This is a genomic window from Micromonospora sp. NPDC005197, assembly GCF_040608295.1.
Classification (GTDB): domain Bacteria; phylum Actinomycetota; class Actinomycetes; order Mycobacteriales; family Micromonosporaceae; genus Micromonospora.
Map to the genome: position 1 here is coordinate 1 of NZ_JBEXHY010000014.1, position 57,671 is coordinate 57,671.

The window sequence follows — 57,671 nt, forward strand, 5'->3', positions numbered from 1 at the left end:
CGACACGCGACACGCGACACGCGACACGCGACACGCGCCACGCGGCGGACGCCGAACGGCAGCGCGGAGCGGCAGCACGGCAACGCGGCAACGCGGCAACGCGGCAACGCGGCAACGCCGCAACGACAGCAGCGGCAGCAGCGGCGGCAGCGGCGGCAGCAGCAAGCGGCAGCGGCAGCAACGAGGGCTGTACGCCAGCGGCAGAACTGTCCGCCATGTGATGGCGCGGCACCAACCAGGTGGGAAGGCTCGACGGGATGTTGCCTCCTGATGACGCTGACGCACTCGACTGGCTCGCCTTCGAGCAGGCGGGTGTGCTGACGACCGCGCAGCTCTCCGGGCTCGTCACCGAGGGGACGGTCCGGGGCCGGATTCGCTCCGGACGCTGGCGGTCGGTCTGTCAGGGGATCGTGCTGGCCGGTAATGGTCGACTCACCCGCGACCAGCAACTGTGGGTGGCGGTGCTTGCGGCCGGTCCGGGAGCGGTCCTGGCCGGGGTGACCGCGGCTGCCGAGGCGGGCGTACGGGGACTGCGGCGCGAACCACTGCACGTGCTGGTGCCGGCCGAGCGTCGCGCCGCGCGGACCGCCCTGCGTCGGCTGCCCATCGACATGCCCGCGGTGCTGGTCCATCGCACGTCGGTGCTGCCGGACGGGCATGTTCAGCTCGCCCGTCCGCCGCGTACGACGACGGCCCGCTCCCTGGTGGACGCGGCCGGATGGGCGGGCGGCGTGGACGAGGCGCAGGGGTTGTTGGCCGCCGGATGCCAGCAGCGTCGCGTGCTACCCGAGGAACTGGATGCCGTGCTCGACGTCCTGCCCCGGGCACCTCGCCGACGGCTGATCCGGCAGGCCGTCGCCGACATCGCCGGCGGTGCGCAGGCGCTCTCCGAGATCAATTTTGTACGGCTGTGCCGGCGGCACCGGCTGCCCGCGCCGGACCTGCAACGACACCGCGTCGACGCGGCGGGCCGCAACCGCTGGTTGGACGCGTACTGGCACGAGTGGCGGGTGCAGGTGGAGATCGACGGCGCGCACCACATGGACGCCCGGCAGTGGGCGGCGGACATGCGCCGGCAGAACGACGTATGGACCAGCGGTGACCGTATCCTGCGCTTCCCCGCCTGGCTGGTCCGCGCCCGCCCCGACGAGGTCGCCGACACCGTTCGACGGGCGCTGGTCGCGGCCGGCTGGAGCCCGACCGGCGCGGTGCGACGGTCGCCGGAACAAGCCCGATGATGCCTACGGTTTGCGGGCCACGCCGCTGTAGCCGGTGCGGGCCACCTCGGCGTCGACGGTGGCGGGCGGCTCGGGGTACGGCCACATGTTGACCAGACCGGGCGACTCGAGGACGAAGTCGCCGAAGAACCGGGTGACGTCGGCGTGGCCGCGCGGTACGAACGGCGTGTTCGCGCGGGCGTAGATCGCCGAGATGCGGGCCATCAGGTCGGGGTGCACGTCGGTGCTGGCGTGGGACAGCGCCAGGTAGCTGCCGGGGGCGAGCGCGTCGCGGTAGGTCGCCACGATGTGGTGCGGGACCTGCTCGTCGGGCACCAGGTGCAGCACGAACATCATGAGGACCGCGACCGGGCTGTCGAAGTCGATGGCGGCGGCGATCTCCGGATGGGAAAGCACCTCGGCGGGTCGGCACAGGTCGGCCTGCACGACCGACACCGTCGCCGCGTCGGCGAGCAGGGCACGCCCGTGGGCGCACACCACCGGGTCGTTGTCGACGTAGACGACGCGTACGCCCGGGTCGATGCGGTGGGCGATCTCGTGCACGTTGTCCCGGGTCGGCAGCCCGGAACCGAGGTCCAGGATCTGCCGGACGCCCTTCTCCTCGACGAGGTGGCGGACCGTACGGGCGATCAGGTCGCGGCCCTGCCGGGCGGCCTCGGGCATCCACGGCGCGACCTGCAACACCATCTCGGCGGCGGCCCGGTCGGCGGCGAAGTTGTCCTTGCCGCCGAGGTAGTAGTCGAACATCCGCGCCGCGTTCGGCCGGTCGGTCTGCAGGCTCAGCCTGGGCTCCGACTGCGTCATGGCCGACCACCTCTCCCCGCCGAGCCCGCAGCATACCGTCCACGATGGTCGATCACGGACCCCCGGAGTCGGCACGAGCGTGATGCCTGTGGGTCATCTGGACAACTCACAGGCATCACGATCGTCGACGGGCGCGGTCAGCCGGTCGTGCAGACGGTGCCGTTGAGGGTGAACGCGGTGGGGAGCACGTTCGGCCCGCTGTACGCGCCGACGAACCCGGCGCTGACGGTGGCGCCGGCGGCGATCTGCCGGTTGTCGTCGGTCGGGGTGACGCGCACGGCCCTGCCGACCTGCTCCCAGGTGGCGCTCCAGCCACTGCTCACCTGCTGCCACCCGGTCGGCCAGGTCCAGGTGAGCGTCCAGCCGGTGATGGGTTTCGTCCCGTTGTTGGTGATCTCGACGCCCCCGATGTAGCCGTTGCCCCAGTCGTTGCTGGCGGTGAAGCGGACCGTGCACGCGCTGGTCGCCGGGCTGCCGGTGGCGAACGTCAACGGCGGTGAGGCCCACGACACCCGGCCGGCCGTGTCACGGGCCAGCACGTTGACTGTGTACCTGCTGCCCGGCACCAGGTTGCCGACCGTGAACGACGTCGTCGCCGTCTCGCCGAACTGCTCGCTGACCGCGCCGTTCTGCCGGTACACCTCGTACTTGGCGATCGGGCTGCTGCCGGCGGTGGCCGCCGGCCAGGTGATCGTCGCGCCCCGGTCGGTGACGCCGCTGGCGGTGGGCTGGCCCGGGGCCGAGGGCCGCCCGGCGGTCGCGCCGGCCGGGCGCAGCACGAGCGTCGTCAACGAGTACGGCGGCAGCGTCCGGCTGGTCGCCGAGCCGGACTGGCCGGTGGCGATGCCCGTCGCGCCGTTGGTGAGGGTGGACACCGTCGGCGCGGCTGTCGACGGTGTGAACCCGGCGTAGTCGATGGCGACGTCGTGGGCCGCGTCCGGGTCCTTGTTGATCAGCAGCACGGCCAGGTCCCCGTTGGTCCGGCGGACGGCGTGCGCGCTGACCAGGGGCTCGTCGGTGCCGGCGCGGATGAACTGGTCGCCGGTCTTCGCGAAGAGCTTCATCATCGTCAGCGCGTGGTACGGCGCGAACGGCGTGTTCAACGGCGGCTCGCACACCGAGCCGTCGGCGGTGCAGGTGCCGCTGGACAGCATGCCGAAGTCGCCGTAGTCGGTCTGGCCCGCCACCTCGCTCACGGTGCCGATGCCGTTGTGCACGTTCCACCACTGGGCGGTGAACACGCCGTTCTCCAGCAGCCCGCTGTACGCGTCGGCGAGGAACAGCGCCCCGGGCTGGGTGTTCTGGCCGGCGCCGACGTTCAGCTCGGTGAAGCTGATGCCGATCCGGTCGGCGTTCGGGCCCGCGTACCGGCTGAGCTGCTGCCGGAGCAGGTACGTCGCGTCGGGGAGCTGGTTGGTGCGGGTCAGCGACTCGGCGGCGCTGCCACCCGGGTACCAGTGCACGTCCACGAAGTCGATCTTCGGGCCGGCGAGGGAGAGCACGGTCTGGTTCCAGGAGCCCGGGTCGCCGCCGGCGGTGATCCCGTCCGGCCAGTTGCCCGGCATCGTCAGCACCGCGCCCACCCTGATGCTCGGGTCGACCGCCTTCATCGCGTCGGCGTACTCGATCACCAGCCGCGCGTACTGGCTGGCGCTCTTGTCGGGGTGGTCGTCCGCCTCCCACGCCGACCCGTAGAGCCCGTTGCCGTAGTTCTCGTTGCCGATCGTCCAGTACCTCGCCCCGTAGCCCTTGGTCACGTTGGCGTAGCGCACCCAGTCGGCGGCCTCGGCCGGCGTACCGGTGCCGTAGTTCGCGATGATCATCGGTTGGGCGCCGACCCGCCTGACCGCCGCCATGAACGTGTCGAAGTCGGTGTTCGGGGCGACGTACCCGCCGGGTGCGGTGTGGTCCTTCCAGTGGTAGATGTCGGCGTACGAGCCGCCGGGATAGCGCATCATCTGCACGCCGGCGTCGCGCAGCAGGTCCGACGTCTCGGCGGTGCCCAGGTTCTGGTCCCAGATGGCGTGGTTGACGCCCAAGGCGGTGTCGGACACCCGCGCCAGTCCGGCGCGGGCGTTCACGGTCACGGCGACGGCGCCGGGGTCGGCCGCCGCCATCGCTGTCGGAGGGTGGATGCCGGAGAGTGCGCTCGCGGCGAGCAGCACGCCCGCCAGGAGCGCCGCGCGGCGGTTCGGTATCTGCATGGCTGGGTTCCTTCGGGAAACGACGGTGAGTCACCCGGCCGGCAGAAAGCGGCGCGGCGGCGGGCGGACTCGTGGACGGACAGGCCCCGGCGCCCCATCACTCAATCCCCGTCCTCCGGGATCCGTGGTCCGGTCCCGGCTGCCCAGTGGACGGGCGTCAGCCCCGCGCGCAGCAGGTTATCGACGGCCAAGAATGTCATGGTCGAATCGGGGATCTCAAGGGGACCCGCCCGAAGCAGGCGCTCCCACGACTGAAATGACGTCATACGTTACGTCTTGACGAACGACATGTTATCGCTCACAGTCGATGCGAGACGCCCAGCGTCAACGGCTCACCGGGAGAGCCGTCGCTGGTCAGGACGCCCGCCGGCAGGCGGGCGTCGCGACCGGACCGGTCAACAGCCCGCGGGTGACGCGCGGTGGACTCCGCGCGCCCGCGTGGTTCGTCGTGCCGATGACCGGTCCGGGCCTTCTCCCCGCACACCCCCACCGCCACCGCTGCACCCACTGTGGAGGAACCGCCGATGAGAACAAGGCTCGCGCTGCTGGCCGCCGGGTTGGCGACGGCTCTGGCGACGATGACGGCCGTGGTCACGCTCGCCACCCCGGCGTCGGCCGCGACGCTCACCCAGGTGAGCAACTTCGGCACCAACCCGACGAACCTGCAGATGCACCTGTACGTGCCGGACCGGGTCGCGGCCCGCCCGGCGCTGCTCCTCGCGCTGCACTACTGCACGGGCAGCGGCCCGGCCGTGCACACCGGTTTCGGCCTCAGCTCCCTGGCCGACCGCTACGGCTTCATCGTGATCTACCCGTCGGTGACCCGCAGCAGCAAATGCTGGGACGTCTCCTCCCCGCAGGCCCTGCGCCGCGACGGCGGCAGCGACCCCGTCGGCCTGAAGTCCATGCTGGACTACGTCCGCAGCCGCTACCCGGTTGACCCGACCCGGATCGCCGTGGGCGGTTTCTCCTCCGGCGCCATGATGACCAACGTCATGCTCGGCCTCTACCCGGACGTGTTCAACGCCGGCTTCAGCTCCTCCGGAGTCCCGTTCGGCTGCTTCGCCACCACCAACGGCGCCGAGTGGAACAGCGAATGCTCCGGCGGACGCATCACCAAAACCCCGCAGCAGTGGGGCGACCTCGTGCGCAACGCCTACCCCGGCTACACCGGCGCCCGCCCGCGCGTCCAGATCTGGCACGGCACCACGGACACCACGCTGAGCTACGTCAACTTCGGCGAGCAGATCAAACAGTGGACCAACGTGCTGGGCATCTCGCAGACCCCCAGCTACACCGACTACCCCCAGACGAGCGCCACCCGCACCCGCTACGGAGGCACCGGCCCCACCGCCCCGGTCGAGGCGATCAGCTTCCAGGGCTACGGCCACTCGATCCCGTTCGACGCCGCCCAAGCCATCCGCTTCCTCGGCTTCGACACCACCAACCCCAACCCCACCACCCCGCCGCCGGGCGGCACGGCGGCGCCGCTGCGCAACGTCAACGCCGGCCGGTGCCTGGACGTTCCGTCCCGGTCGCAGACGAACGGCACCCAGGTGGCGTTGTGGGACTGCAACGGCGGCACCAACCAGCAGTGGACGTCGACGACCGGCAGGCAACTCCAGGTGTACGGCACCAAGTGCCTGGACGCCGAGGGCGCCGGGACGTCCTCCGGCACCCGGGTGATCATCTGGGACTGCAACGGCGGTGCCAACCAGCAGTGGAACCTCGGAACCGACGGCACGGTCACCGGAGTCCAGTCGGGCCTGTGCCTCACCCCGAACTCCGCTGGCACCGCCAACGGCAGCCCGGTGGTCCTCTCGACCTGCAACGGCGGGACCAGCCAGAGGTGGACCAGAAGCTGATGCGGTAGCCCGATCGGTCGGTGCTACCGGCGACGATGCGGCCCGGCCCGGGATCTTCCGGAGCCGGGCCGCGATTCCGCTCCAGACGGCCAGCCAGTGGGGCTCGGCCCCCGGCTGACGGTCTGCAACCTGCTGGTCTACTTGATCTCGCGGACCAGTCCGGCGGCTCCTGAGCAGCTGACCGCACTGCTGCAGCGCGAGCGAGACGAGTTCCTGTTGAGCTCGATTCTGTGGGCGTTGTGCCACCACGAGTCGGACTCGGCGCTGTCACGGTTCTTCTACCTGCTGCAGTACGACTCGGCGTTCCGGGCCTGCAGCCGCGGCTACGTCCTCTACTACTACGGCGACGTGAGGGCAGGCCGCCCACCCTTCCTGGATCTGCCGCCCTACCCGCCGCACGAACGCACGACGACCCGAGTGTTGGCGATGTTCGAGAGCACCACCTTCCAGGCAATCCCCCCGCAACGCCGCTACGTCGACCTGTACACCTTCATGGACATCTATCTGGTGCGGCATGAGAGTATCGGTGGCCGTTCCCTGTCGACGCTCCGCGCGGCCACCACTGCGTTGTCCGGCCAAGGGCTGACGTCGGCGATGGAAGAGAAGCTGTCCGAGATGTTGCAGGCGATCTCCCGTCGGCCCATTGCGGACGGATGCTCGACGTCGTTTGCGGGATGAGCAGATGACACTACGCGACCACGGGAAGGGCGAACTCGTGAAACTCTTTGTCTGGGATCTGCACGGCGTACTGGAGCAGGGCAACGATCGAGCCGTGATCGACATCTCCAACGAGGTGCTCGCCACCTTCGGATACGAGCAAAGATTCGGGTACGAGGACGGCCGCCGCCTGTACGGCCACAAGTGGTACGAATACTTTGACTTCCTCCTGCCCAACGAGACGCACCACCGGCACCTGGAGCTGCAGGACGCGTGCTTCACCCTCTCCGAGGAGCGGCCTGACCTGCAGTATCACTGGATGAAACCGACTCCACATGTCACCGACGTACTGGACGCCATAGCCATCCAGCACCAGCAGATCGTCATCTCCAACACCCGCCCCGGCACCCTCGACATGTTCCTCAAACTGCTGGAGCTCGCGGACTATTTCCTGCCGGGGCGGGCGTTCGCTGTGGACCAGCATGTCCTGGACGTGAAGACCACCAAGAGGGATGTTCTCGCCGGGTACCTCGTCGGCCAACAGGCCTTCGAGGAGATCGTGATCGTCGGAGACTCGGCGAGCGACATGCGATTGGCAGAGGTGGCCGGGGGGACGACCTACCTCTTCGCCCATCCCGACTTTGCATTTCGCAACTGCAGCGCGGACTTCCGAATCAGGGACCTTCGCGAGGTTCTCCATCGCATATAGACCACCTCCAATCGCACTGCCTAAACTGTGAGCAATCAATGCCTCACGGAGTGCGAGGTCGCCAATGGCATCACCTCGAGTTGTCCGGTCGTCTTCATCCCACACGCCACCACCGTTCTGCGACGCGTTGATCGTCGTACCGCCACCGTCTCCATCGGACACCAACCCTCCGCTGGGCCCGGCGATCCTCGCGACCGTCGCCGCACGTCACGGCTTTAACGTGGAGGTCCTGGACCTCAACATTCTCTTGCTCAACCGGTTCGGCAATCAGGCTGGCACCCTCCGCAGCACACTGGGCGACCACGGCAAGGACCGGTCGAGCGTGGCGGCCGCCGCGCGATGGCTCTTCGCCCACACGGGTCTGCGTGGTACGCCTCCGCTGCATCTGCCCGACACCGCCGATCCGGTGGCGGGGATGCACTACCCAACCGATGCGATCACGGCCGCCGTGACGGCCGCCGCCGCCGAGCCGGAGCCATGGCGGACGTGGCTCGAACAGCAGCTCCAAGCTTCGTGCGACACCCCACCCGCGGTGGTGGGCGTGTCCCTGATGGGGCCGTCCCAGGTCTTCGTCGGTCTGCTCGTACTGCGGGTGGTCAAGGAGATCTGGCCCGGCACGACGACCATGCTCGGTGGCAGTCACGTAACCCTGTTGGGAGATCGGATTCACCGTGACAACGGCATCCGGGACCTGGTCGACCTTGTGCTGGCCGGTCACTGTGAAGACGAGTTTGTGGCGACTCTGGTCCGACTCAGCCCTCGCGGCATCCGGCGACCGCTGCTACCAGCGCAAACTCCAGCAGACGCTCCGTTCGAGTATCTACCCACGTTCCACGCCCGCCAGCTCGCTCTCTACGACCGCCGTTCGCTGACGCTGCCGGTCCAGTTCTCACGAGGGTGTTCCTACGGGCGATGCACCTTCTGCACCTACCCGGTCGTCGAACGGCAGGTCACCGCCCTCGCCCCAGATGCCGCGGCGCGGACGATCAGCGCGCTCGTCCGGGCCCACGACGTCCGCCGCTTCTCCTTGAAGGACTCTCTGTTCACAGCGCCGATGCTGCGCACCCTGGCCGAGGCGTTGCGCCACGAGCCGGTGACTGGACTGCGATGGAGCGCAACGACGAAGGCCAGTCGAGCGCTGCTTCCGCTGGCCTCATTCCTGGCCGACTCCGGACTCGCCACGCTGGAGATCGGCGTGGAGACGATCAGCCCGGCTGGTCAGCGGCTGTTCGACAAGCGAGCCGATCCCGCGATGCTTGAGGAACTGATCCTGGCGCTGGCGGAGGCGGGTATCACCGTCGTGACGAACTTGATCTTCGGCTTTCCAGGAGAGCAGGAGCAGGAGGCGCAGGCACAACTGGCGTGGTTGCTCCGCCTACAGGCGGCGGCGCCCGCTGACCGGGTCGACTGCTCGTTGAACATGCTGGAGATGGTCCGCGGCGCACCGATGGTCTCTCACCCCCCGCCAGGAGTCGAACTGCGCGGGGTTGCTCCCTGGGCGTTCAGCTATGACTGGAATGCGCCTACGTGGCGCCGTGACTTCGTCGCCACTCTGGAGCGGGTGGAACGCGCACGCGGCACGACGTCACCGATGGTCGGCACGGCAACGCACGCTCGCGAGCAGGTTGCAAGCTCAGCTGCGGCACATCGGATGCTCGCGTAGTCGGAGCAGCACGTCGAGGAGCACGACCTCGGCTGAAGGTGACCGCCCCGACCCGACCGCCATGAGCGAAGCCCGAATACTCTCGCGGCATGCGGGGACGACTCGGAGCGGCCAGGCGGTGGTGCACGGAGCATCGACGGTTCGTCCGTCGTACCTCCTTCGTTCTGGTGGTGGGTGCGGTGGTCCTGGCCGGCGGCACCGTTGCCAGTGTGTCGTGGGTCCGCGGGGAGTCGGAGGGCCACCTCTACAGCGAGGCCGATGTGCCGGCCGCGCCGGTCGCCCTGGTGCTCGGCACCAAGGTGGACGCCGACGGGACGCCGTCGCCGGTCCTCGCGGCCCGGTTGGAGATCGCCCGGCGGTTGCTCGACGCCGGCCTGGTGAGCGCGATCCTGGTGTCCGGCGACAACATGAACGCCGACTACAACGAGCCGGAGGCGATGCTGCGCTGGTTGGTCGACCGGGGTGTGCCGGCACGCAAGGTCGTGCTGGACTACGCCGGCTTCGACACGTACGACTCCTGCGCGCGGGCCCGGCAGATCTTCGGCGTGCAACGGGCGACGGTCGTGACCCAGTCGTTCCATCTCCCCCGCGCCGTGGCGCTGTGCCGGCGTCTCGGCATCGACGCTCAGGGGGTGGGCGACGACAGCGCGAAGCGGTATTCCCGGACGTGGCGGTTCGGTTCCCTGCGCGAGAACGGCGCCTGCCTGAAGGCCGCGGTGGACGTGTTGTCCGGCCGGGAGCCCGCTCACCTCGGTCGCCGCGAGACCGGTGTCGACGACGCCCTGCGCGACGCCTGAGCGCAGGAGGCGTACCGAAAAAGAACCGCGACGGTCGCGCGGGCCCGGCAAGGTCAGCGGGGCGGGCTGGCGCTGTCGCGGACGACGAGTTCGGTGGCGAGTTCGATGCGCGGGCTCTCGGTCTTCTCGCCTCCGGCAAGGCGCAGCACGGTTCGGGCGGCCAGCATGCCCATCTCGGCCAGTGGCTGGCGGACCGTGGTCAGCGGTGGGGAGCACCAGCGGACCTCCGGTAGGTCGTCGAAGCCGACCACGCTGATGTCGTCGGGCACCCGCAGGCCGCTTTTGCGGACGGCCTCGTAGACGCCGAGCGCCATCTGGTCGCTGGAGGCGAAGATGGCGGTGGGTGGGTCGGGCAGGGCCAGTAGTTGCGTACCCGAGGTGAAGCCGGCCTCGTGGTAGAAGTTGCCGGGCCTGATGAGGGCGTCGTCGACGGCGATGCCGGCGGCGCCGAGCGCCGCGCGGTACCCGTCAATCCGGGCCCGGCTGCACATCAGGTGTGGTGGTCCGGCGATGAAGCCGATGCGGCGGTGGCCGAGGCCGAGCAGGTAATGGTTGGCGCTCAGGCTGCCCGCCCAGTTGGTGGCGCCGATGGTGGGCGACTCCTGCGGGTCGACACCGGCGGGGTCGATGATGACCACTGGCAGGTGCAGCCGGCGCAGCTCCGCCTGCAGCGGTGGGTTCACCATCGAGGTCACGAAGATGACGCCCTCGGTGGATCGGGTACGCATGTTGTCCAGCCACTGCTTGGCCGAGGAGATGCGCCAGTGGATGGCGGAGACGACGGTGCCGACGCCACTGGCACGGGCGACGTCCTCCACCCCACGGATGATCTCCACGGCCCACGGGCTGTCCAGGTCGTTGAAGACCAGGTCGATCAGTGCGGCCTCGGTCCGCCGGGCCTGGGTGCGACGGCGGTAACCGTGGTGGTTGAGCAGCCGCTCGACGCGCTCCCGGGTCTCGGGAGCGACGTCGGAGCGACCGTTGATGACCCGGGAGACCGTGGGCACGGACACACCGGCCAGTCGCGCGATCATCGCGATGGTGACGTTTCGGCCGTTGTCGGAGCCCACGGTCCGCTCCTTTGTTCGGCGGGACGCTTCAGCTGGGTTGGCGATCCGGTGTCGTCACCCCTTGACGCTGCCGGTCAGGCCGCCGATGAGTTGGCGTTCGGCCACGGCGTAGAAGCCCAGGGCCGGAATCATGGACAGGACGACGTAGGCGAGCACCCGGGCGGTGTCGTCGGCGTACTGGCCCTGGAACGCCTGGACCCCGACGGGGAGCGTCCACCAACTCTGGTCGCTGAAGACGACCAGCGGGAGCATGAAGTTGTTCCAGCTCGTCACGACCGCCAGCACCGAGACGGTGGCCAGGGCGGGACGGGCCATCGGCAGCAGGACCCGCCAGAAGAACCCGAAGGAGCCGCAGCCGTCGAGGACGGCGGCCTCCTCCACCTCGGCGGGAATGGTCCGGAAGAACTGGCGCAGGATGATGATGGTGATCGGCAGCCCGAACGCGGCCTGGGGCAGGATGACACCGAGGGGGTTGTCCAGCAGGCCCAGGCCGCGGAGCAGGACGAACAGCGGCAGGATCGCCACCGCGAACGGGAACATCAGGCCGATCGCGAACAGGGTGACCAGGAACTCGCGGCCCCGGAAGGCGTAGCGGGCGAAGACGAACGCCGCCATCGCCGCCGCGCCGACCACGATGACGGTGCTGCTGACGGCGATGAGCAGGCTGTTGCCGAGCTGTCGCCAGAACACGCCGGAGGCGAAGAGGTCGGTGTAGTTCTGCGGCACCCACGGGTCGGGCAGGCCCAGTGGGTTGGTCGACAGCTGACCGTTGTCCTTGAAGCCGCCGATCACACCGAACCAGACCGGCACGACGATGAGCGCGCCGACGCCGATGCAGATGAGGTGCAGGACGAGGCTGCGGGTCCGCTGGGCGCGACTGGTCGTGGCGGTCATCGCTGGCCTCCCTGGTTGGTGATCGCGCCCGCGGTGTCCCGACGCAGGACGATGCGCTGGTAGAACAGGGCGAAGACGAGGCTCAGCAGGAACATGACGATGCTGATCGCGCTGGCGTAGCCGACCTCGAAGCGGCGGAAGCCGTACTGGTACATCGTGACGGCCATGGTCTCCGAGGTGTGGATCGGGCCGCCGCCGGTCAGCACCCAGACCATGTCGAACAGTTGGATGGTGCCGATGACCGACAGGAAGATGCTGATGCGGATCGTCGGGCCGAGCAGGGGCAGGGTGACGTGCCGGAACGCCTGCCAGGCGGTGGCGCCGTCGGTGACCGCGGCCTCGGACAGCTCCTTCGGGATGCCCTGACGGGCGGCCAGGAAGAGCATCATGTAGAGGCCGAAGTACTTCCAGGACACCACCAGGAAGACGGCGAACAGCACGGTGTCCGGGTCGGCGAAGACGGCGCCCGCGTCGGCGCCCAACCAGCGCGAGACCGACTCCCCCAGGCCCCGGTTTGGCGAGAACACCAGGGTGAACAGGACGGCCGTGGTGACCTCGGAGAGCACGTACGGGGCGAAGAAGATCAGCCGGTACGCGGCCCGGCCGCGCAACGGCTGGTTGAGGAGCATGGCCAGGGCCAGCGCCGCGGGCAGTTGCACGGCGAGGGAGAGCAGCACGAGCACGAGGCCACGCCACAGGTCGCCCCGGAAGGTCGGATCGCCGAAGGCTCGGGTGTAGTTGTCCAGCCCGACGAAGTTCTCCGGCAGCCCGAAGCCGTTCCACTTGTAGAGGCTGGCGTAGCCGGCCACCAGGATGGGCGCGATCACCAGCAGCAGGAACAGCGCCAGGGCGGGCGCCAGGAAGACGGCGAGGACGCCACCCCGCCCCGGCCGGGGCTGGCGGCCACGCTGTCGCGTGGTGCCCGGCCCCGGTGCCGGCGGATCGGTCGCCGTGTCGCCGCGCCTCGTGTCCGACACGGTCGATGGCCTGGTCATGCCTGCTCCACTCGGGTTCTATCGCCGGCTACGGATGGATACGGGGTCACGGTCAGACGGTCTTCGCCACCTGCGTGATGTCCTTGAGGATCGCCGCGGGCTGCTTCTTGCCGGCGATGATCTCGGCGACGCTGTCGTTGATCTGCTGCCCGAGCGCGGGCGCGTACGCCTGGTCGAGGTAGAGCTGGAAACCGGTGTTCTTGGCCAGGGTCTCCGCGACGACCTTGTTGTTGGCGTCGGTGATGGCGTCGGTGGCGTCCTTCACCGTGGGCAGCACCGCGCCGGTCTTCGCGGAACGACGCTGGTTGTCGACGCTCAGCAGGAACTTCAGGAAGTCGATGGTGGCGGCCGGCGCGTCCTTGCCGACGGCGAAGCCGTTGCCACCGCCGAAGACCTCGGTCGCGGTGCCCTTGCCGCCGTCCACGGCCGGGAACGGGAAGAAGCCCAGCTTGTCGCCGAGGCCCTTCTTGCTGGTGGAGCTGGACGCCTGCACCGCCGGCGCCCACTGCCCCATCAGCTCCATGGCCGCACCGCCGTTGCCCATCGTGGCGGCCTGCCCGTCCGGGGAGCCGTACTCGGCTCCCAGGAAACCCTTCTGGAAGGGCTGCAGGTCGACGAGTTCCTTGAGCCGCTCACCCGCGGCGACGAGGTCGGGAATGTCGAAGTTCTTGTCATCGACGGCCTTCTGCAGCGCGCCGACGCCGCCGATGCGCATGGCCAGGTAGGACCAGTAGAAGTGGGCCGGCCACTTGTCCTTGCCGGCGATGGCGACCGGGGTGATGCCGGCGGTCTTGAGCTTGCGGACCGCGTCGAGCACACCCGTCCAGGTGGTGGGCGGCTCGGTGATGCCGGCGCGGGCGAAGAGGTCCTTGTTGTACCAGAACCCGACCATGCCGATGTCGAACGGGATGCCGTAGATCTTGCCGTCGATCGTGTACGGCTGCATGGCGGCGGGCAGGATGCCGCTGACCAGGTCCTTCACGTCGTCGGTGAGGTCCTTGACCAGGCCCGCGTCGACCTGCTGCTTGAGCACGCCGCCGCCCCAGGACTGGAAGAGGTCCGGCGGGTCGCCGGCCTGGGTGGCGGTGGTCAGCTTGGCCTTGAACGCCTCGTTCTCCAGCGGCTGGATGGTGAACGTGACGTTGCTGTGCGCGGTCTTGTACTCGTTGGCCATCGCGGCCCACACCGGCAGCATCGGCTCGGTGTTCTGGATGTGCCACCAGTTGATGGTCTGCGGGGCGTTCGGGTCGCTGGACTTCTCGTCGCCACTACAGGCGCTCAGCAGGTAGGCGCCGGCGCCGGCGCCGGCCAGGCCGAGCAGCGATCGGCGGGAAAGGTGCGCTGTCATGATCCATCCCTTCGGGGGACTCACGGGGTGCTCGGACGCCGGCCGAGCCGGCAAGGGTTCGAACCTGGATCTCCGGAACTTTCATTGCTTCGTCGGTATTACCGATCGATGGCCGGGACGCTACGAGCAGTTCCCCCAGCGGTCAAGACCCCTGTCCTATCGCGATAAGACCGGCTACCGTACGAGGGGCTTCCAGTGATCTGGTCCCCGCAAGTTTCCGGAAGTTTCATAGCCGCACAGAGGAGCCCCCGTGTCGACCGACACCGCTGACGTGGCGACCGCTGCCTGGTCGATCCGCAACCCCGTCCTCGCCGGGTTCCACCCGGATCCGTCGATCCTGCGCGTCGGCGACGACTTCTACCTGGCCACCTCGACGTTCGAGTGGTATCCGGGGGTTCGCGTGCACCACTCCCGCGACCTCGTCAACTGGCGCCCGTTGGGCGGGATCATCACCGACCGCCGCCTGCTCGACCTGCGTGGCTGCGGCGACTCCAACGGTGTGTGGGCGCCCGACCTGACGTACCAGGATGGGGAGTTCCACCTCGTCTACAGCGACGTCGCCAGCTTCGCCAGCGGCTACTGGGATCCGCAGAACTTCCTGATCACCGCGCCCGACATCGCCGGCCCCTGGTCGGATCCGGTGAAACTGCACGGGCGCGGCTTCGACGCCTCCCTGTTCCACGACGACGACGGCACCAGCTGGCTGCTGAGCATGAGCGCCGACTGGCGACCCGGCCGCGACCGCTTCGGTGGCATCGAGATCCAGCAGTACGACCGAGCGGCGCGTCGTCTCGTCGACCGGCCCCGCATGCTCTTCACCGGCACACCGGTCGGGGTCACCGAGGGCCCGCACCTGTACCGCCACGACGGCTGGTACTGGTTGATCACCGCCGAGGGCGGCACGAGCTGGGAGCATCAGGTCACCGTGGCACGCTCGCGGGAGTTGTTCGGTCCGTACGAAGTGGACCCAGAGGGGCCGTTGCTCACCTCCGTCGGTCGGCCGGACCTGCGGTTGCAGAAGGCCGGTCACGGCAGCCTGGTCCAGACCCCGGACGGCGGGTGGTATCTGGCCCACCTGGTCGGCCGTCCCTACTCACCGCTGGGCAACTGTGTGCTGGGCCGGGAGACGGCGATCCAGCGGGTCGAGTGGCCGTCGGGCGGTTGGCCCCGGATTCCCGGAGGGGTGCCCGCCGAGGAGGTCGCCGCTCCCGACCTGTCCCCGCATCCGTGGCCCCAGGAGCCCGCCACCGACGACTTCGACGCCGCCGAGCTGGGTTCCTGCTGGTCGACGCTGCGCCGGCCGGCCACCGCGGACTGGGTCGACCTGCGGTCCCGCCCCTCGCACCTGCGGGTCCACGGTGGGCAGTCGCCGGTGGGTCGACAGGCGCCGAGCCTGGTCGCGCGACGGGTCGGGGCGACGCACTGCTCGCTGGAGACCGTTGTCGAGTTCGACCCGGTCGACCACCGTCAGCTCGCCGGGATCACCGCGTACTACAACACCCTCAACTGGCATCACCTCTACCTGACCCGGGCCGACGACGGGCGTACGGTGCTGGAGCTGCTCAGCTCGGACAACGGGCGGCGCACCCCGTACCCCGAGCTGACCGTCGATGCCAGCGGTGTCGACCGGGTCGGTCTGCGGGCGGTGTTCGACGGGCCCGTGGTGCGCTTCGACTACGACCTCGGCGCGGGCTGGCAGCGGCTGCCGATCGACCTGGACGCGACCATCCTGTCCGACGAGCACGCCGCCCTGATCATCGACGGGGAGCCGGCGGCGTGGGGCTTCACCGGGGCGTTCGTCGGCCTGTGGGTGCAGGATCTCGGCGGCGACGGGGTGTACGCCGACTTCGACCGGGCCACCTACCGGGAGCACTGACCACGCGGACGCGGCGCGGCGGGCGCCGTCCGGTCACCTCGACGCGCTCGTCAGCTCGTCCAGGCGCCGGAGCGCCCGCCGCGCGGCGTCCGGACCGGCGGGCAGCAGCGGCAGCCGTACGGCGGCCGTCGGGATGCGACCCCGCGCGTGGAGCACCGACTTGATCACTGTCGGGTTGGGTTCGGCGAACAGCGCCGCGGACAGGCCCGCGAGCCGATGGCCGAGCGCCCGCCCCCGCACGAGGTCCCCGGCCTGCCAGTGCGCGACCAGCTGGACGAAGTCCGCGGCGGCGACCTGGGCCGAGGCCGCGATCGCGCCGTGCGCGCCGAGGGCGAGCAGCGGCGAGATGAGCGGGTCCTCCCCACCGAGTACGGCGAAGCCGGGCCGGATGTCGGCGAGGAAGTCGACGGTGTCCCCGTCGATCCCCCCGGTGGCGTACTTGATGCCGATGACGCCGGGCAGGCCGGCGAGCTGTCGAAGGTCGTCCGGGCCGAGCTGCTGCCCCGTGCGGTACGGGACGTGGTAGACGACCAGCGGCACCGGGCTGGCCTGGGCGAGGTGGGCGAAGTGGGCGAGCACTCCCGCGCCGCCCGGCCGCAGGAACGGGGGCACCAGGCAGAGCGCCGCTGTCACCTCGGGCCGGTCGGCCAGGGCGCGCAACGCCTCGACGCTGTTGGCGCCGACGAGCAGGTGCGAGCGGCGCGCACGGCAGACCGCGGACAGGACGTCGAGCACCGTGCCGCGCTCGTCGTCGCTGAGGGCGGCCGGCTCCCCCGTCGTGCCGAGCGCGACCACACCGGCCGCGCCGGCGTCCAGGGCATCGTTCGCGAGGGCCGTCAGCGCGTCGACGGCGATGTCCCCCGCGAGGTCGAACGGCGTGATGAGCGGAACGTACAGGCCGGTCAGGGTCATGCCTCCACTCTCGGCTGACCGACCGGGAAGGTCCAGTTCCGATTGCTCCACCTATCCGTAAGCTGAGCTGATGCTTGACGTCCGTCGCCTGGTCCTGCTGCGGGACCTGGCCCGCCTCGGCACCATCGCCGCGGTCGCCCAGGCGCACGCCTACACGCCGTCCGCCGTCTCGCAGCAACTGGCCGCCCTGCAACGGGAGGCGGGCACCCGGTTGCTGGAGCGCACCGGACGCCGGGTCAGCCTCACGTCGACCGCCACCGCGCTCGTGCAGCACACCGAGGTCGTTCTCGCCGCGCTGGAAGCCGCCGACGCGACCCTGGCGGCCGCCCGAACCGGTCTGCGCGCGAGCGTCCGCATCGGGGCCTTCCCCAGCGCCGTACGCACCCTGCTGCCGGCAGCCCTGGCCACCCTGGCCCGCGACCATCCGGCGCTCGACCTCATGATCAGCGAGCTGGACCCGGTCGACATGCCGGCCGCCCTGCGGAGCCGACGGCTCGACGTCGCCCTGCTGCACGACTACGACATCGCGCCGACCCCACCCGACCCGACGGTGGACTCGATCGCCCTGCTGGAGGAGACCGTCTTCCTCGCCGTGCCCGGCAACACCGCCGACAACACCGCCGCCGAGCCGATCAGCGCAGCTCGCGACGCCCAGTGGATCCTCGGCAGTCCCGGCACGCTCTGCCACTCGGTCGCCCTGCACGCCTGCCAGCTGGCCGGCTTCACTCCGGCGGTGCGGCATCACGCCGACGATTTCACCGCCATGCTCGCTCTCGTCGCCGCCGGTCAGGGCGTCGCTCTCATTCCACAGCTCGCCATCGCGCAGCCCACCCCGCAGGTCCAGCTCCTGCCGCTGGCCATGCGCCGCCGCACGCGCGTCGCCTACCGCAGGGGCGCGGGTGGCCACCCCGCGGTGGTCGCGTGCGTCTCCGCGCTGCGCAGCGCCACCACCGCCTTCCTCGATTGATCCTGATCGTCGCCGATGTGGCAGTTGATCGACGTACCACTATCTGTTAATACTGTTTCCTGAAGCTCGTGGTGCCCGCCGGGGCCGATCGCCGCGCCGGGCACCGACCGGCCGGCGGCACGCCGCCTCTTCCCCGAGGAACACCATGGTGCGCAAGAGAACAGCCGCCTACGTCGTGGGCACCCTGCTGATCGGCGTCGCGGCGGTCAGCTACGGCCTCCCGTCGGCCAGCGCCGCGACCGCCGGCCCGATCACCGGCCTCGGTGGCAAGTGCGTCGACGTCGCCGGCGCCAATCCGGCCAACGGCACGGCGGTGCAGCTCTACGACTGCAACGGCAGCGCGGCCCAGACGTGGACGGTCGGCAACACCGACAGCTCGATCCGCGCGCTCGGCAAGTGCCTCGACGTCACCGCCGCGTCGACCACCAACGGCGCCAAGATCCAGCTGTACGACTGCAACAACACCGGCGCCCAGAAGTGGACCGCCGCCAGCGGTGGCGCCCTGGTCAACACCGCCTCGGGCAAGTGCCTCGACGTGACCGACCGGAGCACCGCCAACGGCGCCCGGTTGCAGATCTGGACCTGCGGCGGCACCACCAACCAGCAGTGGACCCTTCCCGGCGGCGGCAACCCCACCCCCACGCCGACCGCCACCGTCCCGGCCGGCACCAACCTGGACGACCCGGCGAAGAAGGACGTCGCCATGCAGCTCGTGTCGGCGGCGGAGAACTCCTCGCTCGACTGGCGCGCGCAGTTCTCCTACATCGAGGACATCGGCGACGGTCGCGGCTACACCGCTGGCATCATCGGCTTCTGCTCCGGCACCAGCGACATGCTCGAACTGGTCCAGGCGTACACGAACACCAAGCCCGGCAACGTGCTGGCCGGATACCTGCCGGCGCTGCGCGCCGTCAACGGCACCGCGTCGCACGCCGGCCTCGACCCCAACTTCCCCCGCGACTGGCGCACCGCGGCCAACGACTCGGTGTTCCGGGCCGCGCAGGAGGCCGAGCGGGACCGGGTCTACTTCAACCCGTCGGTCCGTGACGGCAAGAACGACGGGGTACGGGCACTCGGCCAGTTCGCCTACTACGACGCGGCGGTCATGCACGGGTACGAGGGAATGCGCCAGATCCGCAGCCGCGCCCTCGCCCGTGCCAAGCCGCCGGCCCAGGGTGGCGACGAGCGGACCTGGCTCAACGCGTTCCTCGACGAGCGGGTCATCGAGATGCGCAAGGAAGAAGCCCACTCGGACACGTCCCGCGTCGACACGGCCCAGCGGGTGTTCCTCAACAACGGCAACGTCAACCTGAACACGCCGCTGACGTTCGCCGTCTACGGCGAGCAGTTCCGCATCGGCTAGAACCCTCTCCGGCACGCACCGACGCTCAGGGCGCCGCCTCGCGGCGCCCTGAGCCGTCCCCGGGAGCGACCTTGCCTTGACGCTGACGACAAGGTTTAGCCTGGTCACGACGGGCTGGTCGAGGAGGTCTGATGCTGATCGGCGAGCTGGCTGAACGGGCCGGCACGAGCACCCGGACGCTGCGCTACTACGAGGCCCACGGGTTGGTACGCCCGCAGCGCTCGACCAACGGCTACCGCGTCTACGACGAGGCGGAGCTGCGGGTCGTCCGGGAGATCCGGGCGCTGCTCGACGTCGGCTTCGGCCTCGACGACGTCCGACCGTTCGTCGCCTGCCTGCGCGCGGGCAACGCGTCCGGCGATGTCTGCCCGGATTCCGTGCTGGTGCTGCGGCGCAAGCTCGCCGAGGTCGACGACTACCTCGACCGGCTCACCGCGGTCCGTCAGCAGTTGCGCACCCAGCTCACCCACGCCATCGCGCACCGGGAGGAAACATGCCCCAGGAAACGACCGTCCGCCCCCTGATCACCGTCACCGACGCCACGTTCGCCGAGCTGGTGTTGGCCAGCGACCGGCCCGTCGTGGTCGACTTCTGGGCAGAGTGGTGCCCGCCCTGCAAGATGATCGAGAAGAGCCTCGTCGAGCTGGCCCAGGAGTTCGGCGACCGCATGACCATCGCCAAGCTCAACTCCGACGACAACCCGCAGGCCACGCGGCGCTACGGAGTCATGTCCCTGCCGACGCTGCTGGTGTTCCGTCAAGGCGAGGTCGTCGGCTCGGTCGTCGGGTCCCGGCCGAAACTCCACCTGCGGCAGAGCCTGACCCTGCACGCGGGCCTCTGACCGGCGGGCAGGGTCAGCGGCTCAGCTCTCGACCCAGCCGTGTGATCTGGCGTGGTCGACCAGAGACTGCCGGATCGCGGAGAGCTGGGCCGCGGTCAGCGTCGGCACCCGCTCGATCAGCAACTCCGTCACCTCGTACGTGAACTCGCGCGGCGACAGGACGTCGCACATCCCGTCGTCCTCGCCGGCCAGCGCGGTCCGGCTCGACGTGATGGTCGGCGCCCGTTCCGGCCGGGAGACAGCGACCGGCTCGATGATCCGCAGGGACGCCACCTTCAGACCACGCTCACCGGCCTCCACCTCGTACTCGACACGCATGCCGGGATGCACGAGATGCCGCTGCTCGCCGAAATCGTTCGCGTGGACGAAGATGTCCTCCCCGCCCTTCGACGGCGCGATGAAGCCGTAACCACGGGCCTCGTCGAACCGGATGACCTTACCTACCGCACCCACCGCCACCACCCACCCCGCCACTCGACCAGGACCTCGACCTGGCCCGCACACCGTCTGGCAACGGTACCGGAACACCCGTGGTGACCCGTGGTGAGCGATCTCGTCCGAAGAGATGATCCGCCGGCAGGCGTGGTGCCGGCCCGGCGCGTGGCGACGCCCCGACCGCTGTGACGGATCCGGTCGGGGCGTCGCTGGTCGCCGGTCTTTCGTCAGTCGTCGTCGCCGGAGCTGTCGTCATCGTCGTCGGACCGGTCGCCCTTGTCGTCCGACCGGCCGCCCTTGTCGTCGTCGTCGACCGGCTCCTGCTCGGCCTTGACCACCGCGCCGTTGTCCCGGTCGACGTCCACCTCGTGCTCGATGTCGCCGGCGATGATCTCGACGCTCCACACCGGCCGGCCGTGCTCCTGCTCGGCCTCGACCTCGACGATCTGGCCGCCACCGGCCCTGGCGAGCGCGATCTCACCGGCGCGCTGCTCGTCGACCGCGCTGCCCGCCGGCGCGGTGCCGGCGGACGGCGTGCCGCTCGACGGCGTACCCGACGGGGTCCCCGCCGACGGCGTGCCGCTGGCCCCCGGCGCGACGGTGCTGGCGCTGTCGTCCGGCGCGTCCGTGCCCGTCGGGGCGATGGTCGCCGCGGCGAGCGCCGTGTCGCCGCGCCGCGTGTCGTTCGCGGCGGCGACGCCCAGCGCGACCCCGGCCACCGCCAGCACCGCCGAGCCGCCGACCGTCGCCAGAAGCAGATTGGTGCGCTTCATCGTGGTGTCCACCTCTCCTCGGTTGTCGACTCCGAGGATCGGTCGGATCGGGATAGCGGCGCGCTGTCCGGACGCTAAGGCCGGGTTAAGTCCGTCAGCCGCGCCGGTTGAGTTCCGCTTCGAGCCGCTGGACGAGCGTCTTGCGGTCCTTGCCGGCGTGCTCGTTGCGCAGGGCCGTTCTGAGCTGCCGCGTGTCGAGGCCACGGACCAGCTTGCTGGCCTCGGCGACTGACATCTCCGAGATCCGACCGGCGGTGGTGGCGTCTCGACGCGCCTTCTTGGCCGGCCCGGTGTTGGCGACGTACTGCCTGCCGGTTCGGGAGGCTTCCCGCTTCTTGGTGTCGGTCGCGCGCTTCTGGCTCTCCGACATCTCGTCCCAGGCCTTCTTGGGCAGGTAGCGGCTCGTCGTGCCGTCCTTGCGCGCACGGGTGTCGCCCTCTTTGGTCTGCCACTTCTCGTTGCCCCAGCGCTGGAGCGCTTTCTGCCGCTCGTCCTTTTCGCCCAGGAAACCGCCGCCGCGCTTCTTGTACTCCTGGGTGACCAGCTGTGACTTGCGTGCCGACCACTGACCCGGCCGACCGCCCTTGTCGGACGCCTTGATCTCTTCCTTGATCTGCTCTCTGAGCTCGGGTTTCGTATACCGCGCCATGGGTGGCAGCTACCCGGCACCGCAGCGGCTATGCCTCTCGCCGCGACGTCGACGGACCGAGCCGGAGCAGCACCTGCGCCCCGCCCTGCGGACCGGACCGCAGCTCCAGCCGACCGCCGCCGGCCTGCGCGGCGCGGCGGGCGATGTCCAGGCCGAGTCCGGTCGACCCGGCGGCGCTGGCACCCCGTCGGACCGCGCCCGACGGCATGCCCGGTCCCTCGTCGGCGACGGTGAGCAGCACCTCCCCGTCGTCGCGCGCGAGCCGGACGGTGAACGGTGTGCCGTCGGGGGTGTGCGCGAAGACGTTGCCGAGCAGGGCGTCCACGGCGGCCGTCAGGTCGTCGGCGGGCACCCCGACGGTGAGCGGGCCGGGATCCAGGTCGAGGTGCACGGCCCGACCGGTGTCCTCGGCCAGCACCGACCAGAACGCCACCCGGTCCGCGACGACCGCGGCGGCATCCGACGCGGCCGTCCCCGGCGTCGGCGCGCGACGCCAGCGGGCCTGCTGGATCAGACCGGTGACCGCTCGTTCGAGCCCGTCGGCGGCGGTGGCGATCCGGGCCGCGTCGTCCGGGTCGCGCAGCGACTCCGCCTCCAGTCGCAGCGCCGTCAACGGTGTCCGCAGTCGGTGGGACAGGTCGGCGACCTGCTCGCGCTCCTGCACCAGGAGAACCTGGATCCGGCCGGCCAGGTGGTTGAGAGCACCGGCCACCTCGCGCAGCTCCGCCGGGCCGGCGGGCGTGACCCGGGCGTCCAGTTCGGCGTTCGCCAGGCGGTGCGACACGGCGGAGAGTTCGCTGATCGGCCGCACCAGCGTGCGCGCCAGCCGGTCGGCGACCGCCAGCCCGATCAGCACCAGCACCACACCCAGCAGCGCCAGCACCAGCCAGGCCCGGGTCACCCCGGCGGTCAGCTCCTGCCGCGGCACCACGATCCGGATCACGCCGGTGCCGTCCGCCCGGCCCTGCACGGCGATGACCACCTCCCGGCCGGCCGCCGACTCCCCGGTGAGGCTCTGGCCGCGCGCCGCCAGGGCCACCGCGGGCGTACGGGGCGCCTGGGCGCCGAGCACCGTGCCGTCGGGCAGGAAGACGCTCACCTGTCGACCGGACTCCGCGGCGAGCTGCTCGACGGTGAGCCGGATGGTCGGCGCGTCGGCGGTGCCGACCACCGGCACGAGGCTCTGCGCGTCGGCGGTGGCCCGCACGGTGGCCCGGTCCTGGGCGACGGTGCGGACCAGCAGCGCCAGCGGCACCAGGAAGGCGACGAGCGTGAGCACGCTGACCGCAGCGACCAGCAGCGCGAGCCGCGCCCTCACGGCGCCTCCAGTCGTACCCCGACGCCGCGCACGGTGTGCAGGTAGCGGGGCTGCTGGGCGCTCTCCCCCAGCTTGCGGCGCAGCCAGGACAGGTGCACGTCGACCGTCTTGTCCGCGCCGCCGTACGGGATCTGCCAGACCTCGGTGAGCAGCTCGCGTTTGGTGACCACCTGTCCGGGCCGGCCGGCCAGGTGGTGCAGCAGGTCGAACTCGCGCGGCGTCAGCTCCACCAGCGTGCCGTCCAGAGTGACCTGCCGGGACCGGGGGTCGACGCGCAGCCCGCCCACCACGAGGGACACCTCCCGCGCGTCGGCGCTGGCCGGGCCCCGCCGCAGCACCGCTCGGGCGCGGGCGTCGAGCTGCGCGGCGGTGAACGGCTTGACCACGTAGTCGTCGGCGCCCGCGTCGAGGACCCGGACGATCTCGGTCTCGTCGTCGCGGGCGGTGGCGACGATGACCGGCACCGAGCTGACCGCGCGCAGCATCCGCAGCAGCTCGCGTCCGTCCAGGTCGGGCAAGCCCAGGTCGAGGACGACCAGGTCCGGTCGGTCCTCCAGCACGTCGCGCAGCCCGGCCATCGCGGTCGAGGCCGCGGCGACCGCGTGTCCGCGTTCCCGCAACGCCCGGATCAGCGGCGTACGGATCGTCAGGTCGTCCTCGATGAGCAGCAGGCGGGCCACAGCAGGCAGGCTAGCCGCTGCCGCTGCCGGCGAGACGCGCGTTAACCGTGCCTTAGCCTCCGGATGTGCCGACGACAACCAACGATCGGGGATAGTCGGTGGCATGAGCCGTCGTTCCGTCCTCGTCGCCGCCGGGTGGTTGGCCACGGTCGCCGTGGCCACCCTGATCGGGTTGGGCGCGATCCGGCTGGTCGGCGACAGCATCACCGGCACCCCGGGCGGGATACGCAGCGAGGCGGAGATCGAGCGGGCGCTCGCCTCGCCCGAGCCCGCGCCGGGTGGCACCGTCGGCGCGACAGCGGGCGGGCCGACGACGCCCGCGCCGTCCGCCAGCGCCGGGGTCCGCCGCAGCTTCGCCACCGACGGTGGCACGGCCGTGGCCGAGTGCGGCCCCGATGGGGTACGCCTCGTGTCGTGGGCGCCGGCGCAGGGCTACCGGGTGCACGAGGTGGACCGGGGTCCGGACGACGACGTCGAGGTCACCTTCGAGGGCTCGGCCGGTCGGCACGAGCTAAAGGTCCGCTGCATCGGCACCGAGCCGGTGGCCGTCGCCGACGACTGAATCCACTCGTGGCAGCTGCCGCAAGATCGCTAAGATCCCGCGGTGATCCGTACCCTCGTCGTCGCCTCCCTCCTGCTGGCGGGCTGCTCGCCCGCCGATACGCCCGACCCCGCTCCCCGCTCCACCGCGCCCTCGGACAAGTCCGCGGCCTCCGCGTGCAGTCGCGTGGCCTTCAGCATCGAGAAGAACAACCCACCCGTCGAGGACATGAGCACTGCGATGCTCGCCATCGGGTCGACCGACCCCGGTGTCCGCGAGGCCGGGAAGAAGCTGGGACCAGCCGCCAAGGAAGCCGGCGACCTGTGGGTGGCGGACGACCCTGCCGTCGACAAGGGGCCGGCCAACCAGCGCGTGGCCGACGCCCGGCAGGGTCTGCTCACGGCGTGCACCGACCTGTTCGGGGCGTACCCGTGGCCCTTCGTCAGGGGCGTGTCACCGACGCCCCGGTAGCTGAACGACGGGGCGTGACCGGCACGGACGCCGTGCCGGTCACGCCGTCGTGGTGGTTCAGCTCGTGTACGCCTCCACCTCCCACAGCGAATGGCCGTAGCCGGTCCCCCGGGCGGTGCCGTAGATGCGCAGGTAGCGGCCGTTCGCGCCGAGGCCGCTGTGCTCGTCCACGCCACCGTCCGCGCCGGTCACCGTCTTCACGGTGGTCCAGGTGGTGCCGTCGTTGGAGGTCTGGATCTGGTACGCGCTGCTGTACGCCGCCTCCCAGCTCAGCTTGACCCGACCGATGGCGGTCGGGGCGCCGAGGTCGACGCGGATCCACTGCGGGTCGGAGAAGGTGCTCGACCAGCGGGTGGTGAGGCTGCCGTCGACCGCCTGGGCGCCGGTCACGTCGGCCCCCTCGGTGCTGGACGTCGTCGTCGGCTTGTTGAGCAGCAGGTTGCCGCCGGTCGGGCCGCCGGTGGCGCCGTACACCTCGAACTCGTAGAGCGAGTAGCCCCAGGCCGTGCCGCGGGCGGTGCCGAGGAGCCGGACGTACCTGCCGGAGCCGGTGAGCCCGGTCAGGTCGTCCACCCCGCCGTCGCCGCCGGTCACCGTCCGGACCGTGGTGAAGGTGACCCCGTCCGTCGAGGTCTGGATCTGGTACCCGCTGCCGTACGCCGCCTCCCAGGTGAGCTTGACCCGGCTGAGGGCGTACGTGGCGCCCAGGTCCACGTCGATCCACTGTGGGTCGCCGAAGGCGCTGCCCCAGCGGGTGCCGGCCACGCCGTCGAACGCGTTGGCCGCGACGAACGCGCCCTCGTAGCTGGATGCTCGCGCCGGCTTGCCCTTGGCCAGGTTGGTGCCCGGCTCGGGATCCGGGTCCGGTCCGGGACCGCCGGGACTGGTGGAGAGGGTGAACTCGTCGATGTCGAACCACGGCCCGGGGCCCTTGAAGACCAGGAACAGGGTGCGGGTGCCGGTCGGCGCGGTGACCCCACCGGTGACCGTAGCGAAATTGGCGTACCCGCCGGTGGGCGTGACGGTGGCCGAGCCGACCAGCGGTCCGGTGGGCGAGTCGACGCGCAGTTCCAGCGTCCCGCCGCCGCCGGCCGGGGCGCCGACCCGTGCGCTGAACGACTGGATGCCGGTCAGGTTGTAGGGGCGGAACGAGATCCAGTCGTTGTTGTCGATGTAGCCGACCGCGGCGCCGCCGTGCCCGGCCGCCCCGGCGACGATCTGGACACCCGAGGAGTCGCCGAAGTGCTCGGCCTGGCGCACGCGCGGTTGCAGCACGGCCTGGGTGTGCGTGGTCAGCGCCGGTTGGCCGCCCCCGCCCAGATCGGTGTACTCGGCGTCGATGATGCCGAAGATGTTCGCCGCCGTGTCGTGCTCGCCGTCGGCCGAGGTCTGGATGACCCCGGTGCAGCCCTGCACGCTGCCGAGCTGGTGGCCGTGCGAGTCGTGGCCGAGGACGTAGTTCACCTTGACCCGGGCGCAGTTGATCGTGCCGTCCTGGGCGTCGGTGACGGTGACGCTGAACGGCACCGCGTCCCCGAAGGCGAAGGTCTGCCCGTTCAACGGGGTGTTCACGGTGACAACCGGGGCGCTGTTGCCGACGGTGACGACCACGCTCGCGGTGGCGGTCTTGCCGGTGGTGTCCCGGACCGTCAGGGTCGGACTGCGGGTCCCGTTGGTCGTGTACGTGAAGCTCGGGTTCGCCGCGGTCGAGTCGGTGGTGCCGTTGTTGTCGAAGTCCCAGGCGTAGGTGAACGGGTCGCCGTCCGGGTCGAGGGTGCCGGCCGAGGAGAAGGCGACGGTCAGCGGCGCGGTGCCGCTGGTCGGAGTGGCGGTGACCTTGGCGACGGGCGCTCTGCCCTCGCGGGCGTACTCGATGCGGTAGAGCGCCGAGTTGGCGTCGCCGTTGAACCAACCGGTGCCGTAGTCGAGGACGTAGAGCGCGCCGTCCGGGCCGAACTCCATGTCCATGACCTGCGTCCCGGTCCACGGGAACGGGTTGATCTTCAAGGGCTGGCCGGCCGCGTCGAGCTTGACGTTCTTGATCCAGCGGCGGCCGAACTCACCGGCGAAGAAGGTGCCGTCGTAGTACTGCGGGAACGCCACGGCGGAGGTGTTGTTCGGGTCGTACCGGTAGACCGGGCCGGCCATCGGCGACAGCCCACCGCCGGTGAACTCCGGCGGGGAGCCGGAACCGCCGTACGGCAGCCAGGCCGGGACGGCCGGCGGCAGCTGGGTGATGCCGGTGTTGTTAGGCGAGTTGTTGACCGGCCCGCCCGCGCAGTCGAACTTCGGCCCGGACGGCCCGGACGGGAACGTGTAGTCGTTGTAGGCGTCGTTGCGGGCGGTGCAGTACGGCCAGCCGTAGAAGCCGGGCCTGTCGATCCGGGCGAACTCCACATTGCCCGCCGGCCCCCGGTTCGGGTCGGCGGTGCCCGCGTCGGGGCCGTAGTCGCCGAGGTAGACGATGCCGGTGGCCTTGTCCACGCTCATCCGGAACGGGTTGCGGAACCCCATCGCGTAGATTTCCGGGCGCGTCCGCGCGGTGCCGGGCGCGAACATGTTGCCGGCCGGGATGGTGTAACCGCCCGCCGTGCTCGGCTTGATGCGCAGCACCTTGCCGCGCAGGTCGTTGCTGTTCGCCGCGGTGCGCTGGGCGTCGAAGGCCGGGTTACGGCCGGCTCGCTCGTCGATCGGGGTGAACCCGGCCGAGTCGAACGGGTTGGTGTCGTCGCCGGTGGACAGGTACAGGTTGCCGGCTGCGTCGAAGTCCATGTCGCCGCCGACGTGGCAGCACATGCCCCGGCTGGTGGGCACGTTCAGGATCAGCGTCTCGCTGGCCAGGTTGATGGTGTTGTCCGCGTTCACGGTGAAGCGGGACAACCGGTTGACGCCGTCCCAGGCGGCGAAGTCGGCAGGCGTGCCGGTGGCCGGGGCGCCACCGCCGGGTGTGCTCAACGGGGGCGCGTAGTAGGCGTACACCCAGCGGTTGGTGGCGAAGTTGGGGTCGGCCTTGATGCCTTGCAGCCCCTCCTCGTCGCCGGTGTAGACGGCCAGGGTGGCGGCGATCTTGGTGTTGCCGGCCGCGTCGGTGTGCCGGATCACGCCGTCGCGGGACGTGTGCAGCACCCCCCGGTCGGGCAGGACGGTGAGGCTCATCGGCTCGCCGGTCTCGGCCGCGCCCTTGGCCAGCTCCACCTGCTGGAAGTTGGTGGTGACGGTGGGGCCGCAGTCGGCGTCGACCGCCCCGGCCGCGGTCTGGATGCCGCCGAGCAGGTGCTGGCGGAAGGCCGTGTCGGTGTACGAGGCGTCGGTGTGGCCGAGGCCCGTGTACCAGGCCCGCCCTCCGGAGTAGTTCTGGCACCAGGAGATCGGGTGGTCGTACCCCATGCTGCCGCCGGTGTAGGTGCTCTCGTCCAGGGTGGCCAGCACGTGCACGTTGCCCCGGGGGTTGGCGCGGTAGTTGTAGAGCTCGTCGAACCGGCTCCACCGCTGCGGCAGCGCCTTGGTCGACGGGTGCACCTGGTCGGCGACCTTCACGGTGGCGGTCTGCTCGGCCGGGTGCGAGGCGAAGTACGCGCCGACGAGCCCGCCGTACCAGGGCCAGTCGTACTCGGTGTCGGAGGCGGAGTGCACGCCCACGTACCCGCCGCCGCCGGTGATGTAGCGCTCGAACGCCGCCTGCTGTGCGGCGTTGAGCACGTCGCCGGTGGTGGACAGCCAGATCACCGCCGCGAACCGGTCCAGGTTGGCGTCGGTGAACTGGGCCGCGTCCTCGGTGGCCTCGACGGTGAACCCGTTGGCGGCACCGAGCTGCTGGATCGCGGTGATGCCGGGGGTGATGGATCCGTGTCGGAATCCGGCGGTCTTGCTGAAGACCAGCACGGTGAACGGCGCGGCGCTGGCCGCGGGCGGCGTGGCGACGACGCCGCCCAGGACGAGGATCGCGCTCAGCGCAGCGCCGAACCACGCTCTCAGGGATCTGCGCACGGGTAGGTCCTTTCGCGGGTGCGGGACGACGTGCGCCGATCACGCCGGGTGGTGGTGTGCATGCATCGTTGCCGCTCGATACCCGGTCCGTCAAGGGTTCTCGCACCATCCGTGAGAGCGTTATCTCCGCAGCTCAAGGCGACTCTCGGGGGCAAGATCAGATTACGGTTTCCCCGCCGTACTAGGCCCGGTCCTGCATGAACCGGCAGGACTTCAACCAGAGCCGCACCGCGGTGGCCGCCGCGACGGTGCTGACGAACTGCCAATCCTTCACGCGATCGGGCTCACCCAGGTCGGCGATCCCGCGCATCACCATCCAGGGCACACCTTCCTCGACGCAGGCCACCGCGAATCCGGCGCCCTCCATCTCCAAGGCGCCGGTGCGGCGCTCCGGGCCGAACCGCCGTGCCCGCCGCCCTACCTTCCCGTCCTCTATCAACTCGTCCTTCGCGAGGATCGTCTTCGGGATGAGCCGTGGACGGTAGGTCGCCGGGTCGAAGAGTTCGGGGACCTGCAGATCGTCCAGGTCGGCGGTCGCGGCGGCGATCTGCTTGGCAATCAGTTCGTGCCAATCCAGCCGCTCCGGCCGAAACGAGGTCATCTCCCGCGCGATCCGGAGATCCGGATTCAGTGGGGTCGGGTCGGGCACGTAGCCACGGGCCGTCGAGATCCCACCACCGGTATCGATCACCTTGTCACCGAACACGACGTCGCCCACCTGGACCTGCTTCTTGTGACCGGCCGCCATGCCGACCAGGCAGCACAGCCGGACGTCGTACGCGGAGAACACGGTGTGCAGGAAGGCCGCCATCCGACTGTTGCCGGCGGTCCCGCACTTGGTGATGATCCCCTTCAACGGCGGCTGGCCGTCGCGCGCCACTTCGACGTCGAAGAAGTATGCGCCGCGGACCGAGTAGTCGGGCTCACGTCGAAGGTCGACGCCCAGCGCGGCCTTTGCGGCGTCGAACTCGCGCTCCTTCACCGTCACGAGCGCAAAATCGACGCTGCGCGCAACCTGCCACCTGTCAAGCTGTTCGTAAATGTCCCGCACGCGGTCCGCCTCGAGCCAGCGGGAGCCCATGATTGCCGCGGCGTGGACGAGAACTTTCGACCGGAATCTCTCGTCGAGGCGACTGACAGACCAGACAAGGTCGTCGAACATGATCGACGCAACGTCGTCCGAGGTTTCCGCCCGCAGCAGGGCGAGCAGGGTGAGGACATCGTTCTCGGTCGGCTGTCGGGTCATGGCCGGCGCACCGCTGCCCCGTCCGCATCCGGGCGCTGCGCGGGGAGGTCCGTCTGGGAGGCGGGTGGCTTCCAGCCGTAGAGCGAGTGCCGTTGCCCGGCCGCGTCGGGCGAGAAGTCGAGCAGTGTGCAAACGGCCTTCACGTTCAGGCCCTTCGCCCGGGCGATGCGCTCCATCGCTCTGATCGTGTCGCCGCTACCGACGAACTCGTCGATGAGGACCACCTCCTTCGTCGCGACGGAATCCAGTTCCTGGCACCAAGGGGCCCTGGCATCGAAGACCTGTTCCGGTGCGGTGCCCTTGACCACCCTTTCGATATCCTCGCGCGGGATTCGTACCACCTGAGCGCCGGAACGCAGGGACAGGCTGTTGGACAATTTTCGGGAACCCTGTTCGCGTTCGGGGCAGACCAACAGGATGTCCTGTCCCACGGTGCTGGTTGACCGACGCACGAACATCCACAGCTTGTCGGCCAGCCAGTTTCCGTACTGCTCGAGGATCTGTGGGACGTCAGGGACCACGGCGTAGCCGCGACGGCGGGGAGCCGGGACGTCATCTTCAGGCTTGACGCCGCATGTTCGTACCAGATCCCAGAACTCGGCGGTGGTCAGCGTGTTGGTCCGCTCCTCGTACCGCCTGGTCTCTCCCACCACAGCCAGGCGGCACTCGGCTTCCGACTCGGTGCGCTGTTCAACCGACAGGAAGTATGCAACCTCGTGCTCCGTGCCGTCATTTCCCTCGATCCGGCGGCGACCGAACCGTGGCTGTGGGCCTCCGACGCAGAGGACGGACAGGACCCGCAGTCGTTCGGGACGCAACCGGGCATGGAGGGTGGTGACCCGCTCGGTCAGCGAGACGCCGGTGTTGACGACGGGCACGACCAGCAGCACCGACCGGGGTTGAGGGCCCTCCGTCGGCGTCGTGTCCATCGCTTCGGAGAAGGATCGGATCGGCAGCGAGCCGGCGGAGATGCAGGAACCCTTCAGGGGATTGGCGAGCCAGTCCGAGACGGACTCGTGGTAGACGATCAGGTCCGGGCGGTCCGCGCCGATCGCCTCGTCCAGCAGGTGGCCGAGTTCGTCCTGTGCCCGGCTGGCGTCGAAGTAGTGGCGTAGCACCTTCCGCTCGCCCTGCCGGCCGTGCGGACGAAACCAGCCGAGCCGGGTGATGAGTTTGCGTTCGAACAGGTCGATCGACGCGGTCTGTAGACGGGCCAGGGCACTGCGGTAGTCGTCCTCGTCGGTGCCCGGCCAGGAGGCGGTGCCACCGTCGGAGAGAAGGTGAATCTGACCAGAGGCCAGGCGCGCGTCCAGTTGTTCACGGAGCCTGATGTCCTCTGCCTGCTCGGTCGGGAGCAGGATGACCAGGGTGCGGGCGGCCCATTGCTCGCTGCCGCAGGCGGCGCTGACCGCCGAGGCGAGATGCAGCAGAGCCTCCGGGCGGAGGAACAGCTCGGTGTTGACCGTTCGGGTGCTTACCGAGAGGTCGAGAATCCCGATATCCGCCCGGTCAGGAAGCTCCATCAACGCCCGGTAGAGCGGCTCGTAGATGGACTCGGTTTCGACGAGCGCCGTCGCCGTGTCGATGGTGTGAAAGGCGGCGGCGGATCCTACGTAGCGCATCGTGTGGCCGGCGACGATCCGGGCCACGTAGGCGTAGAAGGCTCGCTGCTGCTCGTTCGGTTCCTCGCCCGGACCCAGCCCGAAGCGAACGAGGTCGAACGTGGTCGGTGGTGTCTGTTGTTCACGTTCCAGCATCGGGCCAGACGCCGAACTAGTCGCTGAGCGGAAGGGTCACGACTACGAGGTCGCCACGCACTGTCCCACCGTGCGACTGATCGCAGGTGATCGTCGGTGGCAGAGCTGAGACGTCGCTGCCGTCACTGCTGTCGCGGGCCACGGCGAGGTGCACGTCGGCACCGTAGGCGTCGAGCTGGCCGCCGAAAATGTCGATCACCGCGCTGGCGAGCACGGTGGGATTGTTCGGCGGCTGCCAGGCGTCTCGGAGCGCGGTGGACGTGGGCGCCGCAGTGGCGAGCGTTTCCTGCGCCTCCTCGAAGACCAGGTCAAGCAGATCGGCCGTTGCCACCTGGGTCGATCGATCGTCGGCGCCGTCCCACCAGAAGGCGATCTGCAGGTGGGCGCGACCGGTACGTCGCATCCCGTAGTGCGCGGCGACAACCGCGGTCCGCTTCTCGTGGCCGATCGACGCGCGGATCAGGGTCTCCAGGATGACCCTGCGGGCCACCTGCGCGCCATGGCCGTCCAGATCCCGATCGAGCGCCGCGACCACATGCTTCGACAGCCAGTCCGCCGCGTACCGCACTGCCGGTGCGTGCCGAGTGCTCGACCCGAGTGGCAGGACCTTGAAGGGAAAGATGTTGAAGGGCAGGGTCGGGCGTCTGGCCGCCGTCCGGCGGTGAGGATAGGAGTCGACCCGGGTCAATCGGTACACGCTCTGCGTGGTCAGCAATTGAGGCAGCGGAGTCTCGGTGGCGACGGTCATCGCCTCCAGGAAGTTGATTTCCCGGAGGAAATTGATCATCTCTGGCTGCTCGGGAAGTCGGACTCTGGTAACCAGCCCGAGGCGGTGCCGCTCGACCATTTTCGAGATGAGAAAGGCAGGACCTGCCACATCGGAGAATGCGCAGTTGGTGAGGTCGAGGCAGGCTCTCTGCTCACTCGGCCAGCCGGTGGCGACCTCGCCCCACCGGTGCCACAGGCGGTCGATCGTGGCGTCACCCGGGACGGAGACCCGGTAGCCGTCTTCGGCGGCCGACCTCTTCGCCGCCAACCAGCGATCAAGTCCATCCTGGACAGTGCGGCTCAGCGGGTTGGTCGCCAAACCCACGACCAGCTTGGACACGTGCAACGCCAGGTGCTCGTTCCACGTCGGCTGGTACACCGTCGCCGATATCGACGCCTGTCGACCAGTCATCGATGCCCCGAGTCATGTTGCGGACGGTGTGAGGCACAGCCGCCCTTGTCCGATTGGGTGTAACCCCCGGCTCCCCCACACGCGCCGGGGGCGGATCCTGGGCAAACCTAGCAGCGCCAACACGGCCTGTGAAGATGCGAAAGTGCCGTCCATCGGTGTCGAAACCCGACAATGGACAGACGACTGACGGGAAGACCTACGCTCGGCCAAGGAGCACGACCGACAGGGCGACAACAATGCCGGGTAATCGCTGGATACCTGCTCGTCTGCGCCGCCCGACGGGCCAAGGTTGTCGACTTATTCACCGATCGCCCGTCCTTGGTGGCCTCGGGCATCATGGGGCGCATCACCTGTCGATCCGGGAGGACGTGCATGGTCGGCGAGATCACTACCGGCGGTTTGCTGCTCACCGAGTATGAGCAGCTGAAACAGGAGCAGCGCACCCGGATCGGGTTCCGCGACAATCTGATCTATGCCACCCTCGGCTCGATGGCGGCGGTTGTCGCGGCCGCTCTCTCCGTGAAGGGCCACGCCAACCTGTTGCTCCTGCTGCCCGTGGCAAGCGTCGTTCTCGGATGGACTTATTTGATCAACGACGAAAAGATTTCCGCGATCGGTCGCTACGTCCGCACCGACCTTAGCCCCCGCCTGGTCGCGCTGACCGCTGGAGGTGAGGCCGCCTTCGGCTGGGAGACGGCTCACCGCTCGGACGCCCGCCGCGTCTCCAGGAAGTATCTGCAACTCGCCGTCGACCTTGGCACCTTCGTCGTCCCGCCGCTCGCCGCTCTGATCGTCTTCTGGGCGAACGGGCCCCTGAGCGTCGCCTTCGTCGCCGTATCTGTCATTGAGGTCGCCGCCACGGCCGTGCTCGCCTGGCAGATCGCGGTCTATGCCGACCTGACCCGCTGATGGCCGACGTCGACGGCCGGCAGGACGATGCCGACGAGCAGCACGGCGACGCTCCACCACGGCAGCCGCCGGGGGTGAGGCCCCGGTCTCCCCTCAGGTCTTTTACCGAGCGACCCTGATTCCCGTCACGCGGGTGAGGGCAGATCATCGGCATCTTTCAGGTGGCTGACCAGCGTGTCGGCCCCGCCGACGAGGACGAGCACCACGGCGGCCATGACCAGGACCGCCAGGCCCGGCAGCAGGGCGCCGACCGGGACTGCCGCGGCCAGCACCAGCGCCCCGGCCAGCCGGTGGACGGGGCGCCGCCTGAAGACCTCGTACTCCGCCCAGGCCTGCGCGAGGAGGAACAGCGCCGGACCACCGAGCATGATGACCGCCGGCGGCAACGCGCCCTCGTCGGCGGGGTGGGCGATGACCAGCTCGAATCCGACTGCGGTGATCAGCACGCTGGCCACCGTCACCAGGTGGATGTAGGTCGCCCTCTCACCGAGTCGCGCCGGGGACCGGGAGTCACGGATCGCCGTGGGAAGCAGGTGTCCGGCACGGTGGAAGTAGATCCGCCAGAACAGCACGGTGACGGCGAACGCGATGACGAAGGCGGCGACCGCCGCGGGGGTCAACGGGTCCGCGCTGGAGGCCAGGCCGATCACCAGGATCGCCTCGCCGAGTGCGATCAGGAACACCTGCTGGTAGCGCTCCACCAGGTGGACCCCGTTGATCACCCACTGGTTCACCCGGGAGGCGCCGAGCCGGGGTATCGGCCAGCCGGTGGCGAACCCCACGTACTCGATGGCCAGGGCGCCGGCCCAGACCGCGGGCCGGGCGTGCTCGCTCACGGCGGCGCCGACGAGCCAGGGCACTGCGGCGACGGCCGTCCAGATCGTGATGCGGGTGGTCACCAACCGTCGTGGTTGGCGGCGCAACGCCAGGGTGAGCGCGAGCGGCCGGCCGAGCTGGATGGTGACGTAGGTGCCCGCGAACACCACGGCTCGGCCGCCGAACACGTGGGGCATCCCGATGGCCAGCACCAGCGCGCCGAACATGAGCCACGATGACCAGCGCCTGGACGAACGGCAGCGCCGGATCGTAGAGGCTGGTGACCCAGGCCGCCAACATCCAGATCAACCAGAGCAGCAGGAAGAAGAACAGCGCCTCGGCGGCGCCCGCCACCGGATCCCGCAGCAGCCGTCCCGTCCACGCGTGCGACATCCCGGACACACCCCCGGGCATTAACGATCTTTTGGACAGGGGGTTGCGTGCGGTGGGCCGACCCGTTCCGGCGCTCCTATAGTCGGGCGGTGGGCACGGAACAGGTACGGCAGGCGTACGCCGCAGTCGCGGATCTCTACATCGAACTGTTCGGCACGCGTGAGCAGGTGGACCCCGACGACCTCGCCCTCATCGGCCGGCACCTGGGGGGCCGACCCGGTCCGGTGCTCGACCTGGGCTGCGGCCCGGGTCACCTCACCGACCACCTTCGTTCGCTGGGCGTCGACGCCACGGGCGTGGACGTGGTGCCCGAGTTCATCGCCCACGCGCGGGCGACTCATCCCGGCGGCAGCTACCGCCTCGGGTCGCTGGACGACCTCGACGTCGCCGACCACTCGGTCGCCGGCATCCTGGCCTGGTACTCGCTGATCCACCTGCCGCCGCAGCGCCTCGACGGCGTGCTCACCACGTTCCGGCGTGCCCTGGCCCCGTCCGGGAGGTTGGTGCTGGGCCTCTTCGCGGGCGACGAGGTGGACGCCTTCGACCACAAGGTCATGACCGCCTACCGGTGGCCCGTCGACGAGATCTCCGAGCGACTGGCGCGCGCCGGCTTCACCGAGGTCGAGCGCCTGGAGCGGCCCGACGGTGGCGTCCATCGGCCGCACTATGCCATCGCGGCGGTCGCCACCGAGCAGTAGGGCGACGAGCCACCGCGACAGCCACTGCCGGGCGGCTTCATCGTCCGACCGGCCGCTCGGCGCAGGGGGTGAAGCGGCTCGACCATCCCTCGTCCGGCATCCCATCGAGGGCCAACAGCTCGAACCCCTTGCCGTCATGGCTGACCAGCAGCCCGTCGCCGAATGTGTAGCGCTCCGGGGATTGCTGGTCACGCGTGGGCGCGGCCTTGCGTTCCCCGAGGTCAAGTCGCACCCACTGGTCGCCGTCGTCGTGGTCCTCGTCGTATTCGTCCTCGTATTCGCTGAAGGTCCACGTGCCCTGAGCCGAAGCAGGCCGGCGGCCGTCGAAGTAGGTGCGCCAGATGTACTCGTCGCTTTACGTGACCCGGAGATCCCTGACGACGTGAAAGAGGTAGGCGTCCGAGATTGCGTCCAGCCGCGCCGACCCGTCCTCGCGCAGATCAATCCGGTTTGCCCGAGGAGCCGCACCACATTCCCGTCAGATCAGCGCTCGTGGGCTGCGGCGAAGGGGCCGAGGGCGCACAGGCGACCGCAGCGACGAAGAGAAACGTCAGCGTCGTCGTCAGGGCAGCGGTTTTCATCGGCACGCCGGCCACTCTAGGATCCCCACCGCTCGTCGCCTCGGCGGGCTCGAGCTGGATGAGGCCGTCCTCGCCGAGAGCGCGGACCGCTCGCTCGGGCCGCGCGCAGCGGACACCGCGACGAACCCTCAGCCGACGCTAAGACCGCTGTCACGGCCCGTTCCTAGCGTGTGCGGGCATGGCGACACCACCCGTATCCATGCCGACGACCGCCACCCGAGCGGCCGGCGCCGCAGCCTGGTTGAGCTGCGTCGCGCCGCGCCCGGCCGCCCGGCTGCGGCTGGTGTGCCTGCCGTACGCCGGTGCCGGAGCTGCCGCGTACCGGCCATGGACCACCCTGCTCGGCGACGACGTGGAGGTGTGGACCGCGCAGCTGCCCGGCCGTGAGCGCCGGCTGGCCGACCCGCCACTGAGCACGATGGACGAACTGGTGCCCTCGCTGGTCGAGGCGATCGTCGAGCGGGTGCCGGCGCCGTTCGCGATCTTCGGCCACAGCATGGGCGGCCTGATCGGGTACGAGGTGGCCGCCCGCCTGGTCGCGCGAGACCACGTACCGCAGCGTCTGGTGGTCTCGGCGGCCCGTCCGCCGCGCAACGCGGCACCGCTGGGCGCGGCGCACCGCCTCGACGACGCGGCGCTGACCCGGTGGCTGCACGACCTGGGCGGGATCCCGGACGAGGTGCTCGACGACCCCGGCCTGCTGGAGCTGATCCTGCCCACCGTGCGGGCCGACCTGACAGTCGTCGCGTCGTACCGGCCGGCGACCGTGCCGCCGCTGCCGCTGCCCGTGGACGCGGTGGCGGCGGCCGACGACCCCCTGGTCAGCCCGGACGAGGTGGCCGGCTGGGCGGCCTGCACCGACTCCGGTTTCTCGCTGACCGTCGTGCCCGGGGGTCACCTCTACCTGCACGACTCCCCTCCCCCGCTGTCCCGCCTGCTCGGCGGCGGGCCGGCCGCCGACCGCGCGTACGTCGAAGGGGCCACCCGATGACCCAGGACCTGCACCCGGACCTCGCCGACCTCACCCCCGAGCAGCGGGAGCTGCTGGCCCTGCGGCTGCGCCAGGGCCGTGCCAGCCAGGCCCGCGCCAGCCAGGCCCGCGCCAGCCAGGCCCGCGCCAGCGAGGCCCGCGCCAGCCGACCCGACACCGCCGTGCCGACGCCCCGATCGGGCGGCGTACCGGCCAGCTATCCGCTCTCCTTCACCCAGGAGCAGCTCTGGTTCCTGGACCGGCTGGAGCCCGGCACGCCGGTCTACAACGTGCCCTTCGCCGAGCGGATCACGGGCCCTCTCGACGTCACGGCGCTGCACCGGGCGGTCGACGCGGTGGTGGCCCGGCACGACGCGCTGCGGATCGTGTTCGCGAGCGTCGACGGCGTCGTCACCCAGCGGGTGTCGGACGCCCTGGAGGTGCCGCTTCCGGTCCTCGACCTGACGGCGTTGCCGGAGTCGGAGCGGCAGGCGGCGGTCGACCGGGAGGTGGCCGCGCACGCGGCCGTCACCTTCGATCTCACCAGCGGACCACTGCTCGCGGTACGGCTGCTCGCCCTCGCCGCCGACGAGCACCTGCTGCTGGTGACCGCGCACCACATCGTCTTCGACGCCTGGTCGGCCGGCGTGTTCGTCGAGGAGTTGGTGAGCTGGTACGGCGAGTTCGCCGCCGGCGTACCGGCCGGGCTGCCCGCGCTGCCCACCCGGTTCGTCGCGCACGTCGCCGCCCGCCGCCGGCCGGAGGCGGAGCGGGAGCTGGCCGGTCACCTGGCGCACTGGCGGGAGCGGCTCGCCTCGGCGCCGGCCCGCTCGACGCTGTCACCGGACCGCCCCCGGCCGCCGGTGCAGACCCACCGGGGCCGGAGCCTGCCGTTCACCGTCGACGCCGAGGTGGCCGCCGCCCTCGCCGGACTGGCCCGCAGCGCGGGCGCCACCGTCAACGCCGTGGTCCTCGCCGGGCTGACCGCCCTGCTGCGACAGGCCACCGGCCAGGACGACCTGCTGCTCGGCATGCCCACCGCCGGCCGGGCGAGCACCGACCTGGAACCGCTGATCGGCTGCTTCGCCACCATGCTGGTGCTGCGGGTGGACACCGGCGGCGACCCGAGCGTGCGCGACCTCGTCCGCCGGGTGCACCGCACGGTCAGCGAGGCGTACGCCCATCAGGAGGCCCCGTACGCGCGGGTGGTGGAGGAGGTCCGCCCGGTCCGCGATCCGAGCGTGAACCCGCTGTTCCAGGTGCTGGCGACCATGACCGACGGCGGCGTGGAGCAGCGGCAGGCCGCCGGGGTCACCTTCCGGCCGGTGCCCGCCGAGAGTGGCCTCACCGACTTCGACCTGTTCGTCAGCCTGACCGCGCACGGTGACCGGATCGACGGCGCGGTCGACTTCAACGCCGACCTGTACCTCGACGAGACGATCGCCGCGACTGTGGGTCGGCTGCCGGAGCTGCTGCGCGTCATGGCGGACGCGCCGGACCGGCCGCTGTCGGAGGTGACCGGGCTGCGCCGCCACCGCATCGCCCTGGCGGCCACGTTCACCGTGGACCCGCTGCGCGATCCGGTGGAGTTCTGGCTGCGCTTTTTGCGCGTACCCGCGTCGGTGGAGCTGGCCGGGTACGGCCAGCTGGTGGCCCACCTGCTGGCCGGGCCGACGGCCGACGCCACGGTCTGCCTGCTGCGGTGGGAGGACTGGTTGCGCCGGCAGGACGACGCCGGCGCGGAGGCGGCCCTCGACGCGGCGATGGACGACCTCGACGCGGCGGTGGCGGCGTACCGACGGCGGACCGACGCCCCGCTGCTGCTGGTGGTGTGCCCCGCGTCGCCGCGCGTCGCCGACCGGCTCGGCGAGCGGTCCGGCCGCCTCGACGACCGGCTGGCCGCGTTGGCCGCCCGTACGCCGGGGGTGCACGCGGTCTGGGCAGCCGACCAAGCCGGCGCCTACCCGGTGAGCGAGGTGAGCGACGAGCGCGCGGACGAGTTGGGCCACGTGCCGTACACGGGCGAGTATTTCGCGGCGCTGGGCACGATCGTGCTGCGGGAGCTGCGGCGGCTCGTCGGCCAGCCGCGCCGCCTCGTGCTCGTCGACGCCGAACGGCTGCCGGTCGACCGGCTCGTCGGCGCGCTGCCCGGTCACGAGGTGCGGGCGTACACGGCCGCCGCGCTCGCCGACGCGGACCCGGCGACCACTGTGGTGCTCGACACCGACCCGCAGGCCGTCGCGGCGCTGCGTGAGGCGCACCCGGGCGTGCTGGCGCTGGCCGTGCCCGCCGGGTGGGACGAGCTGCGCCGGCTGCTCGCCCACGTCTGGCCGCTGGACCCGCCCGCGCCGGTGCCGGCGACCGGGGCGAGTGGGCTGCGCACGGCGATCGGGTCGGAGCGGGCCGCGTACGTCGTCGAGGAGTTGAGCACGGCCGCGGCGGTCGCCGACCGGAGCCGCCCGGCTCCGGCGGTTGTCGCGGCGGCCGACGGCGAGATCGTCGCGCCGCGCACCCCGACCGAGGAGCGGCTCGCCGGCCTGTGGGCCGCCGCGCTCGGTGTCGAGCAGGTCGGTGTGACAAGCGACTTCTTCCACCTCGGTGGGCACTCGCTGCTCGCCACCGGTCTGCTGTCGCAGGTGCAGGCCGAGTTCGGTCGCGAGGTGTCGCTCTACACCCTGTTCACCAACCCGACCGTGGCCGGGCTCGCCGCCGTGCTGGACGCCGACCCGGACGCCACCGCGCTCGCCCCGCTCACCCCCGCCCCGCCGGGTACGCCCGCGGTGGCCTCCTCGGCGCAGGTACGGCTGTGGGCCCTTGACCAGCTCGGCGACGACGTCGTCCGGCACAACACCACCGCCGCCGTCGAGCTGCGCGGCGACCTCGACAAGACGTCGCTACGCCGGGCGTTCGACGACGTGCTGGCCCGGCACGAGGTGCTGCGGACGACCTTCTCCGACCGGGGCGGCGAACCGGAACCCGTGGTACGCCCGCACGTCGACCCGTGGCTGGAGACGCTGGACCTGACCGGGCTGCCGGCGGCGAAGCAGGCCCGGGCGCTGCGCCGGGCGGCCGCCGAGCTGGCCGCGCACCGGTACGACCTGGCCGCCGGCCCGCTGGTGCGGGCCCGCCTGCTGCGGCTGCCCGAGCAGCGCTGGCACCTGCTGCTCGGCATGCACCACATCGTCTGCGACAACACCTCGTGGAGCATCCTGCTCGACGACCTCGCCGCCCGGTACGCCCACCACGCCACCGGCGTCGACCGGCCGCTTCCCCCGCTGCCGGTGCAGTTCGCCGACTACGCCCGACACCAACGCGACTGGTTGGCGTCCACCGCCGTCGAGCCGCACCTGGCGTACTGGCGGGAGCGGCTGGCCGACGCGCCGCCGCTGCTGGACCTGCCCACCGACCACCCCCGCCCCGCGGAGCGCTCGGACGTCGCCGGCTACCAGGCCCAGCGGCTGGGCACCGGGCTCGGTGCGGCGGTGCGGGAGCTGGCCCGGGCGGAGGGGGTCACCCCGTTCGCTGTGCTGCTGGCCGGCTTCGCCGCCCTCCTGCACACCGAGAGCGGGCAACCGGACCTGGTGTTCGGCGTACCCACCGCCGGCCGGGAACGCGCCGAGCTGGCCTCGCTGATCGGCTGCTTCGCCGACCTGCTGCCGCTGCGCGTGGACGTGGCCGGCCGGCCCACATTCCGGCAGCTCGTGACCCGGGCGTACCGGACGGCACGGGAGGCGTACCGGCACCAGGGGCTGCCGTTCGCGACCATCGTGGAGGCGCTGCGGCTGCCCCGGCAGGCCGCGTACCACCCGCTGTTCCAGTGCGTGCTCAACGTCCTCGACGGCGCCGACGAGCTGCCGGAGTTCGCCGGGCTGGCCGCCACGCCGGTCGAGGTGCCGAGCGTCGGTGTCGACTTCGACCTCTTCCTCAGCGTCACCTGGCAGGGCGACGACCTGCACGCCGACCTGGCGTACCGGGCCGACCTGTTCGGGCCGGAGCGGATGGTCCGGCTGCTGACCGGGCTCGCGAAGGTGCTCGACGAGGGGGTTCGTCGGCCGGACGCCCCGCTCGGCGGGGGACGGCGCGTGTCGGCGCCCCGCCGCCTCGCGCCGCCGGCGCCCCGGCTGGTCGTCGGCGGCACCGTCGAGGTGCCGGGGCTGGCGGCGACCGTCCGCTTCTGGACGGGGCTGCTCGGCCTGCCGCACGCCCTCGAACAGCTGCCGTCCGGCGCGCTGCTGCGGCTGCTGCGCGATCCGGCCGCCGGCCTGGCGACCGGGCAACGGGACCACAACGTGCTGGTGCTGCGCTGGGAGGACCGGCGGACACCCGGTCCGCTGGGGGCGGGCATCGTCGGGCTGCGCGACTTCCACACCGAGCTGCTGGCGGCACTGGACGTCCACCGGGGGCACAGCGCGGCGGCGCTAACGCTCGTGGTGTGCCCGCCGTCGCCGCCGTACCGGACGTCGCCGTGGAGCGCGTTCTTCGCGGAGCTGACCGCGCGGCTGGCCGAGGCCCGGCCCGACGTCGACGTCGTCGCGGTCGAGGCGTGGGCGCGACGCTACGGGGTGCCGGAGCTGTTCGCCGGCGACGCCTGGTCGCCGGAGCTGGCGGCGGTCGCCGCGACAGTTGTGGTGCGGCGGGCGGTCCGGCACCCGGCCCTGAGCCGGCTGGTCGTACCGGCCGGGCCGGCGCACCGGCAGGCGGAGCTGGCCCGGCTGCTCGCGGCCCAGGCCCGGTCCGGGCGCGAGGTGCTGCTCACCACCACGCCGCAGGGCGCGGAGCTGTCCGCGCTGGTCACCGCCGGGATCATCGGGTACGCCCCGACCCCGCCCACCGACGCCGCCACGCTGGTCCTGCACCCGGCCACCGAACCCGCGCCGCCGGACGCCCCGGCGCTGCCCGTCGACCCCGCGAACGGGCCCGTGGACGTGCTGCGTGGCCTCTGGTCGCTCGACGCGGACGTCTCCCGGGCCGCCGACGCGCCGGTCGACCGGATTCCCGCCGGCCTGCTCGCCGAGGTGGCCACCGAGCTGAGCGACGCGGCGGCGCTGCGCGGCGCGGTCACCGACGGGTACCGGCGCTCGGCCGACCGGGCCGCCGCCGCGCCGCGCACCGACCGGGAACGTCAGCTCGTGGCGATCTGGTCGGAGCTGCTGCGCACCAACCAGCTCGGCATCAACGACGACTTCTTCGCCGTCGGCGGTGACTCGCTGCTCGCGATGCAGCTCGTCGCCCGCTGCGCGGCGGCCGGCATCCACATCACCCCGCGACAGCTCGTCCGCCACCCCACCGTCGCCGAGCTGGCCGCCAGCCTCGGAGAGACGACTGTGGCGCTGGACGCCGAACAGGGCGCGGTGCACGGCGACGCCCCGCTGACCGGCGCGCAGCGCTGGTTCACCGACCTGGTCGCCCCCACCATGGGCCGGCCCGCCCTGTTCAACCACCCCTACTACCTCCAGCTGGCCCGCCCGCTCCCGGCCGACCTGCTCCGCGAGGCGGTCCGCCGGCTGGTGGCCCAGCACGACGCCCTGCGGCTTCGCCTGACCCGCCAGCCGGACGGGAGCTGGCGTCAGCACCACGCCGACCCCGCCGACGCGGTCCCGTTCGTCAGCCACGACCTGACCGGGCTCGGCGTCGACGAGCGGGAGGCGGCCGTCGAGGCCCGCTGTGCCGAGGCGCAGACCGGTCTGGACCTCACGGCCGGCCCGCTGGCCCGGGTGGCGCATTTCCGGCTCGGCCCGGAGCTGCCCGATCGGCTGCTGCTCGTCAACCACCACCTCGTCGTCGACGCGGTCTCCCGGGGCGTGCTCCTGGCCGACCTGGAAACGCTCTGCGACCAGCTCGAACACGGGGTCGAGCCGGCGTTGCCCGCGAAGACCACGTCGTACCGGGCCTGGGCGCGGCGGCTGGCCGAGTACGCGGGCTCGCCGCAGCTGCGCGAGCAGTTGCCGTTCTGGCTGGCGCAGGCCGACGAGGGTGTGCTGGCCCAGCTGGCCGACGAGCCGACCGCCGCGCCGTTCCGCCTCGGTGACCTGGGCCTGGCCACCGTGACGCTGGACGAGGCGGCGACCCGGGGACTGCACGCCGTCGCCCGCCGGCTGCGCGCCAGCGTGCGGGACCTGCTCGTCTGGGCCGTGGTGGCCACCGTGGCGGGGCGTACCGGGGGCGCGGTCACCGTCGCCACGACCGGCCACGGCCGGGAACCGCTCTTCGACGACGTCGACGTCAGTCGCACCACGGGATGGTTCCAGGTGCTCTATCCCCTGCGGCTGGAACTGCCCGCCACCACCGATGCGGCGCGCTCGGTCCGCTCCGTGATCCGCCAGCTCGGCCGGGTCCCGGACAACGGCATCGGGTACTCGCTGCTGCGCCATCTCTGCCCCGACGACGACGTACGGGCCCGGTTGGCCGCGACACCGCCGCCGCCGGTCGCGGTCAACTACATGGGCGGCTTCGGCTTCGACGACGTCGCCCCAGCCAACCAGCTCCTCGATGTCTGCACGGCGCCGTTCGGGCCGACCGAGGACCCCGACGGGCACTGGCCCTTCCCGTTCGACGTGACGGGGTCGCTCACCGGCCCCGCACTGCGCGTCGATCTGAGCTACGCCACTCCGGCCTTCCGGCCGGAGACCGCTGAGAACCTGCTCGACGGCATCCGGACCAGCCTCCTGCGCCTGGTCGGGAACCACGGGCAACCGCCACGGCAGTAGGAGGAGACCCCATGGCGTTCCGACGCCCGTCCCGGTTCGCCGGGTTCACCACGATCTGGTTCGGCCAGCTGCTGTCGGCGCTCGGCACCCGGATGACGAACTTCGCCCTGAGCATCTGGGTGTGGGACGCCACCGGCCGGGCCTTCGACCTGACCATGCTGATGGCGTTCGCGTTCGGCGCGACAGTGATCTTCAGCCCGATCGCCGGCGCGCTGGTCGACAGGTGGGGACGACGACTGACCATCGTGCTCAGTGACGTCGGCTCGGCGATCACCACTGCCGTCGTGCTGCTGCTGTTCCTCACCGGCTCGGTCGAGGTGTGGCACCTGTACCTGGTCAACCTGGTCACCGGCGCGTTCCTCGCATTCCAGCTGCCGGCGTACCAGGCGACCATCACCGTGATGATGGAGAAGGGCCAGTACCCGAGGGCCAACGCGATGATGTTCGCGGTCCGGACCATCCCGGTGATCTTCGCCCCCGGCTTCGCCGCCGCGCTGCTCGGCCTGATGGACATCAAGGTCATCCTGCTCATCGACGCGCTGTCCTACCTGGTGGCGATCGGCGCGGTGCTGCTGGTGCAGCTCCCACCCAGGCCCCGCTCGACGCAGCAGGACGAGGGCGGCTTCTGGTACGACACGATCTACGGCTTCCGCTACATCCTGGCCAGTCGGGCGTTCACCGGGCTGGAAGCGATCATGTTCGCCATCAACGTGCTCGCCGCGGTCGGCTTCGCCCTGCTGGTGCCGCAGATCCTGGCCCGCACCGACAGCAGCACCAACGCGGTCGGCCTGGTGCAGACCATCGGCGCGGTGGGCGGTGTGGCCGGCGCGCTCCTGCTCGGGCTGCTGCCCAACACCCGCCACAAGATCCGCCGGATGCTCATCGCCATCCTGGTCTTCAGCGTCCTCGGCCGGATCGTCTACGGCGTCGGGGACAGCATCATCGTCTGGTCGGTCGCCCTGCTCTTCCTGCACCTGTCCATCCCCTTCATCGACGGGTACGCCCAGTCGGTGTGGCAGGAGAAGGTCGAGCCGTCGCACCAGGGCCGGGTCTTCGCCGCCCGCCAGTTCATCGAGGACCTCGCGTACCCCGGCGGCACCGCCCTGGCCGGTATCGCCGCGGACCGCTGGTTCGAGCCGATGATGCGCGACGGCGGGCCCGGGGTCCCGTACTTCGGGTGGCTGGTCGGCAGCGGACCCGGCGCGGGGATGGGCCTGATCTTCGTGATCGTCGGCCTGTTCGGCATCGGCGTCGCGGCGGCCGGGTTCGCCTCGCCGAGCATCCGCCGGATGGAGGTCGACCTGCCCGACTACGACGAGCCGACCGACCCGCCGGCCCCGCTGCCATCGCCGAGCGGCACCGACGAGCTGACCGACGACCGCGCGGTGGTGGCGAAGTGACTCTGACCGAGGTGGTGGCCGGGGTCCTGGAGGTCGACCCGGCCGAGGTGACCGACGAGTCCGGGCCGCAGACCATCGGCACCTGGACCAGCCTGCGGCACCTGCAACTGGTGGTGACTCTGGAGGAGGTCTACGGGCTGTCCTTCGCCTTCGAGGAGATCCGCGACGTGCGCAGCGTCGGCGAGCTGCGCACCGTGCTGCGCGCCAAGGGCACGGAGACCCGATGAGCGCCGACCTGTTCTCCCGACGCACCCGCTGGCAGGCGCTCACCCGTCAGCGGCCGACGCCGGCGCTGCGCGTCGCGCTGCTGGCCAGCTACACGGTGGATCCGCTGGTGCCGTACCTGGGGCTGGCCCTGCACGACACCGGGCTGCCGGCCACGCTCGCCGTCGGCCCGTTCCAGCAGGTCGTGCAGCAGTGTCTCGCCACCGACGGCTTCCTCGCCGAGGCGCGACCCGACGTGCTGGTGGTGGCGCAGCGCCTGGAAGAGGCCGGCGACCCCGGTCCGAGCGGCGACGCGTGGGCGGCGGAGCTGCTGGCCGGGGCCGAGGCGGCAGTCACCGCCGCGCGCCGGCACGGGGCCCTGCTGGTGTACGTCCTGCCGGCCGTCCCCGCCTCCCGCCCGTACGGGCCGGCCGACGCGATGCACGCCGACGGGGTGACCGCCAGCGCCACCGTCATCCGGCAACGGCTGCGCGACCGGCTGGCCGGCGATCCGCGGGTGCTGCTCGTCGACGCCGACGAGGCGGTCCGCGCCGTCGGCGACGAGCGGGCGTACCACCCGGCGCTGTTCCGCTTCGCGAAGGTGCCGTACACCGAGGAGGTCTTCGCGCGGCTCGGCGCCACCGCCGCCGCGCTGGTGGCCGCCGGGTTCGGCGCGGGCTGCCGAGCGCTGGTGCTCGACGGCGACGGGCTGACCGGGGCGGCGCACCTGCTGCCGGCGCTGCGCGAGCTGCGCGCCGCCGGCGTACGCGTGGCGCTGCGGGCCACCGGCGCCGACTGGTGGTCGAGCGCCGACGCCACCGACCTGTTGGCGGTGCTGGACGGCTGGGTCACCGACGAGCGGCCCCTGGCCGACCAGCTCGCCGAGATCGCCGACGAGCTGGACGTCGCGCCGGCCCAGCTCGTGCTGGCGGGCACCGGCCCGGCGCAGGCGCCGCCGCGACACGTCCCGCTCGGGTCCGATCCCGCGCTCTGGTCGGACGAGCTACGGGCGGCGGGGCTGACCGACCGGCTCCCGGCCCGACGGTGGACCGGCGGCACGTCCCGGCCTGCCGTCGCGCCCACCGAGCTGTCCCTGGACGACTTCGTGGCCGGCCTGGACGTCCACGTCGACTACCGGCCGGTGGCCGCCGACAGCGTCGCCGAGGTCGCCGAGGTCGTCGCCCGGGCGCACGACTTCGCCCTCGCCCCCGCCCCACCGGCCGCCGCGCTGGCCGAGCGGGCCGCCGACCTGCTGGCGATCCGGGTACGCGACCGGCTCGGCGACTACGGCACCTCGGGCCTCGTCGCGCTGGACCGGACCGCGGGCCGCTGGACCGTCGACGTCTTCTCCCTCTCCTGCCCGGTGCTCGGTAAGGGCGTCGAGGCGGCCGTGCTGCGGGAGGTGACTCGGCGGGCGGGCGCGGCCGGCGCCGGCGAGGTGCTGGTCCGCTGGACCGACACGGGCCGCAACGGCACGGCTCGGCGCTTCCTGTCCGAGTTGGACGGTGTCGCGCCCGCCGACCCCCGGGTCCGGCTGCGCGCCGCCCACGCGTCCGACGACAACCCGACGCCGCCGTCGGCGACAGCATCGACACCGCCGACAGCGACCGCATCGACACCGCCGACAGCCACGGCGGTACGGCGATGAGCGGGCCGCCGGTCGGCGTCGGGGTGGCCGCGCTGGCCCACGTCCTCGGCGAGCCGGTCGACGTGGCGGCTGCCGCGGCCGCGTACACCCAGGATCTGGACCGGTTGCGGTCCTGGGAGTACCGGGCGTTCCACCGGGCCGGCCCCGGCGTCGGGGTGACCGACCTGGCGGTCGTGGCCGGCGGCACGGCCCTGGACCGGGCCGGGCTGAACGCCGCCGACGTGGACCTGGTGGTGCTGGCCATCCCCGACCTGGCCGAGTACCTCTACTGGGATCCGGCCGCGCACACCCAGGCCCGCCTCGGCGCGCACCGGGCCGAGGCGGTGCTGCTCAACCAGGCGTGCGGCGGTGGGGTGGCCGCGTTCGACACGGTGGCCGGGCGGTTCGCCACCCACCCCGAGTACCGGACGGCGCTGCTGATCGGCGCGAACCGGGTGTGCGAGCCGTACTGGAACCGGATGGAGGTGAACACAAGCGTCTTCTCCGACGGAGCGGCGGCGGCCGTGCTGGTGCGCGACCACGACCGGTGCCGCTGGCTGGCCACCGAGACCATCACCGACGGCCGGTACGCGGGCTTCATGCGCATGCCCGTCGGTGGCGCGGCGCAGCCGTTCACCGCGGACGGCGGCACCCCCCGCGTCGGTGACCCGGCCGACCGGCTCAACGAGTTCTTCGCCGGGGACGTACGCCGGATGTTCCGGTTCGTCGCGACGATCCGGGAGCGCAACCGGCAGGTGGTGGAGACGGCGTGCGCCCGGGCGGGCGTGACGCTGGCCGACGTCCACCGGTTCGTGCACTTCCACGACAACGCCCGGCAGTTCGCCGAGCTGGCCAAGGACCTCGGCGTCGAGCTGGAGCGGACGAACGTCGAGCTGGCCCTCGCCCACGGTCACATCGGCTGCGCCGACCAGCTCATCGGCCTGGAACGCCACCTCGACAGCGGCGAGCTGACCGACGGCGACCTGGTCGCGCTGACCAGCACCGGCAGCGGCATGCACTGGGTCTGCACCCTGCTGCGGGTCTGACCGGCCGCACCACACCGACGGGAAGGAACACCGAACATGAGAGTCGAGGAGGTCCTGCACCGGATCCGCCGGCTGCGCCGACCCGACGCGGCCGCCGACCCGGAGCTGGCGCCCGGCCTGGTCCACCTGGACGACGCGGCGGTCACCACCGTCGCGTCCGCCGGTCGGCTGCTCGCCGACGTGCCCGTCGAGAAGCTGGCCAGCCCCGACTTCCCGCTTCGCCCGCTGCGGGTCGCGGTCACCGGCACGTTCACGCCGGGCACGCTGGAACCGCTGCTGCGGGTGGCGCTGCTGCGGATCGGCATCGCCGCCGAGATCCACGTCTCCGGCTTCGACCAGCTCGTGCTCGACCTCAGCGACCCGCGCTCGACGCTCGCCGAGTTCCGGCCGGACGTCACGCTCTGCCTGCTGCACGACGGCTGGTTCCTGCCCGCCGAGTGGGACCCCGGCGACCTGGCCGGCCTCGCCGACGTGCTGGGCGAACGGGCCGGCGTGCTCGCCGCCGCGCTGCGCGGGTACGCGGCGCGCAACGAGGGCGCGGTGCTGCTGCACACCGTGCCGCTGTCGCCGTTGGAGCACCGCGGCCTGGTCAGCTTCCGGGGCCGGGCCGAGCTGGGCCGAATCTGGCGGGAGCTGAACTCCCAGCTGTTGGAGCTGGGCGGGCGGGACACGACGTACACCCTGGATCTGGAGACGCTGCTGGTGGACCACGACGGCCCGGTGCGCGACGAGCGCCTGTACCGGTTCGCCAGCATGGCGTGGACGCCCACGGTGGAGCGCCGGTACGCGCACGAGGCCGCCACCTTCTGCCGCGCGGTCCTCGGCCGGGCGGCGAAGGTGCTCGCGCTGGACCTGGACAACACCCTCTGGGCGGGCGTGCTCGGCGACGACGGGCTCACCGGCATCCGGCTGGGCACCGACTATCCGGGCAACTGCCACCGGGACGTGCAGCGTCGCGCGTTGGCGCTGCGCCGGCAGGGCGTGCTGCTCGCGGTGTGCAGCAAGAACGACCCCGAGCTGGTGGCGGAGGCGTTCACGCAGCATCCGGACCTGCTGCTGCGCTCCGACGACTTCGTCGCCCAGGCGGTGAACTGGGGACGCAAGGACGAGAACCTGCGCCAGCTCGCCACCACCCTCAACCTGGGCCTGGACGCCGTCGTGTTCGCCGACGACAGCCCGTTCGAGTGCGAGCTGGTACGCCGCGAACTGCCGACCGTACGGGTGGTGGAGTTGGCCGGCGACCCGGCGGGCTTTCCCAACCGGCTGCTCACCGAGGGGCACTTCACCGTGCTGGCCACCGGCGCCACCGACCGGGAACGCACCGAGCTGTACCGGGCCCGCGCCGGGCGGGAGCGCTTCGCCGCCACGTTCGACTCGGCGGCCGACTATCTGCACGAGCTGACGTTGCGCGTCACCGTCCGGGAGGTCGACGAGCACAGCCTGCCCCGGCTCGCGCAGCTCGGGCTGCGCACCAACCAGTTCACCATGACCGAGCGCGCGCACACCGAGGCGCAGACCCGGGCGCGCGCCGACTCCCCCGACCACCTGGTGCTCACCGTCGAGGTGACCGACCGGTTCGGCGCCGAGGGGCTGGTGGGCGGCCTGTGGCTGGACCGGAATGACCCGGACGCCTGGGTGATCGAGAACTTCGTGCTCAGCTGCCGGGTCTTCTCCCGGGGTGTCGAGCAGGCGGCGCTGCACCGGGTGGCGGAGCTGGCCCGAGCCGCCGGCGCGACCCGGCTGGAGGCCCTGTTCCGGCCCACCGCCCGCAACAAGCCCGGCGGGGCCGTCTGGCCCGCCGCGGGCTTCACCGTGGCATCCGTCGACGACGGCACCACCCGGCACGTGTTGCCGCTGCATCCCCCGCCCCGGCTGCTGCCGGCGTGGATCGCCCTGGAGGAGGGAGACATCCGTGCCTGACCTGTTCACCACCGTCGCGGGCCTCATCGAGCAGGTCGCGGACGTACCGGCCGAGGAGATCTCGCCCGACGTCCGGTTCGCGTCGCTGGCCAACTGGACCAGCCTGGAGGCGCTGCGTCTGCTCTCCGCGCTGGAGGACGACCTCGGCGTACGCCTGGACCTGCGGGCGTACCTGGCGGTGAGCGCGGTCGGCGAACTGGTCGACCTGGTCGCCGGCGAGCTGGACGGGGCATCCCGGTGACCGCCACCCGCACCGAGGCGCCGCCGATCGCGCCGACCCGGCTCGCCGACGCCGACCTGGACCTGTTGCTGCTGATCCGGCACTTCGAGCTGGCCCTGCTGGACATGTTCGGCCGGGGCGAGCTGCACGGCACCACCCACACCTGCCTGGGCCAGGAGTACGTGCCAGTGGCGCTGCGCCCGCTGCTCACCGACGGCGACTTCGTGTTCAGCAACCACCGGGGTCACGGGCACTACCTGGCCCGGTTCGCCGACCCGCACGGCCTGCTGGCCGAGGTGATGGGCCGCGAGGGCGCGGTGTGCCAGGGCGTCGGCGGCAGCCAGCACATCCTGCGGGACCGCTACCTGTCGACCGGGGTGCAGGGCGAGAGCGTGCCGGTGGCCGCCGGGGTGGCGCTGCACCTCAAGCGCACCGAGCCGGGCCGACTGGCGCTTGTCTACCTGGGTGACGGCACCTGGGGCGAGGGCGCCGTCTACGAGGCGTTGAACATGGCCGCGCTGTGGGGGCTGCCGCTGCTGCTGGTGGTCGAGAACAACGGCATCGCCCAGTCCACGCCCACCGACGCGCAGCTCGCCGGCAGCATCTGCGGGCGGGCGCGGGCGTTCGGGGTGGACCACCTGCGGGTGACCTCCACCGACACCGAGGTGGTCCGGGCCGCGCTGACGCCGGTGCTGCGCCGGGTCCGCGAGCGGTCCACGCCGTACGTGGTGGAACTGCTCACGCACCGGGTGGGACCGCACAGCAAGGGCGACGACAGCCGCCGCCCGGAGGAGATCGCGCACGCGCGGGCGCACGACTGGTACGCCCGCTACGCGCAGGCGTACCCGAAGCAGTTCGGCGCGCACGACGAGCGACAACGGGCGTACGTGGCGCAGGTGGTCGCCGACGTCGCCGGCCGACCGGCGAGCCGCTGGGCGGAGGCCGACCGTGGCTGAGCGGGTGGTGGAGAACCTCAACCAGGCGTTGCACGCGCTGCTGGCCGACGACCCCGCGCTGACCGTGCTCGGGGAGGACCTCGTCGACCCGTACGGCGGGGCGTTCAAGGTGACCCGGGGACTGTCGACGCGCTGGCCGGAGCGGGTGCTGTCCACCCCGTTGAGCGAGGGCGGCATCGTCGGCGTGGCCGGCGGGCTGGCCCTGGCCGGGCAGAGCGCGATCGTCGAGATCATGTTCAGTGACTTCGTGGCGCTGGCGTTCGACCAGATCCTCAACTTCGCCAGCAAGTCCACCGCCATGTACGGCCGGCGGGTGCCGATGCGGCTGGTGGTGCGCTGCCCCACCGGCGGCAACCGGGGGTACGGCCCGACGCACAGCCAGAGCCCGCTGAAGCACTTCATCGGCGTCCCCGGCCTGAGCGTGCACGAGGTGTCGCCGTTCCACGACAACCGGGCGGTGCTCGCGGGCATGCTCGCCACCGGCCGGCCGGGTCTGCTCTTCGAGGACAAGGTCCTCTACACCACCCGCATGTACGCCGACGGCGTGGTGGACGAGCTGTTCCGCTACGACCTGATCGGCCCGGACGCCGACGTCGCCCGGGTCCGGGTGGACGAGGAGGAGCAGGTCGACTGCGTGCTGGTCGTACCCGGCGGGTTGGCCGCCCGGGCGGTGTCGGTGGCCCGGGAGCTGCTGCTGCGCGACGACATCGTCTGCCAGGTGCTGGTGCCGTCGCGGCTCTGGCCGCTGGACACCGACACCCTGCTGCCGCCGATCGCGCGGGCCGGCCGGGTGGTGGTGGCCGAGGAGAGCACCGCCGGCGGCACCTGGGGCGCCGAGCTGGCGCAGGTCGTGCACCGGCGGCTCTGGGGATCGCTGCGCGCGCCGGTACGCCTCGTGCACTCCGCCGACAGCGTCATCCCGACCGCCGCGCATCTCGAACGCACCGTGCTGGTGCAGGACACCGACATCCGCCAGGCCGTGAAGGAGGTCGTCAGTGGTGACTGACCTGGTCGTCCCCAAGCTCAACAACAACGACACGACGTACGTCCTGCTCGACTGGCTGGCCGAGAACGGCGAGCAGGTGCGCGCCGGCGAGCCGATCGCCGAAGTAGAGACCTCCAAGGCGGCCGAGGAGCTGCTCAGCGACGGCGACGGCGTCCTGCACCGGCTCGTCGAGGTGAACCGGGAGTGCGCGCCGGGCGACGTCATCGGTCACGTCTTCGACAGCGAAGAGGCCCGGCAACGCTTCCTCGCCGAGGCGGTCGCCCCGGCTGTCGTACCCCTGCCGGACGCCTCCCCCGGCGGACCGGTGCTCACCGACTCGGCCCGGGAACTCGCGGCCGCGCACGGTCTCGGCGACGACGAGCTGCGCGGCCTCGGCAAGGCGGTCGTGCGGCGTACCGACGTGGAACGCCTGCTGGCCGACCGGTCGGCGGCGCCCGCGGCCGCGACCGAGCCGGTGGTGGTGGCCGCGGCCGCCGCGCTGGCGGCCGGCGACGGCCCGGAGCCGGACGATCCGCGCCCGGTGCACGCGCTCTCCCGCGCGCAGCGCGCCGTGGCCGCCGTGGTCACCGAGTCCCACCGCGAGGTGCCGGCGGCGCTCGCCGTCATCAAGGTCCGCGCCGACGCCGCCCTCGCGGTGGCCCGGCAGCTCACCCGCGCCACCCGCACCCTGGTCGGCCTGCCGGAGCTGCTGGTCAAGGCCATCGGTGGGTTGCGCGAGGACCACCCGTTGCTCTTCGCCGCACCCGGCGACGGCAGCAGCGTACGACTGGCCGAGGCGGCCCACGTCGGCGTCACCATCGACGTCGGCACGGGGCTGTTCATCCCGGTGGTCCGCGACGTGGAGGAGCTGACCTGCGCGGAGATCGCCGAGACGCTGATGGACTTCCGCTCCCGGGCCGGCGGTGAGGGTTTCCGGGCCGGCGAGCTGGCCGGCGGCACCATCGTCGTCTCCCTGCACACCGACCCCGACGTGGTGCTCGCCGGGCCGATCGTCTTTCCCGGTCAGACCTGCGTGGTGGCAATCGGCGGCACCCAGGACGAGCTGGCGCTGGACGCGGACGGCCAGGTCGTGACGCGCCGCTACGTCAACCTGAGCGCCGTCTACGACCACCGGGTGGTCAACGGCCGGGAGGCGGTCGCCTTCCTCCAGGCCGTGAAGGCCGCGCTGGAGTCCCCCGACCACCTCGCCGAGGAGTGACACGGCGCTCAGCCGAAGGACTCGTCGCACACCTGCCAGCCGACCTCCGACTCCACGCGCAGGTCGAGCGTCGTGGTCTGGCCCGTCCGGCCGGTCAGCTCGACGGTCACCGAGGCGTTGTTTCCGGCCTCGTTGGTGAAGACGGCCCGACCCATGGTGTGCGACACGGGCCGGCCGAGGCGCTCCACCGCCGCGGTGAACGCCGCCACATCGGTCCGTTCCCTGATTCTCCGGCACATGGATTCGTGCGCTGCGGCGTCGTCGTTGCTCTCCAGTCGACGGACGAACTGGTCGGCCGCCGCGCGCGGCTCGTCCACGTCCGGCCCGGTGTACATCCACAGCAGGAAGCCGCCAACCGGCAGGGCCAGTGCGCCCAGGCACGCGACGACGAGAGCGGCCACGACGATCCACGTGGTGCGCTGGGCCTTCGAAGGTGGGTCAACCGACGGAGGGTGGGGCGACAGGGCTGGACGCATGGCGGAACGTTAACGACCGCCGATACCTCCCGAGCGGCGGTACGGCCACGGATCGATCTCGGTCCCTCGCAGCCCGTCGCACCCTTGGCGCCATCTGTCGGTAGTGATCGTTGGCAGCTGAGCAGTGGTGGGGCCGGCGTGTCGTACCGCTCAGCTGCCAACGATCACGAGCGGGGCGCTCGCTTCGGGTTGTCGTGGCTTGGGCGGGCGCAGGGTGGCCGCGGCGGTCAGGCAGAGCACGGCGGCGGCGATCAGTGGCGGACGACCGCCGAAGTGGACGGCGGCGGAGCCGAGCGGGATCGCCAGGACGAGCGGGCCGAACATCGCGGTGTTGGCCGTCGCGGCGACCCGGCCGAGCAGCGCCGCCGGGCTGTGCGTCTGTACGGCGGTCACCGCCGCGACCAGGGTCCACGGCAGCCCGATGCCGGCGACGACGGCACCCGCGACCGTGGCCGGCCACCAGGGCAGGCAGCGCGCCAGACAGCCCACGGCGAACAGCACGGCCCCGGCCACGCCGACAGCGGCGGGACCCCGTCGGGTGAGGAGCCGGCCGACGACCAGGCCACCGAGGATCGAGCCGGCGCCCTGCGCGCTCGCCAGCACACCCAGAAACGTGGTCGGAAGGCGTAGTTCCGTGACGACGGCCGCGTAGACGGCCGCGGTCGTGAAGCCCGACATGGCGATCGACACGGCCGCGAGCACGACCGGTACGCGGATCGTCCGCTGTCCGAGCAGGACCGCAAGCCCGGCGCGCAGGCCGCGATGCCGCCGCGTCGGCCGTTCGGGCGGCGTCCGGTTCAGGCGCACCGCCAGGTACAGGACGGCGACCAGGAGCGGCATGGCCGCGCTCAGCACGGCGACCGCGTGGCCGCCGTGCCAGGCGTACAGGCCCGCGCCGGCCAGCGGGGCGACGAGCTTCATGCCCTCCTGCGCGCTCGACCGCCACCCGTTGACGTCGCCGAGGTCCGTCGGCGACAGCGCGGACGGCAGCAGCGCCGTCTCGCCCGCGTCGATCAGCACGTAGCTGACACCGTAGGCGCACGAGACGGCGAAGATGACCCACGTCTGCCCCGGGCCGCGGACGGCGAGGAGCGCCAGCAGCGCGGCTGCCAGCAGGAGGTTGACGGCGATCACCAGCGCCCGTCGGGGCGCCCGGTCGAGCAGGCCGCCCAGCCACGGGCCGGCGAGCACCGGGGCGTACACGCAGAGCCCGGCCAGTGCGGCCAGACCGGTGGAGCCGGTGAGGTCCAGGATCCAGATGCCGGCCACCAGGGACATGGCGCTGCTGCCGAAGCCGGACAGCAGCGAGATCGCCACGAACAGACCCGCGTTGCGCCGCATGAGCCCTCCAGGTTGAGCCGAGTTGACTCACATCCTGATTCTTGAGCCAGGCTCAGGCAATGGCGTCGGGTGATGTCAATGGCTCGTTGACAGCACGGTGTCCACCGTCGACGCTATGACTCGCACCGGTGGCGGTCGCCGGTCGCCCGCGGCTTCGAGGTCGGCGCGGAGGTGCAGGGCCAGCGCGTAGAGCGAGCCCGGGGCGGCGTCCAGGGCGGCCTCCACTGTGCTCCGAACGAGTGCCGCCCGAGGAAAGCGGGAATCCCACCGCCGGTCCGCCGCGATCCAGCGCCCGAGGTCGGCCACCGCGCCCCGCAACGCCGCGATCTGCGACGGGTAGCCACGGTCGAGGTCGTGTCGCCGAGCACGTCGCGCGGCCGCCAGGCGCTGACGGCGCTGCTCGGCGGCCTGCCGGCTGCCGAGCCCCAGCGCCGTCGCGACCTGCGCCCAGGTCGCGCCGTCGTGGCGCGCCCGGTCGATCAGCTCCGCCTCCCGCTCGTCCAGGTGGGCACGAGCAGCGCGCACCTCAGCCAGGCCGGCCAACGGCGTCGTCGTCATCCGTCAACATTACATTGACAGTTCGGTGCGGCGGACCCCCGAGCGGGGGCGCGCCCAATCTCCGGGCGACGCGAGCCGCCCCAGGCATGGGGCAGCTCTACAGGCAGCAGAGGGGGGCCTGCCAGCGGCGTCGAGACGGTGCCGACGGTGGCTACCGGACGCCCAGCCCTGCGATGAGGATCTCCACCATCCGGCGCGCGTCGTAGCGGGGGTCGCCCGCGCCGATGCAGAGGTTGCCGACGCCGCGCAGCAGCTCGACGGGGCTCAGGTCGGTGCGGATCTCGCCCGCCGCCGCGGCCGCGTCGAGCAGTTGGGCGCACACCGGCACCAACCGGTCGAGGAAGTAGCCGTGCAGAGCCTGGAAGGCGACGTTGTCGGACTGCAACGCCTGGGCGAGACCGTGCTTGGTGACCAGGAAGTCGACGAAGAGGTCGATCCACCGCGCGAGGGCGGCGTACCGGGTGCCGCTGGCGGCCAGCAGCGTCGGCCCGGCCTCGGCACAGGCCTCGACCTGGTGTCGATAGACGGCCACGATCAGGTCCGCCCGCGTCGGGAAGTGCCGGTAGATCGTGCCGACGCCGACGCCCGCCGTGGCGGCGATCTCGCGAACGGGCACGTCGACGCCGGACGCGACGAAGGCCGCGGCGGCGGCGTCCAGGAGCGTCGCCTCGTTGCGCCGCGCATCCGCCCGCTTCCGCGGTCGCGGTGACGTCGATCCGCTGTCGATGTCGGCCACTGCGCCCGACCTCCCATGATCACTGTTGGCAAACGGAACAGTGTTCCGTATATTGGTTAGCGGAACATGGTTCCACTTGTTCAGGATGCCAGAGCAGGTGGGCCACGGCCAACCACGCCCCTTGAGCACGGAGGAACAACCATGCAGTACCGCACCTTGGGTCGCACCGGCGTCCAGGTCAGCACACTCGTGCTGGGCGCCATGAACTTCGGCAAGCTGGGACGCACCAGCCAGGACGAGGTCACCGCGATCGTCGACGCCGCCCTGGAGGGCGGGGTCAACCTGATCGACACCGCCGACATGTACAGCCAGGGCGAGTCGGAGGAGATGGTCGGCCGGGCGATCACCGGCCGCCGCGACGACATCGTGCTGGCCACGAAGGCCGGCATGCCGATGGGCGACAGGCGCGACCACCGGGGCAGCTCACGCCGCTGGCTCGTCACCGAGTTGGACAACAGCCTGCGCCGCCTCGGCGTCGACCATGTCGACCTCTACCAGATCCACCGGTGGGACCCGACCACCAGCGACGAGGAGACGCTGTCGGCGCTGACCGACCTGCAGCGGGCCGGAAAGATCCGCTACTTCGGCTCGTCGACCTTCCCCGCGTACCGCATCGTGCAGGCCGAGTGGACCGCGCGGGAGCACCACCTGAGCCGCTACGTCACCGAA

At 71.5% G+C, this 57,671-nt stretch carries 50 protein-coding genes (1 of these 50 running past the window's edge); 28 read left to right on the forward strand and 22 right to left on the reverse strand.

What is annotated here, in order from left to right; translation table 11 throughout:
- Together ABZU46_RS07910 and ABZU46_RS07915 are read left to right on the forward strand one after the other, a co-directional pair.
- On the forward strand, nt 1–221 hold a 221-nt coding region (locus ABZU46_RS07910; RefSeq protein WP_354855692.1), incomplete at its 5' end, for a hypothetical protein.
- A gap of 36 nt (nt 222–257) precedes the next feature.
- Nucleotides 258–1,238: a DUF559 domain-containing protein gene (locus ABZU46_RS07915; RefSeq protein ID WP_354855693.1), complete on the forward strand. Its 981-nt coding sequence runs from the start codon at nt 258–260 to the stop codon at nt 1,236–1,238.
- 3 nt (nt 1,239–1,241) lie between these two features.
- Here ABZU46_RS07915 and ABZU46_RS07920 read toward each other — a convergent pair whose 3' ends face one another.
- A complete protein-coding gene (locus ABZU46_RS07920; protein WP_354855694.1) occupies nt 1,242–2,042 on the reverse strand; it encodes an SAM-dependent methyltransferase in 801 nt (266 codons plus the stop codon).
- 137 nt (nt 2,043–2,179) lie between these two features.
- A complete protein-coding gene (locus tag ABZU46_RS07925; RefSeq protein WP_354855695.1) occupies nt 2,180–4,246 on the reverse strand; it encodes a cellulose binding domain-containing protein in 2,067 nt (688 codons plus the stop codon).
- A 524-nt stretch (nt 4,247–4,770) separates the two neighbouring features.
- Here ABZU46_RS07925 and ABZU46_RS07930 point away from each other — a divergent pair.
- From ABZU46_RS07930 to ABZU46_RS07950, 5 genes are all read left to right on the forward strand, one after another.
- A complete protein-coding gene (locus ABZU46_RS07930) occupies nt 4,771–6,111 on the forward strand; it encodes a PHB depolymerase family esterase (protein WP_354855696.1) in 1,341 nt (446 codons plus the stop codon).
- A 96-nt stretch (nt 6,112–6,207) separates the two neighbouring features.
- A complete protein-coding gene (locus ABZU46_RS07935) occupies nt 6,208–6,789 on the forward strand; it encodes a hypothetical protein (RefSeq protein ID WP_354855697.1) in 582 nt (193 codons plus the stop codon).
- 4 nt (nt 6,790–6,793) lie between these two features.
- Complete coding sequence (locus tag ABZU46_RS07940; protein WP_354855698.1) at nt 6,794–7,477, forward strand: HAD hydrolase-like protein; 684 nt, start codon at nt 6,794–6,796, stop codon at nt 7,475–7,477.
- 220 nt (nt 7,478–7,697) lie between these two features.
- Nucleotides 7,698–9,140: a B12-binding domain-containing radical SAM protein gene (locus ABZU46_RS07945; protein WP_354855699.1), complete on the forward strand. Its 1,443-nt coding sequence runs from the start codon at nt 7,698–7,700 to the stop codon at nt 9,138–9,140.
- An 89-nt stretch (nt 9,141–9,229) separates the two neighbouring features.
- On the forward strand, nt 9,230–9,937 hold the full coding sequence (locus ABZU46_RS07950) for an ElyC/SanA/YdcF family protein (protein ID WP_354855700.1): 708 nt from the start codon (nt 9,230–9,232) through the stop codon (nt 9,935–9,937).
- 53 nt (nt 9,938–9,990) lie between these two features.
- Here the strand turns inward: ABZU46_RS07950 and ABZU46_RS07955 are convergent, their stop codons facing one another.
- From ABZU46_RS07955 to ABZU46_RS07970, 4 genes are read right to left on the reverse strand one after another with little or no spacing between them, the layout of a single operon-like run.
- Complete coding sequence (locus ABZU46_RS07955) at nt 9,991–11,007, reverse strand: LacI family DNA-binding transcriptional regulator (RefSeq protein ID WP_354855701.1); 1,017 nt, start codon at nt 11,005–11,007, stop codon at nt 9,991–9,993.
- A 54-nt stretch (nt 11,008–11,061) separates the two neighbouring features.
- Nucleotides 11,062–11,901, reverse strand: coding sequence for a carbohydrate ABC transporter permease (locus tag ABZU46_RS07960; protein ID WP_354855702.1), 840 nt, complete (start codon nt 11,899–11,901; stop codon nt 11,062–11,064).
- Entirely contained in the window at nt 11,898–12,896 is a 999-nt protein-coding gene (locus tag ABZU46_RS07965) for a sugar ABC transporter permease (protein WP_354855703.1), read from the reverse strand. The genes ABZU46_RS07960 and ABZU46_RS07965 overlap by 4 nt, the downstream gene beginning before the upstream one ends.
- Nucleotides 12,897–12,948: 52 nt before the next feature.
- Nucleotides 12,949–14,244 (reverse strand): extracellular solute-binding protein, encoded by a 1,296-nt coding sequence (locus tag ABZU46_RS07970; RefSeq protein WP_354855704.1) that lies wholly within the window; start codon nt 14,242–14,244, stop codon nt 12,949–12,951.
- A gap of 250 nt (nt 14,245–14,494) precedes the next feature.
- On the opposite strand from ABZU46_RS07970, the gene ABZU46_RS07975 reads away from it, so the two are divergent.
- Entirely contained in the window at nt 14,495–16,120 is a 1,626-nt protein-coding gene (locus ABZU46_RS07975) for a glycoside hydrolase family 43 protein (RefSeq protein ID WP_354855705.1), read from the forward strand.
- Nucleotides 16,121–16,153: 33 nt separating this feature from the next.
- On the opposite strand, the gene ABZU46_RS07980 is transcribed toward ABZU46_RS07975, so the two are convergent.
- A complete protein-coding gene (locus tag ABZU46_RS07980; protein WP_354855706.1) occupies nt 16,154–17,032 on the reverse strand; it encodes a dihydrodipicolinate synthase family protein in 879 nt (292 codons plus the stop codon).
- A gap of 70 nt (nt 17,033–17,102) precedes the next feature.
- Here ABZU46_RS07980 and ABZU46_RS07985 point away from each other — a divergent pair, with 70 nt between their 5' ends.
- From ABZU46_RS07985 to trxA, 4 genes are all read left to right on the forward strand, one after another.
- Nucleotides 17,103–17,999, forward strand: coding sequence for a LysR family transcriptional regulator (locus tag ABZU46_RS07985; RefSeq protein ID WP_354855707.1), 897 nt, complete (start codon nt 17,103–17,105; stop codon nt 17,997–17,999).
- A 145-nt stretch (nt 18,000–18,144) separates the two neighbouring features.
- Nucleotides 18,145–19,362 carry a chitosanase gene (locus ABZU46_RS07990; protein ID WP_354855708.1) on the forward strand — a complete coding sequence of 406 codons (1,218 nt, stop codon included), beginning with the start codon at nt 18,145–18,147 and terminating at the stop codon, nt 19,360–19,362.
- Nucleotides 19,363–19,493: 131 nt separating this feature from the next.
- A complete protein-coding gene (locus ABZU46_RS07995; protein ID WP_354855709.1) occupies nt 19,494–19,886 on the forward strand; it encodes a MerR family transcriptional regulator in 393 nt (130 codons plus the stop codon).
- Complete coding sequence (gene trxA / locus ABZU46_RS08000; RefSeq protein ID WP_354855710.1) at nt 19,856–20,203, forward strand: thioredoxin; 348 nt, start codon at nt 19,856–19,858, stop codon at nt 20,201–20,203. Before ABZU46_RS07995 ends, trxA begins: the two co-directional genes overlap by 31 nt.
- A 21-nt stretch (nt 20,204–20,224) precedes the next feature.
- On the opposite strand, the gene ABZU46_RS08005 is transcribed toward trxA, so the two are convergent.
- The 5 genes from ABZU46_RS08005 to ABZU46_RS08025 all read right to left on the reverse strand — a co-directional run bounded on the left by ABZU46_RS08005 (nt 20,225) and on the right by ABZU46_RS08025 (nt 24,058).
- Nucleotides 20,225–20,656 carry a cold shock domain-containing protein gene (locus ABZU46_RS08005; RefSeq protein ID WP_354855711.1) on the reverse strand — a complete coding sequence of 144 codons (432 nt, stop codon included), beginning with the start codon at nt 20,654–20,656 and terminating at the stop codon, nt 20,225–20,227.
- Nucleotides 20,657–20,865: 209 nt separating this feature from the next.
- Nucleotides 20,866–21,411, reverse strand: a complete 546-nt coding sequence (locus ABZU46_RS08010; protein ID WP_354855712.1) for a PepSY domain-containing protein — start codon at nt 21,409–21,411, stop codon at nt 20,866–20,868.
- A gap of 94 nt (nt 21,412–21,505) precedes the next feature.
- A complete protein-coding gene (locus ABZU46_RS08015; protein WP_354855713.1) occupies nt 21,506–22,060 on the reverse strand; it encodes a DUF5872 domain-containing protein in 555 nt (184 codons plus the stop codon).
- Between the two features lie 28 nt (nt 22,061–22,088).
- On the reverse strand, nt 22,089–23,378 hold the full coding sequence (locus ABZU46_RS08020) for a HAMP domain-containing sensor histidine kinase (RefSeq protein WP_354855714.1): 1,290 nt from the start codon (nt 23,376–23,378) through the stop codon (nt 22,089–22,091).
- Nucleotides 23,375–24,058 (reverse strand): response regulator transcription factor, encoded by a 684-nt coding sequence (locus ABZU46_RS08025; RefSeq protein ID WP_354855715.1) that lies wholly within the window; start codon nt 24,056–24,058, stop codon nt 23,375–23,377. Before ABZU46_RS08025 ends, ABZU46_RS08020 begins: the two co-directional genes overlap by 4 nt.
- A 103-nt stretch (nt 24,059–24,161) precedes the next feature.
- On the opposite strand from ABZU46_RS08025, the gene ABZU46_RS08030 reads away from it, so the two are divergent.
- Nucleotides 24,162–24,620 (forward strand): septum formation initiator, encoded by a 459-nt coding sequence (locus ABZU46_RS08030; RefSeq protein ID WP_354855716.1) that lies wholly within the window; start codon nt 24,162–24,164, stop codon nt 24,618–24,620.
- Between the two features lie 42 nt (nt 24,621–24,662).
- On the forward strand, nt 24,663–25,070 hold the full coding sequence (locus ABZU46_RS08035; RefSeq protein ID WP_354855717.1) for a hypothetical protein: 408 nt from the start codon (nt 24,663–24,665) through the stop codon (nt 25,068–25,070).
- A gap of 57 nt (nt 25,071–25,127) precedes the next feature.
- Here the strand turns inward: ABZU46_RS08035 and ABZU46_RS08040 are convergent, their stop codons facing one another.
- The 4 genes from ABZU46_RS08040 to ABZU46_RS08055 form a co-directional block, all read right to left on the reverse strand.
- Nucleotides 25,128–29,057, reverse strand: coding sequence for a ThuA domain-containing protein (locus tag ABZU46_RS08040; RefSeq protein WP_354855718.1), 3,930 nt, complete (start codon nt 29,055–29,057; stop codon nt 25,128–25,130).
- A 181-nt stretch (nt 29,058–29,238) separates the two neighbouring features.
- Nucleotides 29,239–30,303: a hypothetical protein gene (locus ABZU46_RS08045; protein WP_354855719.1), complete on the reverse strand. Its 1,065-nt coding sequence runs from the start codon at nt 30,301–30,303 to the stop codon at nt 29,239–29,241.
- Nucleotides 30,300–32,060 (reverse strand): phosphoribosyltransferase, encoded by a 1,761-nt coding sequence (locus ABZU46_RS08050; protein WP_354855720.1) that lies wholly within the window; start codon nt 32,058–32,060, stop codon nt 30,300–30,302. Before ABZU46_RS08050 ends, ABZU46_RS08045 begins: the two co-directional genes overlap by 4 nt.
- A gap of 16 nt (nt 32,061–32,076) precedes the next feature.
- Nucleotides 32,077–33,168 carry a hypothetical protein gene (locus ABZU46_RS08055; RefSeq protein ID WP_354855721.1) on the reverse strand — a complete coding sequence of 364 codons (1,092 nt, stop codon included), beginning with the start codon at nt 33,166–33,168 and terminating at the stop codon, nt 32,077–32,079.
- Between the two features lie 444 nt (nt 33,169–33,612).
- Between ABZU46_RS08055 and ABZU46_RS08060 the strand changes: the two genes are divergently transcribed.
- Nucleotides 33,613–34,149 (forward strand): hypothetical protein, encoded by a 537-nt coding sequence (locus ABZU46_RS08060; RefSeq protein ID WP_354855722.1) that lies wholly within the window; start codon nt 33,613–33,615, stop codon nt 34,147–34,149.
- Nucleotides 34,150–34,274: 125 nt separating this feature from the next.
- Here ABZU46_RS08060 and ABZU46_RS08065 read toward each other — a convergent pair whose 3' ends face one another.
- Nucleotides 34,275–35,192 carry a low temperature requirement protein A gene (locus ABZU46_RS08065; RefSeq protein WP_354855723.1) on the reverse strand — a complete coding sequence of 306 codons (918 nt, stop codon included), beginning with the start codon at nt 35,190–35,192 and terminating at the stop codon, nt 34,275–34,277.
- Nucleotides 35,193–35,447: 255 nt separating this feature from the next.
- Between ABZU46_RS08065 and ABZU46_RS08070 the strand changes: the two genes are divergently transcribed.
- On the forward strand, nt 35,448–36,056 hold the full coding sequence (locus tag ABZU46_RS08070) for a class I SAM-dependent methyltransferase (RefSeq protein WP_354855724.1): 609 nt from the start codon (nt 35,448–35,450) through the stop codon (nt 36,054–36,056).
- 37 nt (nt 36,057–36,093) lie between these two features.
- Here ABZU46_RS08070 and ABZU46_RS08075 read toward each other — a convergent pair whose 3' ends face one another.
- Nucleotides 36,094–36,288 (reverse strand): hypothetical protein, encoded by a 195-nt coding sequence (locus ABZU46_RS08075; RefSeq protein WP_354855725.1) that lies wholly within the window; start codon nt 36,286–36,288, stop codon nt 36,094–36,096.
- Between the two features lie 527 nt (nt 36,289–36,815).
- Between ABZU46_RS08075 and ABZU46_RS08080 the strand changes: the two genes are divergently transcribed.
- Genes ABZU46_RS08080 through ABZU46_RS08130 form a run of 11 tightly spaced genes read left to right on the forward strand, consistent with a single transcriptional unit; the run spans nt 36,816 to nt 53,891 of the window.
- A complete protein-coding gene (locus tag ABZU46_RS08080) occupies nt 36,816–37,628 on the forward strand; it encodes an alpha/beta fold hydrolase (RefSeq protein ID WP_354855726.1) in 813 nt (270 codons plus the stop codon).
- Nucleotides 37,625–44,314, forward strand: coding sequence for a condensation domain-containing protein (locus tag ABZU46_RS08085; protein ID WP_354855727.1), 6,690 nt, complete (start codon nt 37,625–37,627; stop codon nt 44,312–44,314). The genes ABZU46_RS08080 and ABZU46_RS08085 overlap by 4 nt, the downstream gene beginning before the upstream one ends.
- Before the next feature lie 11 nt (nt 44,315–44,325).
- Complete coding sequence (locus tag ABZU46_RS08090; protein ID WP_354855728.1) at nt 44,326–45,714, forward strand: MFS transporter; 1,389 nt, start codon at nt 44,326–44,328, stop codon at nt 45,712–45,714.
- Complete coding sequence (locus tag ABZU46_RS08095) at nt 45,711–45,941, forward strand: acyl carrier protein (protein ID WP_234591281.1); 231 nt, start codon at nt 45,711–45,713, stop codon at nt 45,939–45,941. Before ABZU46_RS08090 ends, ABZU46_RS08095 begins: the two co-directional genes overlap by 4 nt.
- A complete protein-coding gene (locus ABZU46_RS08100) occupies nt 45,938–47,566 on the forward strand; it encodes a hypothetical protein (RefSeq protein WP_354855729.1) in 1,629 nt (542 codons plus the stop codon). Before ABZU46_RS08095 ends, ABZU46_RS08100 begins: the two co-directional genes overlap by 4 nt.
- Nucleotides 47,563–48,591, forward strand: a complete 1,029-nt coding sequence (locus tag ABZU46_RS08105; protein WP_354855730.1) for a 3-oxoacyl-[acyl-carrier-protein] synthase III C-terminal domain-containing protein — start codon at nt 47,563–47,565, stop codon at nt 48,589–48,591. The genes ABZU46_RS08100 and ABZU46_RS08105 overlap by 4 nt, the downstream gene beginning before the upstream one ends.
- A 36-nt stretch (nt 48,592–48,627) precedes the next feature.
- Nucleotides 48,628–50,511 (forward strand): HAD-IIIC family phosphatase, encoded by a 1,884-nt coding sequence (locus tag ABZU46_RS08110; protein WP_354855731.1) that lies wholly within the window; start codon nt 48,628–48,630, stop codon nt 50,509–50,511.
- Nucleotides 50,504–50,752 (forward strand): acyl carrier protein, encoded by a 249-nt coding sequence (locus ABZU46_RS08115; protein ID WP_354855732.1) that lies wholly within the window; start codon nt 50,504–50,506, stop codon nt 50,750–50,752. The genes ABZU46_RS08110 and ABZU46_RS08115 overlap by 8 nt, the downstream gene beginning before the upstream one ends.
- Nucleotides 50,749–51,687 (forward strand): thiamine pyrophosphate-dependent dehydrogenase E1 component subunit alpha, encoded by a 939-nt coding sequence (locus ABZU46_RS08120; RefSeq protein ID WP_354855733.1) that lies wholly within the window; start codon nt 50,749–50,751, stop codon nt 51,685–51,687. The genes ABZU46_RS08115 and ABZU46_RS08120 overlap by 4 nt, the downstream gene beginning before the upstream one ends.
- Nucleotides 51,680–52,693, forward strand: coding sequence for a transketolase C-terminal domain-containing protein (locus tag ABZU46_RS08125; RefSeq protein WP_354855734.1), 1,014 nt, complete (start codon nt 51,680–51,682; stop codon nt 52,691–52,693). Before ABZU46_RS08120 ends, ABZU46_RS08125 begins: the two co-directional genes overlap by 8 nt.
- On the forward strand, nt 52,686–53,891 hold the full coding sequence (locus ABZU46_RS08130) for a 2-oxo acid dehydrogenase subunit E2 (RefSeq protein ID WP_354855735.1): 1,206 nt from the start codon (nt 52,686–52,688) through the stop codon (nt 53,889–53,891). Before ABZU46_RS08125 ends, ABZU46_RS08130 begins: the two co-directional genes overlap by 8 nt.
- Before the next feature lie 8 nt (nt 53,892–53,899).
- Here the strand turns inward: ABZU46_RS08130 and ABZU46_RS08135 are convergent, their stop codons facing one another.
- The 4 genes from ABZU46_RS08135 to ABZU46_RS08150 form a co-directional block, all read right to left on the reverse strand.
- A complete protein-coding gene (locus ABZU46_RS08135; protein WP_354855736.1) occupies nt 53,900–54,292 on the reverse strand; it encodes a hypothetical protein in 393 nt (130 codons plus the stop codon).
- Between the two features lie 225 nt (nt 54,293–54,517).
- Nucleotides 54,518–55,708 carry an MFS transporter gene (locus ABZU46_RS08140; protein WP_354855737.1) on the reverse strand — a complete coding sequence of 397 codons (1,191 nt, stop codon included), beginning with the start codon at nt 55,706–55,708 and terminating at the stop codon, nt 54,518–54,520.
- A 75-nt stretch (nt 55,709–55,783) separates the two neighbouring features.
- Nucleotides 55,784–56,266, reverse strand: coding sequence for a hypothetical protein (locus tag ABZU46_RS08145; RefSeq protein WP_354855738.1), 483 nt, complete (start codon nt 56,264–56,266; stop codon nt 55,784–55,786).
- Between the two features lie 151 nt (nt 56,267–56,417).
- Nucleotides 56,418–56,993: a TetR/AcrR family transcriptional regulator gene (locus ABZU46_RS08150; RefSeq protein WP_354855755.1), complete on the reverse strand. Its 576-nt coding sequence runs from the start codon at nt 56,991–56,993 to the stop codon at nt 56,418–56,420.
- Nucleotides 56,994–57,143: 150 nt separating this feature from the next.
- Between ABZU46_RS08150 and ABZU46_RS08155 the strand changes: the two genes are divergently transcribed.
- Nucleotides 57,144–57,671: the 5' portion of an aldo/keto reductase gene (locus tag ABZU46_RS08155; protein ID WP_354855739.1), read on the forward strand. The gene runs 492 nt beyond the window's last position; 528 of the gene's 1,020 nt are visible here — the first part of the coding sequence; the start codon lies at nt 57,144–57,146; its stop codon lies off the right edge, out of view.

What these genes read in the sequence shown, in the direction of transcription:
- ABZU46_RS08145 (WP_354855738.1), bottom strand. Translation starts at nt 56,266, where the DNA reads ATGACGACGACGCCGTTGGCCGGCCTGGCTGAGGTGCGCGCTGCTCGT.
- ABZU46_RS07980 (WP_354855706.1), bottom strand. Translation starts at nt 17,032, where the DNA reads ATGACCCTGACCGGCCTGTACGTTCCGCTCATCACGCCGTTCGACCTC.
- ABZU46_RS08045 (WP_354855719.1), bottom strand. Translation starts at nt 30,303, where the DNA reads ATGACCCGACAGCCGACCGAGAACGATGTCCTCACCCTGCTCGCCCTG.
- ABZU46_RS07930 (WP_354855696.1), top strand. Translation starts at nt 4,771, where the DNA reads ATGAGAACAAGGCTCGCGCTGCTGGCCGCCGGGTTGGCGACGGCTCTG.
- ABZU46_RS07915 (WP_354855693.1), top strand. Translation starts at nt 258, where the DNA reads ATGTTGCCTCCTGATGACGCTGACGCACTCGACTGGCTCGCCTTCGAG.
- ABZU46_RS08105 (WP_354855730.1), top strand. Translation starts at nt 47,563, where the DNA reads ATGAGCGGGCCGCCGGTCGGCGTCGGGGTGGCCGCGCTGGCCCACGTC.
- ABZU46_RS08065 (WP_354855723.1), bottom strand. Translation starts at nt 35,192, where the DNA reads ATGTTCGGCGCGCTGGTGCTGGCCATCGGGATGCCCCACGTGTTCGGC.
- ABZU46_RS07985 (WP_354855707.1), top strand. Translation starts at nt 17,103, where the DNA reads ATGCTTGACGTCCGTCGCCTGGTCCTGCTGCGGGACCTGGCCCGCCTC.
- ABZU46_RS08090 (WP_354855728.1), top strand. Translation starts at nt 44,326, where the DNA reads ATGGCGTTCCGACGCCCGTCCCGGTTCGCCGGGTTCACCACGATCTGG.
- ABZU46_RS07925 (WP_354855695.1), bottom strand. Translation starts at nt 4,246, where the DNA reads ATGCAGATACCGAACCGCCGCGCGGCGCTCCTGGCGGGCGTGCTGCTC.
- ABZU46_RS07965 (WP_354855703.1), bottom strand. Translation starts at nt 12,896, where the DNA reads ATGACCAGGCCATCGACCGTGTCGGACACGAGGCGCGGCGACACGGCG.
- ABZU46_RS08085 (WP_354855727.1), top strand. Translation starts at nt 37,625, where the DNA reads ATGACCCAGGACCTGCACCCGGACCTCGCCGACCTCACCCCCGAGCAG.
- ABZU46_RS08030 (WP_354855716.1), top strand. Translation starts at nt 24,162, where the DNA reads ATGAGCCGTCGTTCCGTCCTCGTCGCCGCCGGGTGGTTGGCCACGGTC.
- ABZU46_RS08140 (WP_354855737.1), bottom strand. Translation starts at nt 55,708, where the DNA reads ATGCGGCGCAACGCGGGTCTGTTCGTGGCGATCTCGCTGCTGTCCGGC.
- trxA (WP_354855710.1), top strand. Translation starts at nt 19,856, where the DNA reads ATGCCCCAGGAAACGACCGTCCGCCCCCTGATCACCGTCACCGACGCC.
- ABZU46_RS07950 (WP_354855700.1), top strand. Translation starts at nt 9,230, where the DNA reads ATGCGGGGACGACTCGGAGCGGCCAGGCGGTGGTGCACGGAGCATCGA.
- ABZU46_RS08110 (WP_354855731.1), top strand. Translation starts at nt 48,628, where the DNA reads ATGAGAGTCGAGGAGGTCCTGCACCGGATCCGCCGGCTGCGCCGACCC.
- ABZU46_RS08050 (WP_354855720.1), bottom strand. Translation starts at nt 32,060, where the DNA reads ATGCTGGAACGTGAACAACAGACACCACCGACCACGTTCGACCTCGTT.
- ABZU46_RS08080 (WP_354855726.1), top strand. Translation starts at nt 36,816, where the DNA reads ATGGCGACACCACCCGTATCCATGCCGACGACCGCCACCCGAGCGGCC.
- ABZU46_RS07990 (WP_354855708.1), top strand. Translation starts at nt 18,145, where the DNA reads ATGGTGCGCAAGAGAACAGCCGCCTACGTCGTGGGCACCCTGCTGATC.
- ABZU46_RS07940 (WP_354855698.1), top strand. Translation starts at nt 6,794, where the DNA reads ATGACACTACGCGACCACGGGAAGGGCGAACTCGTGAAACTCTTTGTC.
- ABZU46_RS07920 (WP_354855694.1), bottom strand. Translation starts at nt 2,042, where the DNA reads ATGACGCAGTCGGAGCCCAGGCTGAGCCTGCAGACCGACCGGCCGAAC.
- ABZU46_RS07970 (WP_354855704.1), bottom strand. Translation starts at nt 14,244, where the DNA reads ATGACAGCGCACCTTTCCCGCCGATCGCTGCTCGGCCTGGCCGGCGCC.
- ABZU46_RS08010 (WP_354855712.1), bottom strand. Translation starts at nt 21,411, where the DNA reads ATGAAGCGCACCAATCTGCTTCTGGCGACGGTCGGCGGCTCGGCGGTG.
- ABZU46_RS08015 (WP_354855713.1), bottom strand. Translation starts at nt 22,060, where the DNA reads ATGGCGCGGTATACGAAACCCGAGCTCAGAGAGCAGATCAAGGAAGAG.
- ABZU46_RS07960 (WP_354855702.1), bottom strand. Translation starts at nt 11,901, where the DNA reads ATGACCGCCACGACCAGTCGCGCCCAGCGGACCCGCAGCCTCGTCCTG.
- ABZU46_RS08060 (WP_354855722.1), top strand. Translation starts at nt 33,613, where the DNA reads ATGGTCGGCGAGATCACTACCGGCGGTTTGCTGCTCACCGAGTATGAG.
- ABZU46_RS08100 (WP_354855729.1), top strand. Translation starts at nt 45,938, where the DNA reads ATGAGCGCCGACCTGTTCTCCCGACGCACCCGCTGGCAGGCGCTCACC.
- ABZU46_RS07995 (WP_354855709.1), top strand. Translation starts at nt 19,494, where the DNA reads ATGCTGATCGGCGAGCTGGCTGAACGGGCCGGCACGAGCACCCGGACG.